General features: G+C 53.8%; 42 protein-coding genes (2 of these 42 running past the window's edge). 25 read left to right on the forward strand and 17 right to left on the reverse strand.

Features of this window, described 5'->3' with window-relative positions:
- Both QTO31_RS18375 and QTO31_RS18380 read right to left on the reverse strand, forming a co-directional pair.
- A protein-coding gene (locus QTO31_RS18375; RefSeq protein ID WP_301430578.1) for a tetratricopeptide repeat protein crosses the window boundary here: on the reverse strand, positions 1-3523 show its 5' portion. 23 nt of this gene lie to the left of the window's left edge; the window shows 3523 of its 3546 coding nt (coding positions 1-3523); its start codon is at positions 3521-3523; its stop codon lies off the left edge, out of view.
- Positions 3524-3757: 234 nt separating this feature from the next.
- Positions 3758-4231: a glutathione peroxidase gene (locus QTO31_RS18380; RefSeq protein WP_031459805.1), complete on the reverse strand. Its 474-nt coding sequence runs from the start codon at positions 4229-4231 to the stop codon at positions 3758-3760.
- Between the two features lie 157 nt (positions 4232-4388).
- Here QTO31_RS18380 and QTO31_RS18385 point away from each other — a divergent pair, with 157 nt between their 5' ends.
- The 8 genes from QTO31_RS18385 to QTO31_RS18420 all read left to right on the forward strand — a co-directional run bounded on the left by QTO31_RS18385 (position 4389) and on the right by QTO31_RS18420 (position 13918).
- Positions 4389-5981, forward strand: coding sequence for an ATP-binding protein (locus QTO31_RS18385; RefSeq protein WP_301430579.1), 1593 nt, complete (start codon positions 4389-4391; stop codon positions 5979-5981).
- 66 nt (positions 5982-6047) lie between these two features.
- Positions 6048-6680 carry a metallophosphoesterase gene (locus QTO31_RS18390; RefSeq protein ID WP_301430581.1) on the forward strand — a complete coding sequence of 211 codons (633 nt, stop codon included), beginning with the start codon at positions 6048-6050 and terminating at the stop codon, positions 6678-6680.
- A gap of 144 nt (positions 6681-6824) precedes the next feature.
- Complete coding sequence (locus tag QTO31_RS18395; RefSeq protein ID WP_301430582.1) at positions 6825-7739, forward strand: DUF4032 domain-containing protein; 915 nt, start codon at positions 6825-6827, stop codon at positions 7737-7739.
- Between the two features lie 43 nt (positions 7740-7782).
- Complete coding sequence (locus tag QTO31_RS18400) at positions 7783-8010, forward strand: hypothetical protein (protein ID WP_301430583.1); 228 nt, start codon at positions 7783-7785, stop codon at positions 8008-8010.
- Between the two features lie 295 nt (positions 8011-8305).
- Positions 8306-10795: a glycosyltransferase family 39 protein gene (locus QTO31_RS18405; protein ID WP_301430585.1), complete on the forward strand. Its 2490-nt coding sequence runs from the start codon at positions 8306-8308 to the stop codon at positions 10793-10795.
- Complete coding sequence (locus QTO31_RS18410; protein ID WP_031459800.1) at positions 10792-11916, forward strand: winged helix DNA-binding domain-containing protein; 1125 nt, start codon at positions 10792-10794, stop codon at positions 11914-11916. The genes QTO31_RS18405 and QTO31_RS18410 overlap by 4 nt, the downstream gene beginning before the upstream one ends.
- Positions 11898-12731, forward strand: coding sequence for a biotin/lipoate A/B protein ligase family protein (locus tag QTO31_RS18415; protein WP_301430587.1), 834 nt, complete (start codon positions 11898-11900; stop codon positions 12729-12731). The genes QTO31_RS18410 and QTO31_RS18415 overlap by 19 nt, the downstream gene beginning before the upstream one ends.
- Positions 12732-12739: 8 nt before the next feature.
- Entirely contained in the window at positions 12740-13918 is a 1179-nt protein-coding gene (locus tag QTO31_RS18420; protein WP_301430589.1) for a serine hydrolase domain-containing protein, read from the forward strand.
- A gap of 14 nt (positions 13919-13932) precedes the next feature.
- On the opposite strand, the gene QTO31_RS18425 is transcribed toward QTO31_RS18420, so the two are convergent.
- From QTO31_RS18425 to phoU, 4 genes are all read right to left on the reverse strand, one after another.
- Positions 13933-15309 carry an NAD(P)/FAD-dependent oxidoreductase gene (locus QTO31_RS18425; protein WP_301430590.1) on the reverse strand — a complete coding sequence of 459 codons (1377 nt, stop codon included), beginning with the start codon at positions 15307-15309 and terminating at the stop codon, positions 13933-13935.
- Positions 15310-15480: 171 nt separating this feature from the next.
- Complete coding sequence (locus QTO31_RS18430; RefSeq protein ID WP_301430592.1) at positions 15481-17253, reverse strand: choice-of-anchor Q domain-containing protein; 1773 nt, start codon at positions 17251-17253, stop codon at positions 15481-15483.
- 435 nt (positions 17254-17688) lie between these two features.
- The gene (gene metH / locus QTO31_RS18435) at positions 17689-21297 is read right to left on the reverse strand and encodes a methionine synthase (protein WP_301430593.1); all 3609 of its coding nucleotides are present in this window, start codon (positions 21295-21297) and stop codon (positions 17689-17691) included.
- Positions 21298-21712: 415 nt separating this feature from the next.
- Positions 21713-22372 carry a phosphate signaling complex protein PhoU gene (phoU, locus tag QTO31_RS18440; protein WP_031459794.1) on the reverse strand — a complete coding sequence of 220 codons (660 nt, stop codon included), beginning with the start codon at positions 22370-22372 and terminating at the stop codon, positions 21713-21715.
- Between the two features lie 554 nt (positions 22373-22926).
- Between phoU and QTO31_RS18445 the strand changes: the two genes are divergently transcribed.
- On the forward strand, positions 22927-23640 hold the full coding sequence (locus QTO31_RS18445) for a cysteine hydrolase family protein (RefSeq protein WP_301430595.1): 714 nt from the start codon (positions 22927-22929) through the stop codon (positions 23638-23640).
- Between the two features lie 48 nt (positions 23641-23688).
- On the opposite strand, the gene topA is transcribed toward QTO31_RS18445, so the two are convergent.
- Positions 23689-26025 (reverse strand): type I DNA topoisomerase, encoded by a 2337-nt coding sequence (gene topA, locus QTO31_RS18450; protein ID WP_301430597.1) that lies wholly within the window; start codon positions 26023-26025, stop codon positions 23689-23691.
- Positions 26026-26327: 302 nt separating this feature from the next.
- On the opposite strand from topA, the gene QTO31_RS18455 reads away from it, so the two are divergent.
- From QTO31_RS18455 to QTO31_RS18475, 5 genes are all read left to right on the forward strand, one after another.
- Positions 26328-26828, forward strand: coding sequence for a ferritin (locus QTO31_RS18455; protein WP_301430598.1), 501 nt, complete (start codon positions 26328-26330; stop codon positions 26826-26828).
- 751 nt (positions 26829-27579) lie between these two features.
- On the forward strand, positions 27580-28824 hold the full coding sequence (locus QTO31_RS18460) for an SH3 domain-containing protein (RefSeq protein ID WP_301430600.1): 1245 nt from the start codon (positions 27580-27582) through the stop codon (positions 28822-28824).
- Positions 28821-29666: a 3'-5' exonuclease gene (locus QTO31_RS18465; protein WP_031459788.1), complete on the forward strand. Its 846-nt coding sequence runs from the start codon at positions 28821-28823 to the stop codon at positions 29664-29666. Before QTO31_RS18460 ends, QTO31_RS18465 begins: the two co-directional genes overlap by 4 nt.
- Before the next feature lie 450 nt (positions 29667-30116).
- Positions 30117-31262, forward strand: a complete 1146-nt coding sequence (gene rpoD, locus QTO31_RS18470) for an RNA polymerase sigma factor RpoD (protein WP_301430603.1) — start codon at positions 30117-30119, stop codon at positions 31260-31262.
- A gap of 70 nt (positions 31263-31332) precedes the next feature.
- Positions 31333-32226, forward strand: a complete 894-nt coding sequence (locus QTO31_RS18475; protein ID WP_301430604.1) for a DMT family transporter — start codon at positions 31333-31335, stop codon at positions 32224-32226.
- A 176-nt stretch (positions 32227-32402) separates the two neighbouring features.
- Here QTO31_RS18475 and QTO31_RS18480 read toward each other — a convergent pair whose 3' ends face one another.
- The 8 genes from QTO31_RS18480 to QTO31_RS18515 all read right to left on the reverse strand — a co-directional run bounded on the left by QTO31_RS18480 (position 32403) and on the right by QTO31_RS18515 (position 43028).
- Entirely contained in the window at positions 32403-33206 is an 804-nt protein-coding gene (locus tag QTO31_RS18480) for a slipin family protein (RefSeq protein ID WP_031459179.1), read from the reverse strand.
- Between the two features lie 51 nt (positions 33207-33257).
- The gene (locus tag QTO31_RS18485; protein ID WP_301430606.1) at positions 33258-34667 is read right to left on the reverse strand and encodes an NfeD family protein; all 1410 of its coding nucleotides are present in this window, start codon (positions 34665-34667) and stop codon (positions 33258-33260) included.
- A 178-nt stretch (positions 34668-34845) separates the two neighbouring features.
- Positions 34846-35058 carry a DUF951 domain-containing protein gene (locus tag QTO31_RS18490; protein ID WP_236631165.1) on the reverse strand — a complete coding sequence of 71 codons (213 nt, stop codon included), beginning with the start codon at positions 35056-35058 and terminating at the stop codon, positions 34846-34848.
- Positions 35048-36250 carry a nucleoside triphosphate pyrophosphohydrolase gene (gene mazG, locus QTO31_RS18495; RefSeq protein WP_301430609.1) on the reverse strand — a complete coding sequence of 401 codons (1203 nt, stop codon included), beginning with the start codon at positions 36248-36250 and terminating at the stop codon, positions 35048-35050. The genes QTO31_RS18490 and mazG overlap by 11 nt, the downstream gene beginning before the upstream one ends.
- Positions 36247-37155, reverse strand: coding sequence for a peptidylprolyl isomerase (locus QTO31_RS18500; protein ID WP_031459183.1), 909 nt, complete (start codon positions 37153-37155; stop codon positions 36247-36249). The genes mazG and QTO31_RS18500 overlap by 4 nt, the downstream gene beginning before the upstream one ends.
- A 53-nt stretch (positions 37156-37208) precedes the next feature.
- Positions 37209-39032 (reverse strand): translation elongation factor 4, encoded by a 1824-nt coding sequence (lepA, locus tag QTO31_RS18505; RefSeq protein ID WP_301430612.1) that lies wholly within the window; start codon positions 39030-39032, stop codon positions 37209-37211.
- A gap of 153 nt (positions 39033-39185) precedes the next feature.
- On the reverse strand, positions 39186-40124 hold the full coding sequence (locus tag QTO31_RS18510) for a diguanylate cyclase (protein ID WP_301430613.1): 939 nt from the start codon (positions 40122-40124) through the stop codon (positions 39186-39188).
- A gap of 42 nt (positions 40125-40166) precedes the next feature.
- A complete protein-coding gene (locus QTO31_RS18515; protein WP_301430614.1) occupies positions 40167-43028 on the reverse strand; it encodes a PAS domain S-box protein in 2862 nt (953 codons plus the stop codon).
- Positions 43029-43277: 249 nt separating this feature from the next.
- Here QTO31_RS18515 and QTO31_RS18520 point away from each other — a divergent pair, with 249 nt between their 5' ends.
- Positions 43278-43655, forward strand: a complete 378-nt coding sequence (locus QTO31_RS18520; RefSeq protein WP_301430615.1) for a Rieske (2Fe-2S) protein — start codon at positions 43278-43280, stop codon at positions 43653-43655.
- Between the two features lie 307 nt (positions 43656-43962).
- Here QTO31_RS18520 and QTO31_RS18525 read toward each other — a convergent pair whose 3' ends face one another.
- Positions 43963-45597 carry a TolB family protein gene (locus QTO31_RS18525; protein ID WP_301430616.1) on the reverse strand — a complete coding sequence of 545 codons (1635 nt, stop codon included), beginning with the start codon at positions 45595-45597 and terminating at the stop codon, positions 43963-43965.
- A 531-nt stretch (positions 45598-46128) separates the two neighbouring features.
- Here QTO31_RS18525 and adhP point away from each other — a divergent pair.
- The 5 genes from adhP to QTO31_RS18550 all read left to right on the forward strand — a co-directional run bounded on the left by adhP (position 46129) and on the right by QTO31_RS18550 (position 51505).
- Entirely contained in the window at positions 46129-47151 is a 1023-nt protein-coding gene (gene adhP, locus QTO31_RS18530) for an alcohol dehydrogenase AdhP (protein ID WP_301430619.1), read from the forward strand.
- 637 nt (positions 47152-47788) lie between these two features.
- The gene (locus QTO31_RS18535) at positions 47789-49372 is read left to right on the forward strand and encodes an acyl-CoA carboxylase subunit beta (RefSeq protein ID WP_031459190.1); all 1584 of its coding nucleotides are present in this window, start codon (positions 47789-47791) and stop codon (positions 49370-49372) included.
- Positions 49373-49504: 132 nt separating this feature from the next.
- Positions 49505-49867, forward strand: coding sequence for an OadG family protein (locus QTO31_RS18540; RefSeq protein ID WP_301430621.1), 363 nt, complete (start codon positions 49505-49507; stop codon positions 49865-49867).
- Positions 49868-49943: 76 nt separating this feature from the next.
- Positions 49944-50336: a biotin/lipoyl-containing protein gene (locus tag QTO31_RS18545; RefSeq protein ID WP_301430623.1), complete on the forward strand. Its 393-nt coding sequence runs from the start codon at positions 49944-49946 to the stop codon at positions 50334-50336.
- Entirely contained in the window at positions 50336-51505 is a 1170-nt protein-coding gene (locus QTO31_RS18550) for a sodium ion-translocating decarboxylase subunit beta (protein ID WP_301430625.1), read from the forward strand. Before QTO31_RS18545 ends, QTO31_RS18550 begins: the two co-directional genes overlap by 1 nt.
- On the opposite strand, the gene QTO31_RS18555 is transcribed toward QTO31_RS18550, so the two are convergent.
- On the reverse strand, positions 51492-52397 hold the full coding sequence (locus QTO31_RS18555) for an NADH:flavin oxidoreductase (RefSeq protein WP_031459194.1): 906 nt from the start codon (positions 52395-52397) through the stop codon (positions 51492-51494). The genes QTO31_RS18550 and QTO31_RS18555 overlap by 14 nt on opposite strands.
- Positions 52398-52621: 224 nt before the next feature.
- Here QTO31_RS18555 and QTO31_RS18560 point away from each other — a divergent pair, with 224 nt between their 5' ends.
- The 5 genes from QTO31_RS18560 to atpE all read left to right on the forward strand — a co-directional run.
- Positions 52622-53743, forward strand: coding sequence for a L,D-transpeptidase (locus tag QTO31_RS18560; RefSeq protein ID WP_301430626.1), 1122 nt, complete (start codon positions 52622-52624; stop codon positions 53741-53743).
- A 145-nt stretch (positions 53744-53888) separates the two neighbouring features.
- Positions 53889-55022: a hypothetical protein gene (locus tag QTO31_RS18565; RefSeq protein WP_301430628.1), complete on the forward strand. Its 1134-nt coding sequence runs from the start codon at positions 53889-53891 to the stop codon at positions 55020-55022.
- A gap of 107 nt (positions 55023-55129) precedes the next feature.
- Entirely contained in the window at positions 55130-56311 is a 1182-nt protein-coding gene (locus QTO31_RS18570; protein WP_301430629.1) for a response regulator, read from the forward strand.
- Between the two features lie 288 nt (positions 56312-56599).
- On the forward strand, positions 56600-57541 hold the full coding sequence (atpB, locus tag QTO31_RS18575; RefSeq protein ID WP_301430630.1) for a F0F1 ATP synthase subunit A: 942 nt from the start codon (positions 56600-56602) through the stop codon (positions 57539-57541).
- 88 nt (positions 57542-57629) lie between these two features.
- Positions 57630-57671 carry the beginning of an ATP synthase F0 subunit C gene (atpE, locus tag QTO31_RS18580; protein ID WP_301430631.1) on the forward strand. Its footprint extends 189 nt past the window's final position, so 42 of the gene's 231 nt are visible here — the first part of the coding sequence; it begins with the start codon at positions 57630-57632; the stop codon falls past the right edge of the window.

A 57671-nucleotide genomic window follows, 5' to 3' on the forward strand; every position in this document is an offset into this window, starting at 1 on the left:
GCCAGACGCCACTGTCCCAGGCGTATAAGATCGCGCGGTTGAACGAAAACACGCTGCGGTAGCGTTCGCGGTACTGTGGCGGCAGTTGTTGTTCGCTGCGGTACAGACATTCCACGGCGGACTGCAAAGCATTGTTAGCTTCGGTTATCAAACCCTGAGCGCGGAGAACCTGGGCGCGTGCAAACCAGACCTGCTGCGGGTTTTCTACCTGTGGCGCGCGCGCCAGGTACTCCACAGCCTCCAGGCTATACCGGTCGGCAGCCTCGATGTCGCCGAGACGCAGGCAGGCTATCGCCAGAAATGCACGGTCGACACTCACATCGATATGCCCCTGCGCGACGCGCAACGCCAGTCCCTGTTCCATCAACCGACGGGCTTCTTCCAGCCGTCCCTGCTGGAGCAGCGCCGCGCCCAGGTTCGCCAGCGCTGCCGCCTGTTGCGCAGGCAGCGGAATCGCAACCGCACGCTCATACGACTCGCGCAGCCATGGCTCGGCTTCGGCGCCGCGCCCCATCCAGACCAGCGCCGCACCCCTGTTGCTGGCGGTGACACACATGCCACGCACGTCGTTGATCGCCTGGAACAGTTCCCAGGCCTCCTCTGCCAGGCGCAACCCGTGGTCAAAATTGCCAACGCGCAACGCCAGGGTGCACGCATTGATACGAGCGGCTGCCATACCCTGGCGCAGTTCGAGCGCGGCATACCCGGCATAGGCGGACTGGTACGCTTCGAATGCCGCTTCAAACTGCCCCAGGCGAGCGTGCATCCGGGCGACCAGCACCCAGGCGGCGGCTTCGCTATCGGGCGCGCCCCGCTGCGCAAACAGACGTTGCGCCTCCTGGCCATACGTCAGCGCACTGACGAAATCGTTGCGCACGGTAGCCATATTCCCAAGGTTCAACATCAGTTGCGGCAATGTTGGTGATGAGGGTTCGATCAGGTGCACGGCGTGCTTCAAGGCGCTTTCGGCAGCGTCGAAACGCTCCCGTCCCTGCTCGATGTCGGCGCGCGTCAGCCAGCAGCGCGCCTGCGCCTCACGATCACGCTGCTGCTGTGCCAGCGCCAGCGCACGTTCGAGCATCTCGTCTGCTTCGTGCCATTGCTGGTTGTGTCCGAGGGCGCGCGCCAGCAGACACAACGTTGCCCAGTCGCTGTGAAGGGTGAACACTGCCGCTCGACGCAGCGCATCGATAGCGGCATTCCACTCGTTGCACGCAAGGGCAAGACGCCCGCGTTTGCGATAGACTTCGGCGCGCCAGTCAGGGTGATCGGGTGACTGTTCGACTAAACGATCCAGCGTCTCTAGCGCTGCCCGTTGTTCATCACGCAACCCGTGTTCGTGCAGAATTGATTCCTGTTCACTCAACAATTTGAACAGCACCTGTCGATCGCGAACCAGCCCCAACCCCTTCTGAAGTGCCATGAGTGCAGCATCGTGCGCATAGAGTGATCGGGCGCGCCGTGCCGCCTGAAGCCACATCTCTGCCGCCTCGTCTGATTGATCGGCGGCGGTAAGGTAATGTGCAATGCGCACGGGGTCTGCGTTGTGCTGACGCATCACCAACGCAGCCTGACGGTGCAGCCGCTGGCGACGCGCCGGACTCAGGCTCTCCAGCACTGCTTCCTGCACCTCTGGATGAGCGACAATGTACCGCGTACCGTCAAACATGAGCCAGTCGCGTGCCTGAAGTTCCTCAAAGGCGTGTTCCACCTCATCGGCGGTGCGTCCGCTGATCTGTTGAATCTCAAGTGCATTACCGCTTTGCAGCACTGCTGCTGCTTCCATGACCTGGCGGGTGGTCGGGGCAAGCCATTTCAACTGAATCTGAATGGCTTCGTGCAGTGATGAAGGAAGTGCGGAAAGGTCTTTTCCGGCAGTGACCATCGCACGTACCATCTCGTGGGTTACCAGCGGCGCCCCGCCCGTCTGCTGCCAAATCTGTTCAGCCGTTGTCGGCGATAGACCGGCATTCAGGGCCAGACGAATAACTGTTGGGTAATCAAATGCAGGAAGGGTCAGCGATTGCAGCATACCACGCGCACGCAGATCGGAGAGCATCACATTGAGAGCGCCTCCTTCTGTGCGACAGGTGATCACCAGCGCCAGACTCGTTCCGTGCAGCGAGCGCGACAGCCAGGCAACGGCTTCAATCGAGAGTGGATCGGCCTGATCCAGGTCTTCCAGTACGACGATAACCGGCTCTCCACCCGCCAGCGCATGGATAGCGCGTGGCAGCGCCTGTAACAACCGCCGCTGTAAGAGGTGGTGAGACGATGGTACCTCTTCTACGCTCTGGCGAATGGGTTGCAAGCGGAGGAAAACGGCGCGCAATTCCGGCAGCACGCGGATGGCCTCAGTCATCCGCACGTCGGTCGGTAAAGTACGCTCTGCATCAGGATGGTTCAGTCGGTCGCGCAGCGCCGTATCGAGCAGGTCGATCATGACGCCAAAGGGGCATTGCTGCCCTGATCGTCGTGCACTGCATTGCCAGACCAGAGGACGGGTCGTTGTTTGCCGAATCTGATCCAGCGCCTGGCGAACCATGCGCGTTTTCCCGCTGCCAGCCGGTCCCTCCACAACGACAACCGGCGACGATCCGGCGAGCGCCGTGTGGAGGGCTGTGATCAGATGGGCTGTTAACGTCGGATTACGGGTCAATGGCGAGGTGCGTTCCGTGCGACCGGTGGCAACGCTGGGAATTGATGGCAACGACCAATCTCGGAAGACCAGCGACTGCACGGCATCGAGTCGGTCATCAAGAATCGCCTGATAGAGCGCCACCGTATCTGCATCAGGTTCAATCGCCAGCTCACGTTCGAGCACGGTCTTGCAATACATGAACTGGCGAATGGCATCACTACGCCGACCGGTTTTTGCATAGAGCCACATCGCTTTGCGGTGCAGCATTTCACAGAGCGGATCGAGAACGAGTGCATGTTCAGCCGCAGCAAGCGCACGCTCAACATCACCCGTGCTAGCATAGCCATCAACCAAACGTTGCCAGACATCAAGGTGCATACGCTCGAAGCGTTCGCGCTGCTGGCAAAGCCAGTGTTCAAACTCCGGCGACTCGTCAAGCTCCAGACCACTCAGCAATGGTCCGGCATAGAGTCGGGCCGCCTGATCGGCAGCACGTAAACCATCTGGATCGGGTAGCGTGCGCGCCAGACCGGATAAGCGCACGAATTCATGCGCATCGACCCGGCACATACTGGCGTTAAAACGGATGACATCACTGCCAACGCCAGATTGACCGGTCAACAATTGGTCAGCCAGCGAACCAACTAACTGACGCAATTGCGAGAGGGAACGACGTAACCGTTGACGGCCAACGTTCTGCGGCGAGTCGGGCCACAACAGGTACGTCAGTTCATCGCGGGTGACGGCGCGTTCGCTGAGCGCCAGCACGGCCATAATTGCCAGCGGTTGTCGGCGGCGGAACGGTACATCGTGCTGATCGAGCAAGAGGCGTGGAGCGCCAAAAACTCGGAATTCAAGAGAATACGGCAACTGGTACGACATGCTGCCTCTGCGACGTGATCGATTGAGTTTCTCTGCCTGTAGCGATTATTATAATGCCAGTTCAGACGTAGGGGAATGTGATAATCGTTCTGATAGGGCTTTTCGACGTTCTCACCTAACCAACCTGCCGCTCTCATTATGATCAGCATGAATGTCACCATTCGCGGCGGCAACAACAGGAAGCGCCGCCCACCCGGCGAGGTCGGGAAGGGGCACCTCCTAGCACAGTGTCGTTTATAGCCACTCGATCAGTTCACGTTCGATTAACCCCACTGTATCGGTCGGGGCGTAACGTCGCACAACCTTGCCGTTGCGACTCACCAGAAATTTCGTGAAGTTCCACTTGATCTCACCGTCAGGGCTGAGACCCGGTTGTTGTTGCTTCAGATACGCGAAGATGGGGTGTGTATCAGGACCGTTCACCGCAACTTTAGCAAACAGCGGGAAAGTAACGGCATAATTACGAATACAAAAGTCTTTGATCGTAGCTTCATCATCAGGTTCCTGATTAAACTGATTACTGGGAAAACCAAGCACGACAAAACCACGGTCACGGTAGCGGCGGTAAAGTGATTCAAGATCGCCGTATTGCGGGGTTAGCCCACAATGACTGGCGACGTTAACAATCAACAGCACATTGCCCCGATAGGCCGACAATGATTGAATCTTGCCATCAATGGTACGGGCTGTCAATTCGTAGATACTCATAGACGCTCACTTGAATGAAGTTTCAACTTTTCACTATTAGCAGTATGACCTGACTTCCTGCTAACGTCAACCCTGAAGATTTGGTCAGCACATTGCGCGGCCAACATGGTATGCTGAGAAAAGAATATATTCATTTTTCAAATCGGCCAGGTATGCTATGAACTCAATGACCGACAGTGATACAGCGAAAGAAAAGACTAGAGAGGATATTGCTCAGGTGCAGGCAGGCGAAGTACCATCACTATCACGGCTGAGACTATTTCGCCGGACACCCAGCATATTTCGCGCCATACCCTTCCGACTGCGATTGACATTGCTGTACACGAGTTTGTTTGCCCTTGCCCTGCTTGCAATTGGGGTTGGTGTTCATTTTGCGGTTGCTCAGGCCTTGTATGCAGGGGTGCAGCGTGATTTGACGGCGGCTACGCAGCAGGTCCGGGCCATCCTTTCAGCAGTGGGATTTCAGAGCATTCGCACCGCAAGCGGTGAATTACAGGTGTATCTCAATCGCGACTTTATTCAACTCTTTACCAACCGCAACATCGGCGCTCAATTCTTTGACGGCAGTGGTTCGCTCCTTACAAGTACCCCCAATCTCGAGCCGTATATGTTGCCGCTGCCACCAGAAGCATTCCGGTTAACGGCAGATAATATCGAGGGTATCATTGTTGATCGCGAAATTAACGGTGTGATGGTAAAATCCCTCATCACGCCGGTAGTCTTTCGTGATCAGCGTCTAATTGGATTCTTACAGGTATCACGTCCGTTGAACGATGTTATTAATACATTGACTCTGCTTCAACAAATTTTGATCGGCGGTGGATTACTGGCCCTCGTCATCGGCGGTCTTGGGGCAATGTACCTCTCGAAACAGGCACTCCGGCCAATCGAGCAGATCACCTTAACCGCGCAAAGTATTGTACGTGCCGAAGACCTGGATCGACGTATTCCAGAACCGGCAGAACGTGATGAACTGTGGCTCCTGACAGTCACGATTAATGAACTGTTGTCACGCCTGGAAAAACTCTTCCTTGCCCAGCAGCGCTTCGTCGCCGATGTCAGTCACGAGTTACGAACACCGCTGACGGCAATGCAGGGGAATCTTGAACTATTGGATCGCGATCCCTTACCCGATTCAGGCTTGCTCAGGGAAGTGATCGGTGATATGCGACGCGAAACGGCCAGGCTAATCCGTATGGTTAACGATCTCTTACTGCTGGCCCAGAGCGAGACGCACGTGGTACTACGTCACGAACCGGTTGAACTCGACACGCTGCTATTAGAGGTCTTCCGCGAATTACGACCATTAGCCGGACAAGTACGTTTACGGATCGGGGCCGAAGACCAGATATTGGTGTACGGTGATCGGGATCGGATCAAACAAGCACTATTGAATCTTGGTGTAAATGCTCTGCAATATACGCCACCAGGAGGTCTGGTTGTCTTAGGATTAGAGCGCTATCAACAGTTTGCCTGCCTGAGTGTGGCCGATACCGGTGTGGGAATCAGTCAAGAAGCGCTGCCCCACATTTTTGAACGTTTCTATCGTGTTGATCGTTCGCGTTCACGACACAGTGGTGGCGCCGGTCTCGGGTTGTCGATTGTGAAGTGGGTTGCCGAGGCGCATGGTGGTTATGTGACGGTAGCCAGTGAGGTTGGTCGTGGCAGCACTTTTGCTATCTATTTACCGTTGCCTGATGGAACCAGTATAGGAGCCGCTGAAATAATGAGTGTGGTGAGTAATGAGTAGGCGGAAGATTTTACGTACCGCTATTGCATTCGTCTGCTACGCAAAAATAGAGTACAATAGGGCTGTATGCGCACCCTAACGATCAGCGATGAAATCGTGCCGGCTGTTTATAGCTTAAATATCAGGCAACGCTTCGCAGATGTGCAATTAGTGCTGGCCTGCGGCGATCTTCCGATCTATTACCTTGAGTTCGTAGTAACGATGCTTGGTCAGCCCTGCTTTTACGTCTGGGGGAATCACGATTCGCCTGAAGTACAGGCTGATGGGCAGGTTGTAAGCTATGCACGCGGGGCTACCTGTGTTGAGGATCGAGTTGTTTACCATCAGGGGCTGCTTATCGGTGGTCTGGGTGGTTCAATCCGGTATAAACTCGAAGGGCATCATCAGTACACTGAAACGCAGATGATGATCCGTGTGCTGCGTATGACACCACTCCTGTTTCTCAACCGCCTACGCTACGGGCGTTATCTTGATGTCTTGCTCACCCATGCGCCACCACTCGGTATTCACAACGGCCCCGATTACCCCCATCGCGGCTTTCTCGCTCTATTACGCTTTATGCAATGGTTCCGTCCTCGTTATCTCATTCACGGTCATATTCATCTTTCCTACGGGTTTGGGCATCAGACCGAGACCCAATGTGGTTATACGCTGGTGATTAACACTGCCGGCTACCGTGTCCTTGATCTGGTGGTGTAGCGTATCACGTCGGCTGACAGTTGCAATCATGCACTAGCCATGGTACGCTACCCCCGTTACGGCCGTCGGCGTTGCCGGTCGATTGTGAAGCGCATTGTGTGCTGCGCTGACTATCAACTCTGGTAAGGCCGAAAGGAGAGGCCGATGTCAGCTATTCAAGCAATCGTACACGATGAATTTGCTCGCATTCGCCGCGACCAGATGCTACGCGAGCTGCTGTCGTTAATAACCCGTCAGTCGAACGAATTGCTTTCGTTTGACGAGGTGCGCGCCCGCCTCAATGTGCGCGGTCAGCATTACCTCGGTCATCAGACGGTTCCGCTTGATAAAATTGTTGGGAGCGAAGGTCGTTACGGCGATTTTGACCGCCAATTTGCTCCGCGTCATAATGCGAATCGCTACCGCTGGATGAGTATTGATCGGGCACATCACGAAGGAGTGCCGTTACCTTCTGTAGAATTGTATAAACTGGGTGACATCTACTTTGTGAAGGATGGGCATCATCGTATCTCGGTTGCCCGTTTTCAAGGTCAACGCGAGATCGATGCCATTGTCACCGAACTGGTTGTCGATGTTCCTCTCGATGCCAGTCTGAGTGTTCGCGATCTCCTTTTGAAAGAGGAGTACAGCGATTTTCTCGAATGGACTGGTTTAGCCGAGTTGCGGCCTGAGCAGCGGATTGAGTTTAGCGAACCGGGTGGGTATCTCGATCTGATACGGCATATTAATGCGCATCGCTACTACATGGGGCTTGAGCTGGGACGACCGGTCACTCGCGAGGAAGCGGTGGCAAGCTGGTACGATACAGTCTATATGCCGGTGATCGAGGTCATCCGCAATCAGCAGGCACTTCGCTATTTTCCAGGGCGAACTGAAGCTGATCTGTACCGCTGGATTATGGATCACCGCTGGTATCTCCGCGAACGGAATGGTGGGGCTGATCCGGGGCCGCTCATGGCCGCTGCTGATTATGTCCGACTGTTTGGCAAGCGTAGCCTGACCGCGCTTACCGAGTGGTTGCTCGGTGCGTTACGCGGAAAAGCCGCTGCTGGCGTGTAGTTGTATTCTCGGAAATATCGTTGGTACGGAAAGGATCATCGTCGTGCAGACGTTGCCAAGGGTGTCTGAGTATGCTCCGACAACCTGGGTGCGCGGGCCGCTGGCCCGCATTGCACGGCGAGCAGGTGAAACCTGGCAACGTCCATCAGCGTCGCGCCCAGGCGGATGGGGGCCGCTGGCCCGCATTGCACGGCGAGCAGGTGAAACCTGGCAACGTCCATCAGCGTCGCGCCCAGGCGGACGGGGGCCGCTGGCCCGCACTGCACGGTGAGCAGGTGAAACCTGGCAACGTCCATCAGCGTCGCGCCCAGGCGGATGGGGGCCGCTGGCCCGCATTGCACGGTGAGCAGGTGAAACCCAGCGGTTGGTGCATTACACACCATTGCCCACTAGTTCCACCGTTTCGGAGGTTGAGACTAAACTCGGTGCCTACGCTCACTCTTTTTTCTTGCCGCTTACTTCACTCCTGGCGGGGAGAGTGAACTGTTGCAAAGCCCTACACGAACATTCCACAATCGATATCGTAAAGGATGCATGTTACTTGTCTTCCGACAGTTACTGGTATAATGTGCGCCGTGATTCGTTCACTGTATTGTTCAGTAGCAGCAATCAAATCTTCATTCTGGTTGCCGGTTGTTCTGGTATTAGTCGCCGGCAGCATGTTGGTGTTTGGCGCGGATCGGCCTCCACAGTATTGGGCAGTAGGTGAAGAAAACGAGCCTATCTTGACCAGATTTCACGGTAACGAGCAGAATGAAACCGATCGCTTTCGCTGGTCATATCCGCAGGCTACGCTCTTCATCTACGGATACCGCGGTGCTCCAGCACTGATCGAATTACGATTGGCGGCTCCACGCCGGGAAGGCATAGCACCAGCACAGGTGATTTTTACGCATCAAGACGGTCAATTGGTAACAACAACGGTAGCCGGTTATTGGCGTTACTATCGATTTCTGCTTCCAACCAGTACAACCGGCGAGTCATTTTTACGTTGGTCAACCGAACCCTACGTTGCATCACCTGATATTCGCGAATTGGGATTGGCACTCAGCAGGGTGAATTTTCTAACAACGGTTGAGCGACCCCCGCTGAGTGGTCAGATGATTGGTTGGGCAACGCTGCCGCTCCTGGTCTGGTGGGCAGGCACGCTCTGGCGTTGGGATGAACGTCTACGCAATATTTTAACAGGGCTAGCGCTCCTTCCGGCAATTGGTTTAGCTTCCTTTCCGGTAGGGGCCGAATACTGGTTACCCTCACTTCCATGGCCGTGGTGGCCGTTGGCTCCAGTGCTTATCCTTACCATCTGGCCGTCATTGGCACTCTATCTTCAGCATCTTCGCCAACGGATCACATTGCAACCACGGTTGGGCTGGTTGGGAATGTTCCTGGCATTCGTTGGTCTGATAGCGATACGATGCGGTGTTCCGACCTGGATGACCGTACCGCCAGTCATCGGCGGTTCCTGGCTGGCATGGACATTGATCACCGATGACGAGGAGGTGTCGGCATGGCCGGTTGGCCGGTCATTACTGCTCATAACCGGTATCGCGTTGGCGACGCGGCTGATCGCGCTTGATCAGATGCCGTTGGCATTGTGGCGTGATGAGTCGCGCCACGGCTTGCTGGCATGGCGAATCTGGACAGACTCAACATTTCGCCCGATTTATGTCGTCAAAGACGCCGATTTACCGGCGCTGTTCTTTTATCTGGTGGCGCCAATTGTCGGTAACTGGGGTGCTCATGCCTGGAGCGTGCGCCTGGTGAGTGCGTTAGCCGGAGCCTTTACTCCTCTAGCGCTTTATTGGTTTGCCTCACCGCTCATTGGACGGCGGGCAGCGGTATTGGCTGCTGCCCTGTTGGCCTGGGCTTCGTGGTCGCTCAGCATGAGTCGTTGGGCATTCCCGGCGACACTCGACCATCTGCTGGTGCTCACTGCGGGGGGGCTGCTATGGCGAGGGCTTGATCCAGGACAGCAATACTGGCGCTCGTGGAGTTATGTTGTCGGAGCCGCGCTGCTAGGTGGGTTGGCTGTCTACACGTATCACACCGGCCGCCTGGCGCCACTGGCTTTGCTAATGGTAGCAGTTTTCCGACTCGGTCACGATCTCTCGCGCTGGCGACGGTTTTGGCCACATCTGCTTAGCGCTGCTCTGGTAGGGGCAATCGTAATCGCACCGCTGGCGCTCTATATTTTGAACGATAGTGCCGGTTTTAACCGTCGGGTAGGTTTGGTCTCAATTTTTCAGGCCAATGATCTCACCCGTCACCGACCACTCGATTTTCTCGGTGAGCATATCGTGCGCTATGGGCTGATGTGGCATGTGCAAGGTGACGCGAATGGGCGTCACCATCTTCCCCTGGCGCCGATGGTTGATCCGGTGGTTGGGTTATTTCTGCTCATTGGGTTGGGTCTTGTTTGGCAAGCCCGTTGGCAATCGGTAGTAGTGTTGTTTGTGCTCTGGCTCCTCTACCATGTACCGGGTCTGTTGAGCTTCAATGCACCGCACGCGATGCGTACATTGGGTACGCTGGCCCCGGCCTGCGCACTGGCCGGTTGGGGGCTGAGCCGGTTTGGCAGTGGTCGTGAATGGCAGCGCTGGCTGATCCCTAGTATGCTAGTGCTCAGTCTATGCTTCAATCTTTGGGTCTATTTTGGACAGATGCGGACCAATCCGCGGGTGTACGGCGAATTTGATCGGGTTGAAACAGTCATGGCACATATTGTCCGTCGCGCTGCGACACCTGCCGACTCGATACAACGGGTATCGGTATACTTACCACGTGAGTGGGCGCTGAGTGATACAGTGCGTTTTCTGACCATCGATCTACCACCAGCGCAACAGCCAAAGATCTGGCGTGGTACAAGCGATGATGAGAATACATTGGTCGTGTTGCCAGCATTCGCTGATGCTACCGAAGTGGCAACCGTGCTTCAGGCTCTTGGTCCGAGCGCAATTGAGGTATTCCCTACTCCTACGCTTCCATCCGGCAGTGAGCCATTAGTGCGAGTTTTCGCCCGTGGTTCGGCTGCGATAGAACTGATGAGAGCGCCATGAGTTCCGAGTATGCCCTCACCTTAGCACAGGTTATCAGCGCACGATATGTCAACAACGGTCTTTACACGCCGTTCGCCGATCCATTTACCGCCGCTCAGAGTCTGGCCGGCATACAGGCGCAGATTCTGCCCGCTGCCAGTCTGGCACTCTGGAATCGTGTACCGGCCTTTAGCGCCAATCACTTCGATGACCTGCTCTACCAGAAACGGTCACTGGTGCGTATCTGGGGGCAACGGGGCACGTTACACCTTTACCCTACCACTGACTGGCCATTGATCTACGCAATGCAGGCTGATCGTGCTACCTACTGGGAGCGGGAAGCGGTGCATAATGGTTGGAATATGACCGAATATGAGGCATTTATCACGCAGGTCGCTCATCTGCTGTACGAACACGAAACGTTAGGCCGCAGTGATCTGCGGCGGTTTTTCCCGATGATTGATCAACACCATCTTTCGGGGTGGGGTGGTGTCTTTGCCATTTTGAACCGTCGTGGTCTGGCGTGTCATGCTGCACCCTGCAATGGTGAAGCCCGGATGGCCCATCGGCTGCGCTGGGTACCCGAATTGGAATGGGCGCCACCTGATACCGAGACCGCTAATGCCGAATTGCTACGTCGGTACCTTTCTGCCTTTGGGCCGGCAACGCTCACCGATATGACCTGGTGGCGTGGCCGAACGCAGGCCGAGATCAAACGTTGGCTCAAGCTCCTCGGCGACCAGGTGGTGAGAGTACAGATTAATGGTCAACCGGCATGGTGGCTCCAAGAACAACTTGATCGGTTATCCGATCTACCATCACCTGCTGAACTGCCACCCCATTTACTGGGACGTTTTGATCCTCTGTTGCTTGCCACTCGCGACAAACACTGGCTGATCGATGATGCCTTCTACAAGCGCGTCTGGCGTCCAGCCGGTCATATCGAGGCAACCATATTGCTTGGTGGACGCATTGCCGGTACCTGGCGGTACGATTGGCGTGGAACCAGTCTGCTGGTAACCTTGCGACCATTTGCTCCACTCGCAACGTCGCTACGGTCTCAACTCGAAACATTAGCTGCTCGTGTTGCCGAACATTTTGCGACGCCTTTAGGAGACTGTCGATGGGAAGTAATGGAGTAACGTGGCGGTTATTGCCACCAGTCCACGGTGATCCGGCGAGCGAACTAGCTGCCGGTACAGCAATGCTGGCCGGATTGGTCACCACTCATCAACCGGCTCTTCGCTGGTACACTGCTGGCCCCCAACCAGCTCTGGTTATCGGCTCCGGGCAAAAACTGAGTGAGGTTGATCAGCTGGCGCTACGGCAACAGGGTGTCACGCTTCATCGGCGTGCGAGCGGTGGCACGGCAGTGTTGTTCGTGCCGGGTTTTCTCATGCAAGATATTGCCTTGCCACTCGACCATCCCCTGGCTCACCCCGATGTCAGCGAGTCGTACCGTTGGTTAGGAGAAGTGTGGCAGGCAACGTTGATGCAGTTTGGTATTCAGACCCGGCTTATCGACATCGCAACTGCCCGTACCGACCGACAGATGCTCGATACCTTAACTGCACGGGCTTGTTTTGGTGGTCGGTCTCCGTATGAACTACTGGTCAATGATCGGAAGCTGGTTGGATTTGCTCAAGTCCGACGCCGTGAGGGCATGCTTTTTCAGGTCGGAGTTTACACCCACTGGCCTGGTCAGCAATTGTCAACCTTGTTAGCGATTCTGCCTGCTGAACGTCAACTCTTCATTGAGCGGCTGGCCGGGCGCGTCACCGATCTGGCAACAGTGTGCGCCTCCCCACCTGACTTGCACCGTCTGGCGACCGCATTTGCTACCGTCTTGCATCAGCGGTACGATGTTCGCGTAACGTCATCAGATTGGACGGAAGAGGAGCTGAAGACGATAGCCTCAGTACAGTCACGTTTCTTGCCGTTAGACCTGGAAGGTTAACAATAGCAATGCGGTGGTCAATTCTGCTGTTGAGTTTGTTCATAGTCGGTATGTTGAGTGCCTGCGGCCAACGTGAGGCATTTATATCTGCATGGGCACCAATTGGCCCACAGCCTACGATCTTGCCTAGCGTTACCCCTGAAACACCAACTATGGTCAGTACGCCGCTGATTGCAGTGATGGAACCGGTACGGCCAACTCCTACACCGAGCCTGGTCGATCTTGCCGAGCGAATCGATACATATCTGCGCGATCTAACGGTACAAGGACGGTTTCGTGGTGCTGTACTGGTGGCAACAGGGGGACGCATTTTGGTGGCTCGTGGTTACGGTCTGGCTAATGTCGAGCGTGATCTTCCTAATACTGCCCAAACTCGCTTCCGCGTTGCCTCGATCTCGAAACCAATTACGGCGCTGGCGATTATGCAGTTACAGGTCGCCGGAAAGTTAACTGTCGGCGAGTCGGTTTGTCGGTATCTACCTGACTGCCCGCCGGGATGGCAATCGATTACACTTGCTCATCTGCTCTCGCATACCGCCGGCATACCGAATTATACCGACTTTACAGATTTTGAGCAGGTCGAACGCTTACCGGTGACACCAACACAGTTAGTTGCTCGTTTCCGCAATCTGCCACTCGACTTTGTACCAGGTAGTGCATATCGATACAGCAACTCTAACTACGTGGTCCTTGGATTAGTGATTGAAGCGGTCAGCGGTCAATCGTATGCCGATTACGTCCGTGACAACATCTTCATCCCTGCTGGTATGATCAATAGCGGCTATGACAGTGGTGATGCGTCGGCGCTCAATGGTACGGTTGGTTACCTTGGGCCAGACAACAAACGGGCAATTCCAATCGATACCAGTAACCTTTACAGCGCCGGTGGTCTTTACTCTACCGTTGAAGACCTTTACCGATTCGTACAGGCCCTAAACAGCGGGCAATTACTCCCCGCTGCTGAGCTGAGCCAAATGTATACACCCAATCGCAATAATTACGGTTACGGCTGGAAAATCGAAGAGCGCAACGGACGACGGGTGATCTACCATCCTGGCTTTATCTCAGGGGCTGTCACCCATCTGGCGTACTATCCCGATAGTCAGAGTGTCATAGTCGTTCTTAGCAACATGGAACGTACCAACGCCGATGCCATTGCAGCTGAGATCGGTTCCTGGTTGCCATAAGGTTAGCGCTCGTTTCACAACTGGCCACTATCACTCCAGTGAGCCAACTGCAACAGATAATTTGGATCGTGGTAGCGATTGGGATGAAACGCAGCCGCGTAGGCGGGGAGTGACCCACCGATCATATGTCTGACCAGAAGTTCAGCGGCTGCGAGTGCGGCCATGATACCGTATCCGGCCAGCGCACCAATCACAAATGTTCCCTCCACCGGAAGCGGGCCGATCAGTGGCCGATTCTCTGGCGTACACGTATAGTATCCGCCATCGAGATAGGCACGGGGGAGCCGTTCGAGGTAATTGACAAGCCCTGGCAGCATGACCGACATCCCGCGTAGAGCAACCTCGAAGAAACTATCATCGAGTGGCACCGGAAATTGGGCGTTCCGGTTCTGCTGGTTATGAGGATGGTAATCCCACAGCAGCAGTACCTGTCTACTGCTTCCCTCGCCTTCAGGCCGACAATGTACCCCTGGTGGTAGCGGTTTGGTTAACCACGCAGTGGCTGGATCGGCATTCAGATCATCCCGTTCTCTATCGTTCCAGTTTAGTTCAATCGGATCACCCCAAATCAACAATGGCGCATCACGAGGCACAACGCCGAGCGGATCGGCGAAGGCAGCCTTAAGGTGTACTTGATGATGCACCGGTAAGTCAATCCCGATCAGATCGCCAACCTCTGCCAGATACGGCCCGGCAGCATTCACAAAGTATGGGGTCTGGATCGACATGGTCCCGCTTGTCGTGGCTACCATCACAGCATTCACCCGCCCACCAGTTTGGTTTACTGCCGTTACCTTCCCCCGTAGCAAGGTGACACCAGCAGCCCGCGCCTCTTCGAGTAACAGTGCCCCCAATTGCTGGGCGCTCAACCAACCAGCACGACGAACATGCAAGACAGCCACCGTTCTTGGCGACAAGGCTGGAAAGTGACGCCTGATCAGATTCTGGTCGAGTAATAAATCAACGCCAATAGGAGCCGTTTGCCAGTCGTGTCCGGTAGTTGACCGGTAATCAGCATCGGTCCGGTCGTGAATGCGAAGCGGACCGACACCGTGTGTAACAGCCTCAAATGCCTGTGAGCGCCACTGTTCGGCCCGCTGCGGATCGGCCGTTGCATAGAGATAACCACGTCGGTTGAGCCGGATTCGATTGGCACTCCGCACGGCTAGCGTTTCCAGCCGATCAATACTGCGATTCATGAGCGCCACCATTGCCCGGTCTGGCCACCAATTACGATAACACTCGGTCGATTTATCGCTGGTCAATGCCAACGGATCACCCGCTTCGACCAGCACAACATCGCGCCAACCGTGAACGACGGCTAACTCGTGGGCGACAGCGACGCCGGCAATTCCTGCTCCGCAGATAACAATTGACGCAGAAGATGCCATCAAGAACCTCGCAGCGGCGACAGATACTTAATGCACGCAGTTTATCCATGCAACAGCATCATAGCATACGTAGATAGGTTGATCTAGAATGAGGTGTTTGAGAACTGCTCGTCCTCACCGAATCGACACTATCTGAGCTAATTGTTGCTGGTCACGTATGCAACACCACGTTCACCGCCCAACCAGCGGCACGAATGCCTTGATCGGAGGCTGTGTGATTTCCACCGTCAACGAATTACTAAAGCTGCTACACACAACCTCATTGCAGGCACGCAGACGCAATACGTAACGGCCCTGGTCGAGCAGCACGCTATCGTTGAGGAGCGGGAACAGCCACGTCAAGCCATCGATACGCCGCGCTTCAACCTCATAGCGAACAGCACCACTCACCGCCGTGAACGAGAGCTGAACAAGCGGCCCACCGGTACTGTTTAGTGCAAGGAGCTTTGGCGGTTCCAGATTCGCCGATGGCGCAGCAGAACCAAATTCAAACGATCCAAGATCACACGCACCAACCCGTGCTGCCCCACGCTGGTCGGTCGGAGGACAGTCAGCACCAGCATTGATCGCCGGACTACCGGCCAGCAACGCCAGGGTTGGTAACGGCCCACCATGCATAGCAACGGTTGCATCGAGCCGAGGATCGGCTTGCTGGATGCCATTGACGCAGGTCCGTCCGACAGGGGTTTGCAAATTTCGACTGCCGCGCAATGTTCCGAAACATTGTACCGAGTCGTGTGAACTGCCAAGCTGGTTGCCAGCAATAATGACATTACGCAACTCGACATCGGCGCTGTTGCTCGAGGTGTTGTATACACCACCCCCTAAACGGTCGGCGTAGTTGTATGCAACGGTCACATTGACGACCGTAACTTGTCCTCCATTGAAATAAAGGCCACCACCGTTACCCTTGTCAGTATTTAGAGCGTCCGCTCGATTCCCAACAACGGTCAGATTGCTCAACGTGGCGCGATTCCAGCCAGGTTGCAACGTTGTCTGTGCAATCAGGATAGCGCCACCGGCATCTTCGGAACGATTGTTTACGAAGGTCGAGTCGCGCAGAGTCAGTGGCCCGTTATGATGCATTAAGGCGCCACCACTAGCCCGGTTGTTGCTGTTAAGATAGACCATGTTATCGGCGAAAAAGCTACGCTCAATTTCGGAGCTATCAGGATAATAGAGATACGAATAAACTGCACCCCCGAAATTGCGTGCTTTATTACCTATGAAAATAGTATCGCGGATAATAATTTGACCGCCAACACCTTGAGGACCAGCGCCATCGTTGTAAATAGCGCCACCGAACCCAAAGTTCGCAACAACACCACCGTGCGAACTATCATTATTGCGAAAGGTAGAACGCAAAACGGTGATCGGGCAGCGGAGATTGTAAATGGCGCCACCGTTAATCCCTCGATTATTCTCAAACAAGCTATCTTCAATATGCAACCGACCGAAGTGCATCGAGATCGCCCCACCGCCCTCCTCATCGGTACCGGCAGTGCTATCGTTGTTGCGAAAGATGCTGTTGTATACAAAGACTTGGGCATTGAGACCGGCGGAACGGATTGCTCCCCCTTCGACACTCCGCCCATCAACGAGTGTGAGATTGCGGACGGTAAGCTTCGCATCGTAGAGCCAGATAATTCGGGTTCGCCCACCACCGCTGAGTGTCACTCGCCCACCCTGCTGCGGGCCACCGCCGTCAATTTCAGTATCCCGACGCACTTCCAGTTGATCGGAGAGCGTGATAGTCACCGGTTGAGAGCCACAGTTAAAGGTGACACGACCACCACCAGCAATGGCGGCGCGTAGAGCAGCTTCGGTACAACTCGCTGGAGTACCGTTGCCAACTACTCCAGCAGCTTGAACGGGTGTTGCTGTCCAGAGAAGAACGATACCGATCACAATTAGCCAGCGCACCGCGTATAACATTTTTGTCATCTTGACCGCTCCTTAATCGGGCTAAGATGAAATTTCATTCATCTCGAAGATACCTGATGGTATCTTTGGCGGTCTACATGACTTTTTGGCTATATATATAGATAGTACCTGGGTAAACAGATGACAAAAGATTCATTTTCTTCGCACGTCGTCGCAGTACGGCTGCCCCCACCTTCCCCCTAGGCCCCTTTCTCTCACACCAGGGAAGCGGAAGAGATGGTTGCAGGAGGTGAAATCGTTCCAGCTTCTGCCGCTCCCTCCGTTCTGTTCTGTTCGCACGAATGCACAGAGGGACGCGCTAGTGCCGCGTCCCTCCATCGGCGTGGCGGATCATCTTAGCCCGCCATTACGAAACCGGTACGGTAATCAGACTTATGGTCTCAGAATACCGGTGTCTTCAGCAATGCCCGTCCGATTCGGCATTCAAGAATGATGCTACTCTTCCACATTGAAGTCTTCAGCCTGCCGATCCAGTTCGGCACGTTCAAGAGCACTGCCAATGCTGAAATATTTTGCCTCTGGATGATGCACCACGATTGCTGCGGTACTCTGCTCAGGCACCAACTGGAACGCTTCGGTGAGCGTCACGCCAATCTCTTCGCCGGGCAAAATCTGCCAGAGTTTGGCATGTTCAGCGAGATCAGGACACGCCGGGTACCCCCACGAGTACCGCTTTCCGCGACGTTCATCCAGCCCCAGCCCTTGCCGAATAATACGGTTTGTGTACTCGGCTAACGCCTCGGCCAGGCTCACACCGAGACCGTGGATATAGTAGCTACGGCTATAGTCGCCTCGCTGTTGTAACGTATCAACCAGCTCGTCAACAGCGCTCCCCATCGTGACAATCTGAAAGGCGGCAAGGTCGTACTCTCCGCTGTCAACACTTCGGAAGTAGTCGCTAATGCAGAGACGTTCACGCGCCGGTTGGCGTGGGAAGACGAAACGAGTCAGTTCACGACGGCGGTCAGCCGGATCGTACACGATCAGTTCGAGACCATCGCTCTGCACCGGGAAATAACCGTAAATCACCCGCGGTTGAAGCCAGCCATCGCGCTCGGCTTCGGCAATCAGTTCGCGCACTTTCTGATCAAACTCTGCCCGCAGTCGTTCCCATTCGGCGCCTTTCGCATTCTTTGCTCCCCATTGTAAGCGGTAGAGACTGTTGCGGTCGAGACACGCTACTACATCACTCAGGCGAATACGGCTGGTCGCTCGCCAACCCCAAAAAGGCGGTACCGGCACCGGCACATCGGTACGTACTGCTGACCGCACCCCTTCGGCCCTACCTCGTGACGCCTCACCCAACTCGGCTAACGCAACCCGCCCGGTCAGGCGTCGGTGCAGTACGTTGGCCGCTTCACGAATGGTCTGCTCGATAAACTGATCCCGCGTGGCCGGATTACTCAAGCGATCCATTGTCTCAAGACCTTCAAAAGCGTCCTTGCAGTAGAAGACACCGGCAGGGTACGGCTCTTCGTCATCAACGAACGTGATACGTTGACCATACTGACGATTGATTGCCGCTCCACCTACCAGCACCGGAATGTGAATTCCACGCCGGTACAATTCTTGTACACATAGCGGCATCTGTTTACTGGTACTGACCAGAAGTGCCGAGAGACCGATTGCGTCAGCGTTTACTTCGAGCGCCTTCTCGATTATGGTATTGATCGGCACCTGCTTGCCAAGATCATATACGGTGTAGCCGTTGTTCGAGAGAATGGTATTTACCAGATTCTTCCCGATGTCGTGGACATCGCCGTAGACCGTAGCAAGCACAACTTTGCCCTTGCTCGCCCCTTCAAGACGGTCGAGGTAGCGTTCGAGCCGCGCAACCGCTTTCTTCATTGCCTCGGCGCTTTGCAAGACAAAAGGCAGAATGAGCTGACCGGTCCCGAAGAGATCACCGACTTCCTTCATGGCCGGGAGTAATACGTTGTTGAGCACATCAACTGCTGCCTGCCCTTGTGGTGAAGCACCGTGCTCATTGCGTAGCGCGGCAGCCGGATCACTCAGGCGTAACCCTCTGGCCTGAAGACGCTGATCAACCGCCTGGTCAATATCGTCTTCAATTCCTTCTTTCTTTCGATGCAGAATCTTCCAGTGCAGACGCTGATCAACCGTCATCGTCGCAGTAGGGTCTTCGCGTTCGCTATCCTGCGTGGCAGCGTGCTGTTCAAAATAGGCAATGAAGCGAGCCAGTGCATCCTCACGGCGAGCAAAGATTAGGTCTTCGCAGACCTCGCGTTGTGCGGGATCGATTTCGGCGTATGGCGTCACATGGGCCGGATTAATGATAGCCGTATCGAGACCGGCGGCTACGGCATGGTAGAGAAACACCGAGTTGAGCGCAGCACGGGCATGCGGAGCCACGCCAAAGCTCAAATTGCTGACTCCGAGTGTGGTGAAACAACCGGGAATTCGTTCTTTGACCAGACGTATCGCCTTGAGCGTCTCCACAGCCGAGTAACGCAACTCTTCCTGACCGGTGGTAATCGGGAAAGTCAACACATCGAATACCAGTGCTTCAGCCGGAATGCCGTACTCGTCACGAGCGATCTGGGCAATCCGTTCGGCAATCGCCACTTTTCGCTCGGCGGTGTGCGCCATGCCCTCTTCATCAATCGTCATTGCGATCACTGCCGCGCCATACCGTGCGGCAAGTGGCAAGACCTTGTCGATCTTGGCGCCACGGCCACCTTCGAGCGACACAGAGTTAATCAGCGCACGACCCGGATAGATCGATAAAGCCGCCTCAAGAACGTCAGCTTCTGTCGTATCAATCACGAGCGGCAACTCAATATTCAAGGTCAGCTTCTTGATCAGGCGCACCATCTGCTCTTTTTCATCGTTACGCTCGGTCATTGCTACACAGACATCGAGCATGTGCGCGCCACTTTCAACCTGTTCGCGGGCCACTTCCAATGCACCGTCATAATCATCACGCAGGAGTAACCGCTTCACCTTACGCGAACCAAGGGTATTCAGTCGCTCACCAATCATGGTTAGGGTCGCATCCTGTCGTAGTGCAGCGGCACGGATCCCAGAGCTAACACTGGGAATGTACTCGATCTGTCGCTCTTTGGGCTTGGGTGAGTCACCTAATATCTGGCGCAACCGTGCGATATGAGCCGGACGGGTACCGCAACAGCCACCAACTACTGCGACACCGTAATCATGCACAAATTCCCCTAAGATGGTTGCAAACGGCTCTGGCTCCATGGGGTAAACAGTACGGCCATCAACTTCGAGAGGCAGACCGGCGTTGGGAATGCATGAAATCGGTTTGCGGGAATGTGCAGTCAGGTACTGAATTGCCGCCCGCATATGTTCGGGGCCGGTACTGCAATTCAGACCGATCACATCAACCGGCATTGCTTCAAGGGTCGCAATCAGGGCTGGCACATCGGTACCGAGCAACATCCGCCCGGAAAGATCGAGAAACACCTGCGCCTGCACCGCGATGTCAGGGCGATGAAGATCAATCTTCGCCCGACGGATACCGTCTAACGCAGCTTTCACTTCAAGAATGTCAACACTCGTCTCAACCAGGAGGAGATCAACACCCCCCTCGATCAAGCCGACCGCCTGCTCGTAGTAGATGTCCGAGAGTTCGGCAAACGTAATATCACTCAATGCCGGATCATCTGAAGAAGGCAACTTCCCAGTTGGCCCCATCGAACCGGCAACATAGCGTGGTCGGCCATCACGAGCCTCAAACCGATCAGCGATCCGACGAGCCAGCGCAGCGGCAGCCCGGTTAATCTCAATGGTGCGATCGCCCAATCCCCATTCAGCCAGACGCAGCCGCGTACTCTGAAACGTACACGTCTCGAGTACATCACAGCCAGCTTCGAGAAACGAGGTATGGATCGCTTCGATCACATCAGGACGGGTAATGACCAGATAATCACGGCACCCAAAGGTGGCTTCGCCACCGTAGTCGGCAGCCGTCAGATCAAACGTATCAATAGAGGTGCCCATGGCACCATCAAAAATCAATACCCGTTCGGCAAGCGCCTGTAGATAAGTTGGTCGTTTCACAGTTCCCTCGTCTAGCCCGTCAGTATCAGGTGCCAACCACAACGTATGACCATCTCAAGAGATCGTCAGATCGCCCAGTCGCGCTTGGCAAGGGTCTCCATCAAGCGTAGCCGTGTGACGGAACTTCCCCCGGCTAATCAGAGGAAGGGATCATTAAAAACCATAGCGCAGACGATGGTTGAGATGACTTCCGCCACAAAGAAGCGCCGGTAATCATTCCATACAGCACCGGCGCATTTCCTTCTATCAACAATAATACTCGATATAGGGCAGGATTTCAAAGGGTCTATTGCACTTACCAGCAAGAACGAGGATGTGCAGGCAGGCCAGGAGAGGATGACACCAGCAGCTCTGCTGATCAACATGCTGATGATCAAGCGCGATCACCCAACTCCGCCAGGAAGCCAGTTTACCATTAATTAAGCGTGGTCTGACTACTCGTCGCCAGATAAATCACCCGCTCGCCAATGTTTGTCGCCCGATCCGCAGTCCGTTCAAGCGCATGCACCATATCAAGAAGATCGATTGCTGCTTCAAAGCGTTCAGGATCCTGTCGTGCATCGGCAATAATCAATGCGCGCAACGTATCTTCGAGTTCGTCAACCCGTTCATCATACGCGGTAAGTGAACGGGCCAGATCAACATCCTGACGCAAAAAGGCCTCCAGACTAGTATTCAGCATCTGTAACGCCAGTTGCGCCATCTCTTGCATTTGCGGTGGTGGGGCGACAAACGCTGTCCGACGAGCAGCGCGCCGTACTCGTTTGGCAATGCTGTTCGCATAATCGCCAATCCGCTCTAACTCGCTGGCAATCGCCGACACCACACTGGTCAGACGCAAGTCGGAAGCCACAACTGGCTGCTGGGTTGCCAGCACATGAATCACACTTTCTTCAAGTGCGCGCCATGCATCATCGATCTGTCGGTCATCGTTCATAATCTGAGCAGCAGCGATGGTATCCCACGTCTCCAGACAACGAATTGCGCGCAGAAGCTGCTGCTCAACCATACTGAACATGCGCAGCAAGTCTTCACGAAGGGCGCCGATCTGGCGAATATAACGCTCACGCACCATTGAACCTTCCTTCTCTAGCCGAGGAACAGCAGAATGATTGCTGCACCGCGATGCGGCATAACTCCACGTCGAGTTATTACTGTTCACAAGTCATTTGCTTCATTATACTTGAAACCTCGCATAATTTGGGAAGAATAGCAAGATATTCATCACGATTTTGCGCATAAACGGTGAAGAGGTTATATCAAACTGGGATAGGAACCGGGTAGATGAATGGAATTGAACGGGATCGATGGGATGGACCGACGCCGGTCCATCCCGCCATCACCCCGCCCCCGCCTCCGCGCCGCCAGGGTAGGCACTACCAGGACGCGACGGTGGCATCCCCCCACAAAGACTTATGGAATACCCATCGCTGCCCGAACCTGGTCGCAGATTATGGGATGGGGATCGTTCGGAAGCGTACCGAATCTCATGGGCATGGGCAGGCACAGCCAAGCCCTTCTGTCTGTTGCAAGATTTTTAGTCTCTAGAAACCAACTCAACACCCTTGACGGGCAGATAAAACCATGGTACAATAGTGTCAGTTTTACACCAAACATAGGAGGAAGGTCATGACCGCGATCAAAGACCTAGCAACGCGCAGCACCTCGTTCCTCACTTACCTCGAAGAGTGGTACCACAATCTACCGCAAGTTGATCTGGCAACCATTGTCGATAAGGCCCCCGAACGAGTCGCGCTCTGCTCGATTGATATGATCAACGGCTTTTGCAAAGAGGGGCCACTGGCCGGGCCACGAGTCGGTGCCCTAATCGAACCGGTCGTGCGGCTTTTCAACCGCGCCTACGAACTCGGCGTTCGTGCGTTCGTTTTGACACAGGATACCCACGATCCAAACACGCCAGAGTTTGCTGCGTACCCACCGCATTGTCTGGCCGGTACTGCCGAAAGCCAGACCATCCGTGAACTGGCCGAATTACCATTTGCCGACCAGATTGTTGTCATTGAGAAGAACTCGCTCAGTTCACACCTGGGTACACGCTTTGGCGCCTGGCTGTCTGAGCATCCGCAGATTGACACCTTCGTTCTGGTTGGTGATTGCACCGATCTGTGCGTATACAGTGCCGCAATGCACCTGCGTTTGGAAGCGAACGCTCTGAACCTCAAACGCCGGGTGATTGTGGCAGCCAATGCGGTTGACACCTTTGATACTCCGGTGGCAACAGCACGCGAGCTAGGGATTTACGCTCACGACGGCGATCTCCACCATGTCCTTTTCCTGCACCACATGGCGCAAAACGGGATTGAAGTGATGAATATAGTGTAGGCTGTCGAGGGGAGCGGAGGGGCAGCCGTGCAGGCTGCCCTATGCGTTTCATGCAATCTTGCGCGAGCGCTTCGTCGAACGTGAAGGTGTCGGTGCAGACGATTCCTCTTTAGGTTCAGCCGATTCTGTCAATGGTGCTCCCGCCTGAGCCTCATCGAGCGAATTAGTAATGTAGTCACACTTTGGATAGCGCGCACAGCCATAGAATGGGCGTCCAAACTTACCTCGCCGCCGCAACAATTCTCCTTCACCACACTTCGGGCAGATCACGCCAGTCGGTTCGGGAAGTGGTACCGGCTTCCCATCACGACCAATCCGACGTGTATTGGTGCACTCAGGATACCCCGAACAACCGAGGAAGGGGCCGAAGCGGCTCTTCTTCACTACCATTGGTCGCCCGCAGACATTACACAACACATCACTGGTTTCAGGGGCGCTGGTCTTGTCGATAACAATCTGACCATTCTCATCACGGTGAAAATTACTGGTAAAGTCGCACAATTCACCTTCGCCATCGCGATTGTAGCGTGAACAGGCCAGAAACTCACCGTTACGCCCAAAACGGATCACCAGCTTTGCCTGACCACACTTCGGGCAATCGAGATCGGTCACAATCTCTTCGCGTTTGACATTGCGCATCTGGTGCTGAGCCAACTCAAGTGTGGATCGGAATGGGCCATAGAATTCTCGCAAGACCGGCACCCACTTCTTTGAACCTTCAGCAATATCGTCAAGTTGTTGCTCGAGCGCCGAGGTAAAATCGTAGTCAACGATATTCCCGAAGTGCTCAACCAGCAGGTCGGTAACAATGCGTCCCAGGGTAGTGGGAATCAGCTTCTTGTCAACCATCTCGACGTATTCACGCTCCTGGATGGTCGAGAGGATCGTCGCATACGTACTGGGACGACCAATCCCCAGCCGTTCCAATTCTTTCACCAAACTGGCTTCAGTATACCGAGGCGGCGGTTCGGTGAAGTGCTGAAGCGGCAACAGTTCAACCAGTTGCAGCATTTCACCTTCGGTCAACGGCGGCAGACGGCGTTCACTGTCCTCATCTTCTTCGCCTTCATCGAGACTAACGTTATAAACGGCGAGAAAGCCGGGAAACTTGAGCACCGATCCGGTGGCCCGGAAGAGATACGCCGGTGCATTGGCAATCACCGGTGATGCTGCAATATCAACGGTCGTGCTATCGAACACCGCCGGTGCCATTTGCGAGGCAATAAACCGCTTCCAGATCAGATCGTAAAGTCGCCATAGATCACGTTCGAGCTTTTCGCTCAACAGCTCTGGCAAACGAGCACTGCTGGTCGGACGAATCGCCTCGTGTGCCTCTTGCGCACCTTTCGCCTTCGTCTTATACACCGGTGGTTGATCGGGCAGATATTCATTCCCAAAGCGCTGGGCGATAACTTCTCGTGCCTCCGCCTGTGCTTCTGCTGCTACCTGCACACTGTCGGTTCGCATATATGTGATGAGTCCAACGATACCGTCCTCACCACCAATATCGACCCCTTCGTACAGACGCTGGGCCAGCATCATGGTCTTCTTGGCACTGAAACCCAATTTACGCGCCGCCTCCTGTTGCAGGGTACTGGTGGTAAAGGGCGGAGGCGGAGTACGCCGCTTATCGCGGCGTGTCACACGAGCAACGGTAAAGGTTGCGCCGTGAAGTTCGGAAACAATCTCTTCGGCTTGCTCGCGACGCTCAATGGAGAACTTCTCCAGCTTCTTCCCACCACGCTCAATTAAGACTGCCCGAAAGAGATCACGCGGCGCAATCCCACCTTCCTTGAGCAGATCGGCTTCGATAGTCCAGTATTCCTGCGGTTGAAAACGCTCGATTTCACGTTCCCGCTCGACAATCAGCCGTACTGCTACCGATTGCACCCGACCGGCGCTCAATCCACGCTTAACTTTATCCCATAGCAACGGACTTAATTGATAGCCGACCAGCCGATCAAGAACACGGCGTGCCTGTTGCGCCTCAACCAGATTCTGATTGATCTGGCGCGGCTGTTGTAATGCCTGCTGCACCGCATTGCGGGTAATTTCTTGAAACACGACTCGATACACCGGAGTCTTTTTCGGGAGTTTTACTGCCTGCGTAATATGCCAGGCTATCGCCTCGCCTTCACGATCAGGATCGGTAGCCAGATACACTGCTTCGGCATTACGTACAACCTGGCTCAACTCGCTGACCACCTTCGGTTTCACAATCTCGTATGAAGGCGTAAAATCGTGCTCAATATCGATAGCAAGACCGCTTTTGGGCAAATCACGCACATGCCCCATACTAGAAGCGACCTTGTACCCTTTGCCCAGATATTTTTGAATCGTCCGTGCTTTTGCCGGCGACTCAACAATCACAACTTTGTCACCCATCGTGATTATTCCCGTGGTTGAAAGGCTTCTCAATCATACCAGCATTCTCTTCTGCTTTCGCACTATACGCGGCACGGGCCAGCTTGTCAAGAAAAAGTTTTATCAATAACCGCACAATCGGCGGTGGATGGGACCCCTAACCCGCGTGCTGATGTCTCTACAATCGGTTCCACTCGCTCATCCCAAGTCAGAGATTGTCAGCCGTGCGCCCCTTCTCGGGCAAGAGAAGCATTTTTAGACACACGCCGCAGAAATAGGGTATCATACGATTACCGGTATTAGTTGTGAAAAGGAGACACACGATGCTTAGCGAAAAGATCCAACAGGCCCTGAACCGCCAGATCACCTACGAATATGCCGCCTCGTATACCTACCTGGCAATGGCGGCCTACTTTGAATCGCTCTCGCTGACCGGTTTCGCACACTGGTTCCGCGTTCAGAGTGAAGAGGAGCGCGAGCACGCCATCCGCTTCTTTGACTACGTTAACGACCGTGGTGGACGGGTTATCCTCAGCGCTATCGAAGAACCGCGGAACGAATATGCCTCCCCGCTCGATGCTTTCGAGCACGCCCTGGCCCATGAACAACGAGTGACGGCTTCGATCCACGCTATCTATGCCTTAGCCGTGCAAGAGAACGACTATGCGACCATGAGTATGCTGAAATGGTTTATCGATGAGCAAGTTGAAGAAGAGAAGAACGCCGACGAGATTATTCAACACCTCAAACTGATTGGGAACGATGGTGTCGGCCTGCTGATGCTCGATCGCAAATTAGCCGAACGACAAGAGGAAGAAGAATAGCAGGTATCTACGACGATCCCTAACCGACATCGCTTGCTGGGGGTAGGAGTTTTCAGCGTTCTCAGCTTTTGGTCACATTCGATGACCGGCCAGTGCCGCGGAGGGCACTCGCGAATATTCCGTGCCCGCTGCCAATGCCTCTCGACCGGCGTGGTCACCTGGGTGCGCGGGCCTCCGGCCCGCACCGTTTGGCCACATTCGATGACTGGCCAGGGCAGCGGAGGCCACTCGCGCCTATCCCGTGCCCACTGCCAACGCCCCCCGACCGGCGTGGTCACCTGGGTGCGCGGGCCTCCGGCCCGCACCGTTTGGTCACATTCGATGACTGGCCAGGGCAGCGGAGGCCACTCGCGAATATTCCGTGCCCGCTGCCAATGCCTCTCGACCGGCGTGGTCACCTGGGTGCGCGGGCCTACAGCCCACATCATGCGAGGTGCAGAAATCCATTGCTTGGTACATCAGCCAACATTCCTCTTCCCTTCCCCTTCCCCCGCAAGCGGGGGTGAACCCGTCTCGACAATACGCTAACAAGCATGATCGGCAAGCCAACAAGAGGTTGGGCAGAACACCATCGAAACGGAAACCCGCCTCTCCTGCGCACGTTTCTCCTCTCTTTGCCCTCCCCTCTCCCTTCACCTCTGCTAGATCGGGTGAAAACGTTGAACAATCCCAAGCAAAGACTCCCTCAGTTGCAGATAGAGCGAGATTCGCATATTATAAGCATTTGAAGCGCTTGTAATCGAGGTTGCTCATGCAAACAACGCTTAACCAGATACCAACACCACTCGCCATTGGGTTGATCATTCTCGGCATCGTCATTATTCTGTTGGTTGTGCTGATTGTGCGGCGGCGGCGTGCATCACAGGCACTTCCTCCTGCGCCGGAAACTCCGCCACCAACAAAGATCGACTACACCGCCATCCCGCTCGAAGAACCGCAAAGCTGGCAGGATCGGTTGCGTAACCTCTCCCTGGCAGCGAAGCTACTCTTCATCCTGATCCCAATTTTGCTCTGTATGGGGATCGGCATTCTAGTATTGAGTCTGAGTAATGATCAGACTGCTGCACCACCACCCACACCGACCCCATCACCCATACCGGTTACGCTCACCATTGAAGATGCAACCATTGTCCGCGCCAACCCACTAACCTTAAGTGTGCGTGTACGCAGCACCGGCCTACCCGATAACACCGAATTGCAGGTTGAACTACGCGCCGATGGTCAACCGCTGCGCTGGTTCGATCCAGCAAGGAGAATCCAAATTCGTCGTGATCGTGGTGATTTCCGTGAAGCAAAACTTCCTGATGGCGATCCAACGCCAGAAGGCCGAAAGTATACCGTTGTTGTCACGACTCCCGACGGTAGCCTCAGCGCCGAAGCTGAACTGGAAGTGTTGCCAACCTTTGCCGCTGCGTTTTACGGTACTGAGCCAACGCCCTCTCCTTCGCCAACGCTGTTGGCAACCGCAACCCCCACCGTAATCGCTGTCCAGGAAACTCCGACGCCACTGCCACCAACGGCCACACCTACACCGACGCTGCCAACCGGACAACGGGTAGCAGTGACCAACGGTGGTAATGTGCGGAAGCTTCCCTACACTGGCGTGAACAACGTGATTGGTGGCATTAACGCTGGCGAAGAGGTGCAGATTCTGGCCCGTACTCCCAACGCCCTCTGGTATTATGTACGAACTGTGCGGGACGAGGTGGGTTGGGTCAGTAGAACGCTGATTGCCGTCACTGATCTGATCGCCGCCGAGACACCGGTTGCCAACGTGGTAAGCGTCTTTGATAACGGCTCGATCTACCTGGCAGCCGATACGGGTAGCGCGGTAATTGATCAAGTCAACCCGCCGGAGGTTGTTGAGCTGTTTGAGCGCACCGCCGATGGTACATGGTATCGAGTACGAACAGTCCGTGACCGTGAGGGTTGGGTGCAGGCTTCTCTGCTTGGCATTCCCGATGATGTAGCTGCACAGGTGCCAGTAGTGAAATGATCGCGTCTTACTTGCAACAACCGATCAGCGAGCTGCCTTTACTCTTTTTCGATGTCGAAACTACCGGTCTCGATATTCGAGCCGGTCATCGCATCTGTGAGATTGCTATGCTCCGCTACGAGCATGGCAACGAAGCAGGTTCGCTGAATACGTTAATCAACCCTGAGCGTGAACTCGATCCGCAGGCAGCTCAGATCAATGGCCTGCGACCTGAAGACCTGTACCAGGCGCCAAGGTTTGCCGAGATTGCGCCACACGTTATCACCCTTAATCAAAACGCGGTACGTATTGCCCATAATCTCCCCTTTGATGAGTCTTTTCTCAATATGGAACTGACTCAGGCCGGTTATCCGCCCCTCACCGGCCCGGCGCTTGACACGCTCGAACTGGCACGTCGTCTTGGGATGCGTCGTGGTTCACTCAGCCTGAAAGCACTGGCAACTAACCTTGATCTCCCTGTGCCCACCCATCGAGCGATGGAGGATGTATTGACTCTTCAAGCTCTCTTTCATCGCCTCGTGAACGAGATGGCCCATATTGGCGTCGTCACCCTGGGCGACGCCCTCCGCTTTGCCCGCGGATTACTCCCTGGTCAACCAGAACCAGAAGTACCCGCTCCACTCGCCGCTGCGCTGGCCAACGGCGCCACGTTGCGCATTATCTACACCTCAAATAGCAGCCCGCAACCCATCGAACGTCGCATTCGCCCTATCGAGCTAACGGTTGAGCCAAACGGGCCAAGCGTGCGCGCTTTCTGCTACTTACGGAACGATATTCGCAACTTTTCACTTGCAAAAATTAGCGCATATCTGCCTGATACTGAAGAAGATGCCACGTTATAACAGCTCACATTCGAGCTGACGGTGCGGTATAGCGGAAACCGCCAGCGAGCATCGCAAGCTTGCACACCCTGGCACTATTTTTATCTTTTACCAACTTTCTCACAGAATCGGCCAAAAGAGGGGTTGACTCTGGTATACCAACAGTGCTATAGTAGCTTTAGTTACGTCTAATGGGGTGCCACGTCTGCGTCCCTCTATCGCGGTGACAGCTTGGGGTTTGAGGGTGTGCTCTCGACCCCATCTCTTTGCCGAAGCAACAGAGTGTACGCGACGTGAAAGGCCTGGCGTTTTAGACGAGTCGCTGAGGCCTTTCAATATTCCTCAAGACGAATCGATTACTGTAGCCCGCCGTCAAACTGACGGCCTAGCGATGGTTGTCAGCCCATCTGACGCCATCAACAGAGCACTGGTTGAACGATGTTGAGCAAAGCCACACCGGAGTCAGAGGCAATGATCGAGCAACTGCTCGCCACAGCTCGCGTGCGGGGATACATTACGCACGCCGACATTCTCGCCACCTTCCCCAATCCAGAGCACGATATTGCCGATATCGATCAGCTCTATGCGATGTTGCAGGCCGAAGGGATCAAAGTTATCGAGTCGAGTGATGAACTTGAAGGACCAAACGAGTTTGAGCCAGACTCAGATGTTGATTTGATCGCCGATTTGCCCGATCTGGGTGAGATTGCATTTGATGATCCGGTTCGGATGTATTTGCAGGAAATCGGGCAAGTACCTTTGTTGACTGCTGAGCAAGAAGTTGAACTGGCAAAAGCGATGGAGGCAGGTGCGATTGCCCGCCAACGCCTTGATCGCGAAGAGTACTCTTCAGCACGAGAACGTTTTGAACTAGAACGTGCAGTCCAACAGGGGCAAGATGCTCGCCATCATCTGATTCAGGCTAATTTGCGCCTGGTTGTGAGTATTGCGAAGAAGTACACTTCTTATGGCCTGACGATGATGGATTTGGTGCAAGAGGGAAATATCGGCCTGATGCGGGCTGTCGAGAAATTCGACTACAAGAAGGGTCATAAATTTAGCACTTATGCAACCTGGTGGATCCGTCAGGCGATTACCCGTGCCATTGCCGATCAGAGCCGTACTATTCGTCTGCCTGTTCATATGGGTGAGGCCATTAGTCAGGTGAAACGTATGTCGCATCGTCTCCAGCAGACGATGCAGCGCGAACCCACACCTGAAGAGATCGCCGATGCGATGGGTATTTCCGCCGGAAAAGTACGCCGCACGCTCGAAGCCAGTATGCACCCGCTCTCGCTTGAAATGCCGGTTGGGCAGGAAGGTGAGGGGCGCATGGGCGATTTCATTGAGGATGATCGCATCTCGACCCCGGCTGAAGCAGCGGCTGCCTCTCTGCTGCGTGAGCAGCTTGAAGAGGTGCTGATGAAACTTCCTGAACGTGAGCGCAAGATTATTCAATTGCGCTACGGCCTCAAAGATGGCCGCTACCGTACCCTCGAAGAGGTCGGTATGGAGTTTGGGATTACTCGCGAGCGGATTCGGCAGATCGAAGCCGTTGCTTTGCGTAAGCTGCGCCATCCTCACTTAGGGAAGAAACTCCGCGGCTATCTCGATTAACCTGTTCGGGTGCGCATCGTCTTAGCCCCCGTGTACGGCACGGGGGCTATGTGTGTAAATAAGTTGTGCTATGCACCGTCTTGATGAGACTCAGCGTCCGCTCGATGTGGCGATGGTCGTTGCTGCTGCTCTCTCTTGGGGAACGATTGGGGTTGCAGTTGGCTGGTTGTATCGCCTGACCGAGACTACCTCACTCTCAATAGGTTTTTTACGGCTGCTCCTCTCGGCGCCGGTATTGCTGATAACGGCCCGACTGCTTGCCGGTCAACGAGCGTTTCGCATTAAACCTCACCATCGCTTAACACTGGGTCTGATCGGAGGCGCATTCGCTGGTTACCAGGTCGCCTATTTTGCTGCCATCCCGTACCTCGGTGTCGCAGCAGCAGTATTGATCAACATTTGTAGTGCACCGATCTTCACTGCGCTGCTGGCGCGGATCTTTCTCGGTGAGCATCTACGCCCCAAGACATGGCTGGCAATCTCTGGTGCGGTCATCGGAGCCGGTCTTCTCGTCGGAGGTACGCCTCAGGTAGCCTCAACAGCCGACCTCCTGATTGGTACTGCCCTGGCACTGACAGCCGGCTTTTCGTACAGCCTGGTGATCCTCGGTGCACGCATGATCGCTGCGGAATACCATCCGGTAGTACCGGTCGCTCTGTCGTTTACCCTTGGTGCTTTTCTGCTCATGCCTGCGGCGCTCGCTAGCGGACTGGTCGTCGATTATCCGTTGCAGGGCTGGATGCTCATCATCTATCTCAGTATCGTGCCAACGGCGATTGCCTACGCGCTATACGTGCGAGGAATGCGCAGTGTCCGGGCGACCACTGCCGCTACAATCACCCTGCTTGAACCGCTTGGTTCTGCACTACTGGCGATTGTTTTGCTTGGTGAGCGATTTACGGCTTTCGGAGTAGTCGGTGCCACCCTGCTCATCGTTAGCATTGCGGTAATTGCCCGTCAGTAGAAGGTGAGAAAGACCTTTTCGCCACTGCACCCACGATCAACCTAGCGGCTATCGTATTGACGGTAGGGGCGAAAAATTTTTTGCCCCTACCGTCGTTCCCACGGCGCCACCCGCATTGCCCGCATCGATCCCCGCTGTCGTCCCCACGGCGCTGACCGCATCGCCCGCATTGACCCTTAATCGTCCCGTACTGCCTTTCGCGCATCGCTGTCTGGTGTGTTGGTTGCCGAAAAGAAGGTCTTGAGCATATCGATTGGTAATGGGAAAACAATCGTACTGTTCTTCTCGGTGGCGATCTCGGTCAGGGTCTGCAAATAGCGTAGTTGCAACGTCACCGGCTCACTGGCCAATATGTGCGCAGCCTCGGCCAGCGTGCGCGAGGCCTGCAATTCACCATCGGCGTGAATCAGCTTCGCCCGCTTTTCACGCTCGGCCTCAGCCTGACGAGCCATCGCTCGTTGCATGTTCTGCGGCAGCTCAACATCCTTTACTTCCACAATCGTGACTTTAATCCCCCACGGTTCGGTCTGCTCATCGATGATCTGCTGTAACTTCTGATTGATCTTCTCGCGCTGGGCCAGCAACTCATCTAATTCAACCTGACCAACGACACTGCGCAGAGTGGTCTGAGCGATCTGCATCGTCGCCCGGATATAGTCCATCACCTTTGTCACTGCCCAGTTTGGATTAATGACCTGGAAGTAAAGAACTGCATTGACCTTGATGGTCACGTTGTCGAGTGTAATCACTTCCTGAACCGGGACATCCATCGTGATGACACGCATATCCACCCGTACCATTCGTTCAAAGACTGGGATTACAAAAAAGATACCAGGTCCACGCGGTCCCATCAGCCGCCCCAATCGAAAGATCACCCCACGCTCGTATTCTGGAACGATCTTGATCGCCGACAATAAGATCATCAGCGCAATGAAAGCGAGAACCGCCAGACATGCCAACAGAAAGAACGTTGCCCCCATGAGACTGCTCCTTTCCGAACAGATGACAACTAACCGGTGGCCTACAACCCTTTAGGATGTCTGCACGGATGACTCTTGAGGATCGATCCGCCTCACAGTTAACCGCAAGGCATAGATTCCGGTCACCCGCACATATTCACCTTCTTCGGCAACTCCATTTTCGCATACCGCCCGCCAGAGTGCACCTTCGACAAACACCATTCCCTCTGGATCGAGACGCTTGCGCACCTCGGCCAACCGACCGATTAATACCTCTTGTCCGGTTACCACCGGACGATTCCGCGAACGTAATGCCAGCCAGATCCCACCGATGGCGAACAGCGCAATCAATAATGCTACCAGGATGATCGCCCATAGCGCTACTGCCACTCCAGGCGCCTGCGTTGAATCGAACAGGGTTAGCGAGCTGGCGATCATAACACCCACCCCGATGACCGTCAGCGTACCGTGCGATGGTACAAAGAGATCTGCCGCCACCAGACCAAAAGCGATGAGAATACCTAACACACTCAGCCATTGTACCGGCAGGGCAATCATACCAATGATTGCTCCTGCTAACAACAGTACTCCTAACCCCGCCAGGATGCCAACAGTTGGGCTGAGAAACTCAGCATAAAAAGCTAGCCCAGCCATAATCAGGAGGAGGAAGACCACCGTCGGGTTGGACAGGATCAATAACACTGCCTCGACCAGATATACTTCTATCACCCGTGGACGAACGCCGAGCGTAGACAGCGTGACCTGGGTGCCATCGCTCAGTGTAACTACCCGACCTTCTAGACGCTGGAGTAACTCGGTTAGATCACGTGCAACAATGTCGATGATCGGTGGATTTGTGGCGATAGCCTGACCGGCAGTAGCAATAAAACCGCTTCGCAAGGCCTGTTCCACCCAACTAACATTCCGTTGCCGCGCTGTTCCCCACGCCTCAAACTGCCGCAACTGTTCTTCCAACAGCAGATCTTGCGTTGGATCGCTCACACCAGTTGCCGGAACAAACAACGGTGTAGCGATACCAAACCGACTATCCGGCGCCATCGCGGCAATATGTGCAGCAGCCAACAGCCACACGCCGGCGGCACCAGCATCGTGACCGGTGGGGCTAATGTAGATGATGACCGGTACACGCGCCTCAGCAATCTCTCTAGCTAGCGCTCGTGCTTCTGCAACCACTGCTCCTTGCGGCGTCAGTTGTACTACTAGCGCCTGGGCATTCGCGGCTTCCGCTTCACGTAGCGCACGTCGGATATAACCGGCCGCATAGCTACTGAGGACGCCATCGTACTCAACCATGTAGAGCGATCGTACCGGTTGAGCGACGACTTCAGAAGCTATAATCAACCAGATCAGGCTAATGACAAGCAACCGAACCGAGGAGGTTATGAAACCTGGACAGGACCTGTAAGTAACATTTCGCCAGTAGTAGTATTCCATCATAAAATGTACAAAATCGATCTCCACGCGATACTGCCATCATACCGCGCCTATTGCCGACCGGCAAGCAACCTCGTTTGCACAGTGCAAAGGTACCGTTTAACCACTGAGCGAGGATGAGATACGCCTTATACCGTCGGATTGCTCCCAGGAATGTCAGTTCAGCATTGTTACATCAACCGTGCGTGCAATCACGCCATCTCGATCACGATTTGATCTCGGGCGTAATGAGACGCTTCATCCGTCGCTCTAGCTCAGCACGCGGTATCAAGACCCGACGCCCACATGTTTCACAACGCAATCCAATGTCAGCGCCAAGACGTACAACTCGCCAGGTATCGCCGCCACAAGCATGCGGTTTGCGCAATTGCACCACATCGTTGAACGAAAGCTGGATCGGCGAAGATTTATTGTTCACTTCCCATCACCTTTGCCTCTGTCCACCAGGCTAACATTTCCGTTAACGAACAATCTTGCAATGTACGTCCACTCTGTGCAGCCATTTGCTCTACCCACTGAAAGCGTTGTTTATAGCGCATATTAGCTTCACGCAGCGCAGTTTCAGCATCAATTCGGAGCCAGTGCGCCAGCGTTACCAGCGCAAAGAGGAGATCACCAAGCTCGGCCTGCCGGGCAGACATATCCATCGCCGTTCGCAGTTCTTGCAACTCTTCATCAACTTTTGCCCATACCTGATCGAGATGTTGCCACGTAAATCCGGCCTGGATGGCCTTCTGTGTCAGTGCCTGCGCCATCGCCAGTGCAGGTAACGCACTGGGTACACCATCAAGCGCACTATGCCGTATCTTTCCTTCTGTAAGCCGTTCTTGTGCTTTGAGTTGATGCCAGTTCTGCAAGACCTGTTGGGGATGATCGACCGTCGTGGTCGCAAAGACATGCGGATGACGGAATATCAGCTTATCAGCCACTCGTTGCACAACATCTTCGAGCGAAAAAGAACCTGCCTGACGCGCCATCTCGCTGTGCACAAGCACCTGTAAGAGAACATCTCCCAACTCTTCGCAGAGTGCGGTCATGTTGCCGGTATCAAGTGCTTCCAGCGCCTCATATACCTCCTCAAGCAAATGCTGACGCAAACTTTGATGCGTCTGCCGCACATCCCACGGACAACCATCAGGACCGAGCAGACGGGTAATCACCCAACGCAGCCGATCAAACCCACGCTGATCGTGAGGTAATGACAATGCAGGAACAATTACGCCAACCATTACACCATCTGGTAGGGGTGCGGACGCCAGCTCACTCAGCAGACAGGTATGAATTGTCTTGGTTGGTAGCGAGATAATCGTTAACGGATGATACAACGGATAACGTTCGCCTAATAGCGTTGCCAGCGCTGCACCGTTAAAGGCAGCGACCGATCCCCAGATGAATGCCGTTGTATGTGTAGCTAATGGGAAAGGAACCCGTGGCGGTTGATAGCTGCCTAAACCTTGTTGTTCAACCCAGGGTAGGACACGGCTTGCCGGTGCAACCGGCACTGTCTGCAAGACTTGCTCGATGGCGAAGACCTGAACTGCCGTCGGATCGATCAAACCATGCTCGATCACCACCTGAAATATAGCCTGGAACGATACTGATGAGTTCATGGTGTCTCAGGGAATGGGATAAGCAGGGTATCAGGATCGAAGCCAGCCGCAATTTGCAACTCGCCACTCAATTCTGCCTGACGACGCAACTCTTCATACCAGGGGATGAACGTCTCTTGATAGAACTGATTGGCATTACGGCGTGTACGCAACTCTTCAAACGAAGAAAAGGGACGCTGGTTTTCCCGTCCTAACACTTCCACAACGTGAAAACCAAACTCAGTCTGCACAATCTGAGGGGTGTTGAGGGGGATCGAAAAGATCGCCTCTTCAAACGGTGCGACAAACTCACCTCTTGGCGTCCATCCCAGATCACCACCCTGAGCAGCCGATGCCGTATCACGGGAACGTTTTGCGGCCAGGGTTGCAAAATCGGCGCCTGATTGCAGCTCGGCAAGCACCGCTTGTGCTGTCGCCTCATCAGCCACCAGAATATGGCGGACATGAGCCATATCAGCCCGTGTATGACGAGCAATCACTTCAAGAACAACCTGCTCACGGGCCAACAGACTACGCAAATCCTGTACTTCAGCCGGACTGGCATCGGCTGCCAGACGGTTGAAGACTGCTGCATCGAGCGCAATCGGATCAACCCCGATCCCGTGTTGGCGTGCATAATGCAACAGCAGCTCATTTTGAATCATTTGCTCGAAAATCTGACGACGCAGATCGTTCTCGACTACAATCTGCTCGATCTGCTCCCTGGTCTGACCCGCAGCGAGTGCGTTGGCGATGCCATCACCAATTGCCCGTCGTACCTCGGCATTTACATCGGCGAGGGTAAACAGCCGTGAACCAATACGAAAGACGACTGCCGAATCGGTATCGGCCCACCGCTGACCATTGACCGCACTCTGACAACCAACTAAGAGGAAGAGCGTAAATAACCAGATCAGACGATTCATTGACAGGTTCTCCTCCAACACAGGAAAGGGCAAGCAACTCGCAATCCCTTCAATTAGCGCTCACGCTCGTAACCCGATTCATGAAGCGACAGAATAGCCATAAAGGCCTCCTGAGGAATTTCCACACTTCCCACCATCTTCATGCGCTTTTTGCCTTCTTTTTGCTTTTCAAGCAATTTCCGTTTACGGGTCACATCACCGCCGTAACACTTTGCCAACACATCTTTCCGCAAGGCGCGAATCGTCTCGCGGGCAATCACCTTTGAACCAATGGCGGCCTGGATCGGTACTTCGAACATCTGACGCGGGATCAATTGGCGCAGCCGTTCAACGAGATCACGACCACGCTGATAGGCAAAATCACGATGCACAATCAGCGAGAGCGCATCAACCGGCTGACCATTAACCAGAATGTCCAGCTTTACCAGATCAGCTTCCTGATAACCGGCCAGATGATAATCGAGCGAGGCGTAACCTTGCGTCCGGCTCTTCAATTGATCGTAGAAATCAATCACGATTTCCGCCAGTGGCATACGGTACTTCAAGAGTACTCGCGTCGGATCAAGATAATCCATACTGATGAACGTACCACGACGGGTCGTCACCAACTCCATAATTGTGCCGATATAGCGCACCGGCGTAATTACGCTAATCTCAACGACCGGCTCTTCAATCGCTTCGATCCGTGACCGATCGGGCATTTCCGAAGGATTCGCGACAGTGATAATTTCACCGTCAGAAAGTAACACCTGATACTCGACGGACGGTGCAGTGATCAGCAAATCGAGCTTATATTCACGTTCGAGCCGTTCGCGCACAATCTCCATGTGTAACAAACCGAGAAAACCGCAGCGGAAGCCAAACCCTAGCGCTGCTGAACTTTCAGGTTGAAACGAGAGTGCAGCATCGTTGAGTTTCAAGCGTTCCAACGCTTCCCGCAATTCAGGGTAGGCATTCGAGTCAATAGGATACAAACCGGCAAAGACCATCGGCTTGGCCGGGCGATAACCGGGTAGTGGCTCAGCCGCCGGCGCATCGGCCAGCGTGATCGTATCGCCAACCTGACAATCAGCAACACTTTTCAAACCGGTGGCAATATAGCCCACTTCGCCGGCAACCAATTCATTAAGTGGGGTCATTGCCGGGCGGAAAATACCAATCTCAAGCGTTTCAGCCTGCGCACCGGTACCCATAAAGTGTACCCGATCACGCACCCTGAAAACTCCGTCTACCACCCGCACGTAGGCAATCACCCCTTTGTAAGGATCGTAGTGCGAGTCAAAAATCAAGGCCCGTGCCGGTTGCTGACGCTGTCCCCGTGGCGGCGGAATCCGCCGAACGATTGCCTCGAGAATCTCGGTAATTCCGATCCCCTCTTTTGCCGAGGCCAGAATTGCCTCTTCAGCCGGAATTCCGATCACCGACTCAATTTCTTGCGCCACCTCTTCTGGATGCGCACCGGGGAGATCGATCTTATTCACTACTGGAATAATGACCAGATCATTTTCTAGCGCCAGATAGGTATTGGCGAGCGTTTGCGCTTCGATGCCTTGCGACGCATCAACGACGAGCAGTGCACCTTCGCAGGCAGCCAGCGAGCGGTTCACTTCATAGCTAAAATCGACGTGCCCGGGCGTATCGATCAGATTAAGCTGGTAAAGTTGACCATCAGCGGCACGATATTCCATGCGCACCGGCTTCAACTTGATCGTGATACCCTTCTCACGCTCAAGATCGAGCGAGTCGAGGAGTTGCTCACGCTGTTCACGCTCGCTAATCGTGCGCGTCACTTCGAGAAGTCGATCACTCAGCGTCGTTTTGCCGTGATCGACGTGGGCAATGATGCTGAAATTACGGATGTATAGTTGATCTGACATGAGTACTCTAATCGGCGACTAGTCCGCAGCATATCCTTATCGTCTCTGATTAGCAGTATACCATAGCCGCGCCGTTAGCGTCAGTTCTACAATACAACACCCAATCGCGTTGACGGGTAAAGGAGAAACTTCCCCTCACTACCGGCACGTGTGCTACACCCCCACCACACAATTGCGCCCCTGTTGCTTAGCCACGTACAACGCCTGATCGGCGCGGTCGATCAGACGTTCAATCGTCGTATCTGCCGGTTGTCGTCCTGCGATCCCGATACTGATCGTAACTGAAACATCACCTTTATCGGTATGGATGACCAAACCGCCAATAGTAGTGCGTAACCGCTCGGCCATAATCAGACCAGCAGCGGTATCGGTATTCGGCAACAAGAGAATAAACTCTTCGCCGCCAAAACGACCGACACAATCTGTTGTCCGGATCTGATGGGCAATTGTCTGTGCGACCGAACGCAATACCTGATCTCCGATCAGATGACCATAGCGATCGTTGATCTGTTTAAAATGATCAACGTCGATCATCCCAACCGCCAATGATCGCTCATAGCGCGTTGCAATTGCGAATTCGCGCACTGCCACTTCGTAGAAATAACTACGATTGTAAACCCCGGTGAGCCAGTCGATCCGCGCCAGTTCTGCTTCACGGGCCAATGCTCGCTGTAACTCGCGATTAGCCTCCTCAAGCGCAGCCCGCGCCTGCGCTAACGCCAGATGCGTTCGGACCCGAGCTAACACCTCTAAGGGTTGAAATGGTTTGGTGATATAGTCTACACCACCACATTCAAACGCCCGTACTTTGTCCTCCACATCATCCAATGCACTAATAAAAATAACCGGAATCTGACTCGTTTCTGGATCGGCTTTCAGTTGTTGACAGACTGCATAACCGTCCATATCCGGCATCCGAATGTCTAGCAGGATGAGATCAGGGTGAAGAGTACGGGCTACCACCAACGTCATTGCACCGTGGGTCACTGGACGCACATCATACGATTGAGCCTGCAGGAGCTGCGTTAGCAACAAGAGATTTGCCGGGGTATCGTCAACGATCAAAATGGTGGGCGCACGATTACTGGTCATGAGTTTCTAACGGTATAAACTTCTGTGCATAGTTACCTATTACTATACACGAGAATCCCTCGCCTGAGAAGCAAGGATCGCATCAACCCATTCGATCAAGGCCTGGTAGTTAAAGGTTTCAAGCCAGTGCCACAACCGACGCGCATCATCGGGTCGGGCCGACTCGATGTCGGTGATAAGCTGCTGCAAACGTGAAAAATGGGCTTCGACAGCAGCCTGTCGTACCGCCAGACACCACTCGCGATCATACCCGCAATCATCGCCAACACCATTCGGCAATGTTGTCATCTGAGGTACAACTTCATCAAACTGCACATGCAGATACTGCTCGATGATCCGAATCACATCATATTCGCGAAACGGTTTCGCAATGAACTCATCGCAACCTGACTCAATTGCGGTCGTTGGCGTATCACTAAGGACATTCGCCGACAAAGCAATCATCACCGGTCGCATCAGCCCTGGTTCGTTATGACAGGCGGTGCGAATCTGTTGAGCGACGGCCAGACCGTTGATCCGCGTCCGATCAACGTCAAGCCAGATCATGTGGGGTTGCCAGGAACGCCACATCGTAAGCAATGTTTGCTCATCTGCTACCGATTGTACGACGAAGCCTAGCCGGTGGAGGAGAGTAACTAACAGTAACGCACTGGCTGGAATGTCATCGGCTACCAGCATGCGATACACCGGCTGATCGGCTCGTACCCGGATGACGCGCCGACTTTCGTGCTGAGCAGGTAACGAAAGCGGTGTTGTAATCGGTGTGCGTAACGGTAATGTCAGTGTAAAGCGAGCACCACACCCCTCGCCTGCACTGTATACAGAGAGATTGCCGCCGATGACACGAGCCAGTTCGTAGCTGATGCTCAAACCGAGACCGGCTCCTCTGTTTGAACTATTACTGACAGCCTGGTATCCCTGGAAAAAGGGACGAAACAGATATGGCTGTTCGAGTGGTGGAATACCAGCACCAGTATCTTCAACGATAAACAGAATCTGTTGCTGCGACCGCTCGACCTGGAGTTTCACAACCCCGACTTCGGTAAATTTGATCGCATTTTCCAGTAAATTGATCAGAATCTGACGTATTTTGGCTTCATCATTCAGGATAATTCGCGGTACTTCTTCAGCACAGGTCACGATGAACTGCAACTGTTTTGCTTCGATTCTCGGCCAAAATAATGACTGAAGATCGGCCAATAACCTGCGAGCATCAACCGGCGCAGGGGTAAATGTGTAGCGTCCAGCCTCAATCTTTGCCAGATCAAGGACTTCATTGATTAAGTGCAGCAGATGTTCACCGTTTCGATTAATAATGTCGAGATATTCCCGTTGGGTTGCGGTCAACTCACCATCATTACTCAACAAATGAGCAAAGCCAAGCACCGCATGGAGGGGAGTTCGTAGTTCGTGACTGACATTAGCCAGAAAGGCACTCTTCGCCCGATTGGCCGCTTCGGCCTGCTGACGAGCCAGGCGTAGCTCGATTTCTGCCTGTTTACGGGCAGTAATATCACGCGCCACACCTAATACCATCAATCGGTTATCCTCATCACGAACAAACGTAGTAACGATCTCCGCCTGCACCTCGTGCCCATCGCGATGGATCAACTCGATCTCGGCGACCCACGGCGGTGCTGTGGTCAGTTCTCCCTGCCACTCGTGGAGCATATAGTGCAGCGCCGATAGCACTTGCTGCGCTGAGGAAGGGGTTAAGAGATCGGTGATCGAAACGGCCATTGCTTCGGTTACGGAGTACCCAGTTAACTTTTGTACCGACGGACTAAAAAACGTGAACCGTTCCTGCACTGGATCAAATAACCAGATTACATCTGACGTATTCTCAGCAATGAGCCGATAGCGAGCATCACTGCGTCGTAATGCTTCCTCGATCTGTTTCCGTTCAGTAATATCGTGAACAATACTGATTGCATGGGGTACACCAGCAATCATCACCTTTCGCGAAGAAAGGAGACAGGTACGAAATGTCCCATCGCGTCGCCGAAATTCAAACTCAAGGCCCGAACACGAACCTTCGCGCCACATCAACTCAGCCCAGCGTTGGCGATCCTCCGGCGAACGCCAGATATTCAGCTTCAGTCCATCCTTCCCCAGCGCTTCCTCTGCACTGTATCCGCTGATTTCAGTGAAACCTTGATTAACCTTCATAAAAGCACCGTCGGTCAGGCGTGACAACAACACCGCATCGGGCTGTGCAGCAAAAATTAATTCAAGCTGCTGTGCGGCCTCACGCTGTTTGACGATCAATTCCTGATTGACCAATAAAATAAGGCCGAATGTCCACAGGGTCGTTGTAGCAATAGCCGTGAGATAGGTTGCCGTCTGCCACGGTGCTGATACGATCAACCAGTTCGCTTCGGTCATTGTAGCGATACCACGAATGACAAAGAAGATAGTATTTGCAACAAACACAATGAGCAAGAATAGCACGGTTAATCGATAATCAGTGTGCAATTCATGATGCAAGCGCACGGCGATGAGGATGGATAATACACTTACCACAACCGAAAAGAGAATCCGACGTAGAGGCGGTACATCACCGGTAAAAGCCAGCACAATATTGGCGATGAATATGAGCAAACCGATCACAATGAACCGGCGTGGATCATCATTGTCACCAAAGAAACGGCGTATGCCATAATAGAGTATGAGCATCCCGTTTCCCACCATGGCATTACTGATCGCGTGGAGCCACAGCGGTAGTGATATAACATCCCGCATAGTGGTTAGGATGAGACCAAGCGCCAGCGACCCCATTCCTGCCGCCCACCATCGTAAACCAACACGCTCACGGTTCGCTACGGCCAGGCCAACCAGTGCCATACACTGCAACACATTTGCCAGATTAAGCGCAATTGATAAGGTCAGAAGATCAACGGTCATTGGTGTCCTACCCTGCTACGAGCGAGAGGGTTGGCAACTCGCTCTTCTCTGAACGGTGCAGATGATCATCGTTGGAAAACACTTTATTACGATGGGAATAGTAACGTTCAACAAAAAATCGCATCTCTCATGTAGAATGATAATTAGGAGATGCCAGTCTGTAATTTCCCACAACCTCTACGAGCAACGGTAGAGAAGCGGAAGCAGATAACAGACAGCAACGAGCGATGACAGGAAGGGAGCAAATCCATGCGCGTAAAAATCGGCACATCGACAGACTTCCCTGAATCGACACTTGTCTCAGTCACCGGTGACGGTATCAACATCCTGGCCGTGCGTATCAATGGTAGTGTCTACGCAGTTCATGCACTCTGTCCCCATCTCAATCTCTCGCTCAGAAATGGTACCCTCGAAGGTCATGTTATCACATGCCCGTGGCACGGCTCAAAATTTGACATACGCACCGGCAAGAATCTGGACTGGGTACAGGGCATTGGCGGCTTCAAGATGCCAGGCTGGTCACGGGCACTGATCGCTTTAGGGAAGGAACCAACACCGCTTACTACCTATCCGGTTAGTGAAGAAAATGGTCAGGTCTTCGTCGAGTTACCGAAACGACCAGGGTGAAGACAAGATTCGGTGATTGCCAAAAGTCGCGTAGGCAAAGCCTTGTGCCCTTTACCCTTCTGCTTCCGCAGTGGGATGGGGCGGGAGCGAATAAAACGTTTAAGCAAACGTCCAGTTGATAGCGTTTGCAGTGCGCACCCTGTCGTACCCCTTACGAATCGCCACTAGGGGCGGGTTCCTGACCCGCCCCCGCACCTGTTGATCTCGCACGATGGAGGTATCACGTATATCTGCTATTTTTCCTCGAACGCCAATGTCTCTAGAAAAGGGCTAACTCCCATAGAAGAGGCGTTTCCTTCCTCAGTTGTCAATTCCGCGTCACGAGTGGAACGAAGACACGCTGCAACGTAGATCCCGGTCGCCAGTCGGCCTCTAGTGCCCGACCATCGGTGGTGATTGGTCCAGTCGCACCACTAGTAACATCGAGCCACCAAATATCCGTTCCACCATCGAGACGATGAAGTGTGTAAACCAGATACATCCCATCAGGAGACCAGCGCACATGATCAATACTGCGCCCATGATCGGCAAACAACAGCATGCGCGGATTGCTCAGATTTTGCCGATCATAGAGCACAATAGCGTTGGTACGTTCACTTCTATCCTCAGAAGGACTACTGGTATCTCGCTTGACGACAAAACGGCGACCATCAGGTGCCCAAACCGGTTGACTTTCGGCACGATGAGCGATCAGAAGATTCTCGCGGGACGATGGCAGGTCGGCTTCCCAAATCCCGGTCGTTCGATTGTTCCCAAAGCTCTCGAACAATAGTTGGCGGTTGCGATTGATACTCGGATTCGCAGCAAAACTGGCCACGTCAGTGGGAGTAAGTGCAGGTGGTACCGGTGAGAGATACACGTCAGCTCGACCACCAGAGATGCGGCCATCACAGAAAGTGAGGAACCCAACATTCGTAAATGCGAGTCGCTGTCCGTCCGGCATCCAGGTCAGCCTATTCACACGCACAATGCTGGATGGAGTCTCGCTTTGTCCTGGCAGTGCTACGAATGGACAACGCGACCCTTTTTGACTCTGGGTTTGATAGAGCTGTCTACTGCCACTCCCATCGGCATTCAACACTGTTATCGCAGTTGCAGCCAAATTATTCTGTGGGTCAGGATCAGGAACAGGCCAGGGCCAGGTATTATTGTCGGCTACCGCAATCTGTTGAGCATTGGGTGACCACACTGGAGAGCGCACGTTGTTCAGTAAGCCACGATAAATGAGTTGCAGATTGCTGCCATCAGTATCCATGCGGTACAACCAACGGTTGGAGCCTTCGGCGCGAACCACTGCTAACGGACGGCTCCCATCACCACGGAGGGCAGGAGGTAACGGTGCAGGGGCTGTACGCAGATCAGCCGCAACAACCTGTACCTCATCAATCAGGAGAGCTGCATCTCGTTCGACAGGAACATCTCCCTGTATCACGATAGAGAAGCGCAACGTTTGTCCACGCACAAGATCAAGTCGATCATCGGTTAACACCGTGCGATACAACTGCCAGCCCGGTGGCTGATCGGTTGAAAAACTCCCTAGCTTAACCCCACCTAAATCCGGATCAAACTGATAAAAACCGCGGGCCAGAAAAATATCGACACTTGTACCCGCAAAGCCACGAAACCAAAAGGAAACGGTCACGGCACGTGCATTTGCCGGAATACTGAGTGACTGGCTCAGAATCTGCTTGGGCACACTATTATTGGGAAGCTGAGGACAATCACTTCCATCGGCACTTATTCCCATAACAATCGCATAACGACCAGCATAAACGAACTCAGCACCTTCTGATTGAGCGTCAACCAGGCCAACTTTGCCGCACGCCTCCCAGGCAGCTCCCTGCTGCTCGAACCCACCGTCCTGAAGCAGATTTGACGATGCCGTCTGAGCAGATGGACTGTCATGCGACGCCGTGTTAGGGAGCAATGAGGTGGAAGACATTGCGAAAACTGAAGGAGAGCGACCGGACACCGTTGAAATTAGTCCGCAGACCAATATAAAGAGAAGATACGGTATGAAGCGATTCATCAACTTCCTCCAGACTGCTGTCGATGAGTGCGACTACCAATCCCCAACGAACACAAACGATACCGTACAAGGAGTAAACACCGATCAGAACATTCTTTCTCGACGTTATACATATCCTTATTAGGGAATAATACCCCTACAGATAGAGGAATTTATTAATCTGCGACAAAATCAGGTGCTAACTATATGATAACACGTCTATTGAAGAGGTCTTATTACATTTTTGCAAACTTTTATTTTAATCTACATAAATATTAAAACTCATAAACAAAATTTTAACCACAATTTCGATCTTGACAACACCATGATTACATGGTATTATGGCGAGTAATCACGAGAATTAACATCAAGATAACTCTTTTCACCAAAAACCTTACATATCTAAATTATTGAATATTCCAGTTTTCAGGTTTCAGGGTTCAATATCTCAAAGAGGAGGTAACCATGACCAGGACGATGAAAGCGGCGGTCGTACACGCCTTCCATCAACCTCTCGTCATCGAGGAGGTACCAGTTCCAGAGCCGGGTCCAGGGCAAATTGTTGTCAAGGTCGAAGCGTCGGGTGTCTGTCACACCGATCTCCACGCCGCCGAAGGAGATTGGCCGATCAAACCGAAATTACCCTTAATTCCTGGTCACGAAGCTGTAGGGTATGTCGCAGCAGTCGGAAGTGGTGTCAAAACTGTTAAAGAAGGGGACCGCGTTGGTGTTCCCTGGTTACACACTGCCTGTGGTTACTGCGAATATTGTCTCGATGGGCGGGAGACACTCTGTACACAACAGAAAAATACCGGCTATTCTGTCGATGGAGGGTATGCCGAATACGTCCTGGCTGACCCAAATTACGTTGGACACTTACCGGACGGGGTTGATTTTGCCGAGATTGCGCCAGTGCTTTGCGCTGGAGTTACGGTATACAAAGGGATCAAAGCAACCGATGTTCGTCCTGGTCAATGGATTGTTATCTCTGGTATCGGTGGTCTTGGTCACATGGCCGTGCAGTATGCCAAAGCGATGGGTATGAATGTCGTAGCAGTTGATATTGCTGACGAAAAACTGCAATTTGCCCGTCAACTCGGTGCTGATTTGACGGTTAACGCATTGACAGAAGACCCAGGCGAGCGCATCCAGCGTGAAATCGGCGGTGCTCACGGGGTGCTGGTAACAGCGGTATCACGCAAGGCATTCGAGCAAAGCCTAGGTATGGTACGGCGCGGTGGTACCATTGCCTTCAACGGCTTACCTCCTGGTGAATTTCCGGTATCGATCTTCGATGTTGTTCTGAGAGGAATTACGTTACGCGGTTCAATTGTCGGCACCCGCCTTGATCTACAAGAATCACTTGCTTTTGCCGGCGCTGGGAAGGTACGGGCAAAGGTTCGTGTCGAACCGCTTGAGAAGATCAATCAGGTGTTTGCAGAAATGAAGGAGGGTAAGATTGAAGGGAGAGTCGTGCTTACGATGTAGCTGCATACGGTAGTGAGACGATTTCTCTGCTAGTACATAGCCGAGGAATCGTCTGAAAAATCCCTTCCTGATACAATGTGACCACGTTTCCCCTGCATCGTGGAGCGATTCAATTCCTTAGACAGTTCGGTGTACCACCACTCATACGGAGTGAAGAAGTGCAGCTTCTTCACTCCATCTACATTTGGCTCACTTCCGCTGATACGGTGTCCATAGGGATGTTCAATATTTTCCCCACCCAGCAGTGGCGATAGAGGAGTGAGTAGGAGAAGAGGCATGCATCTCCCTCTTTCGAAGATTGTCTGCGGTACGTTCCCGTTGTCTCACCGATCATTCTCATCACCGTCTCAGGAGTGACGGGCTGGGAACTCACCCACGGGATGGGCAACCATCATCCCCACGACGATGAAAAGACGCAACTGTGCAGACTAACTAATAGTTACCAACTCACAACCCCAACAATTTACAGTTGCCAAAGAATGACCCTATCTTACCTCTCGCAACTATTGCCAGTGCTATACTAACATCCGTCAACATCTAAGCCCGCAACTAACTTCAGAGCAACAAACCGAGTTAGAGCTGTTTTGCCCATCAGGCAGTTCGGTAGATGGTTGTTTTCGTACAAGGAGATACAACCATGACTCAACATGAGTCTGAAGCGACCAATATAGTACCCACTTCCATGCGTGCCCGCATTGAAATGCTGCGCCAGCGCCGACACCGTCTTGAGCAGGGTGGTGGCCCAGAACGCATTGCTCGCCAACACCAGGCCGGCAAATTGACTGCTCGCGAGCGAATTCATCTTCTGATCGAGCCAGAAACCTTTCAAGAGCTGTTCCTTTTTTCTCATCATCGGTGTACAGCATTTGGGATGGCCGGTAAGGAGATGCCTGGCGAAGGGGTGATTACCGGTTGTGGCAGTGTCGATGGGCGGCAAGTCTTTGTCGCTGCACAAGATTTTACTGTCGCCGGTGGATCGGTTGGTGAAATGCACGCTGACAAAATCTGTCAGACGATGGATTTGGCCTTAAAGTGCGGGTCGCCGTTCATCACGATTAACGATAGCGGGGGGGCACGTATTCAGGAAGGGATTGATGCCCTGAGTGGTTATGGTCGCATCTTCTACCGTAATGTGTTGCTCTCCGGTGTCGTGCCTCAGATTGCGATTATTGCCGGGCCATGTGCCGGTGGCGCCGCGTATTCACCAGCCCTGATGGATTTTATCATTATGGTACGGGGCAGTGAGATGTTTATTACCGGTCCCGAAGTACTCAAGCAGGTCACAGGAGAACAGGTAACCGGTGAAGAGCTTGGTGGACCGGAAGCTCAGATCCGAAGTGGAGTTGCACACTTTGTCGCTGAAAATGATGCCGAGGCGATTGCGCTTTGTAAGCGTTTATTGAGCTTTTTGCCATCGAATAATCTCGAAGACCCACCTGATCGTGGTGACGGTGAACTACGCTTCTACAATGATCCCGTTCTCGACACCATGATCCCCGATGATCCGCGTGAACCTTACGATGTTATCCCGATCATCAAACGGATTGTCGATGACGGTGATTTTCTCGAAGTGCAACGCGGTTTTGCCGATAATGCTGTGATCGGCTTCGCTCGTATCGATGGTAGTACGGTAGGAATCGTTGCCAATCAGCCCACTGTTATGGCTGGCGTTCTCGACATTGATGCCTCTGATAAGATTGCCCGCTTTGTTCGGTTCTGCAACGCTTTCAATATTCCACTCATTACCTTTATTGACGTGCCTGGTTTCTTGCCGGGTGTGGCCCAAGAGCGTGGCGGTATTATTCGCCACGGTGCGAAGATGTTGTTTGCTTATTCGGCAGCGACAACGCCTAAAATCTCAATTATTCTACGCAAGGCTTATGGTGGGGCATACCTGGCAATGTGTGGGAAAGACCTGGGCGCTGACCGGGTGGCCGCCTGGCCGAGTGCTGAGATTGCGGTTATGGGGCCAGAAGGAGCGGTCAATATCATCTACCGTGACCAGATTAAGCAGGCTGATGATCCGGCAGCAGCGCGGGCCGAGTTCGTTAAGCTGTACCGCGCCGAATTTGCCTCTCCCTACGTTGGCGCCGGTCGCAATCTGATCGATAGCATCATTGTACCGAGTGAGACCCGTCGCTATCTTAGCCTGGCCCTGGCATCACTACGTACCAAACGCGAGTTCCGTCCGCAGAAGAAGCACGGGCTGGTGCCGCTATAGACTGATCGCAAAAGAGCGGATCACGCCTATCTCAACATCTACACCAGCTCCAATCCGAACGTGAACACCCCTCACACAATGAGATTCACGAGAACATGTGTGCACGCCCAGAAAACGATTGAAGGAACCGCTATGATTGATCTTACTACGAACCCATTACTGGTTGGCTTTCAAATCGCGATCACGGGGCTCAGCATCGTGTTCATTGTACTTACCATCGTTGCATTTGCGCTGAGTATCCTCAACCGCAGTCAAGGTCTGTTCCAGCCAAAAACAGTGAGCGCCACGAAACCGGACGTACCGCAAGGAAGCACATCTTCAACCACTACCGACCAGCTCGATCCACAACTGATCGCGATTCTCACGGCTGCTGCGGTCGCAACCCTTGACCAACCGGTACGTATCTTGCGGGTACGCTACTACCGACAACTGGCGGTGAACTGGGCACGTTTAGGACGGGTCAGTGTGATGGCGGCCCGTCAGTTGCGACGGTAGATCATGGACAGGAATTTGGAAACGATGGATGGTAATTGTTGTATCACCGCATTTCAGGTTGAATGACGGAGAGACTATGAAACGCTTGCGTATAACGGTAAACGGTGTGACCTACGAGGTCGAGGTCGAGGTACTACAAGATGATGATGAGTCGGCTTTGCACGCTCCAACCAGTATCAACGCCGTACCACCACCACCACGTACTCCTACTACACCTGCTACAGCGCCAGACACACCACCACCAAGCTCAACCGGTCCTGGGGTGCTGGTATCACCAATCGCCGGCATTGTTGCCGAAATTAAAGTTAAGGTCGGCGATCAGGTCAAAGAAAACGATCCGTTGGTTGTGATCGAAGCGATGAAGATGAATTCAAACGTCAGTTCACCCGTTGCAGGTACCATTCGTGCAATCAACGTCAAAGTTGGCGACTCGGTGCGTCAGGGTCAACCACTACTGGAGTTTGCCTGATGGAATGGCTTATCGGCTTTTTTGAAGCAAGCGGGATCGCCCATCTGGCATGGGGTAATCTGCTCATGATCGTCGTCGGATGCGTGTTCGTCTATCTTGCCATTACCCGCGGATTCGAGCCACTGCTGCTGGTACCGATTGGCTTCGGTATCATTCTTGGCAACATGCCTTTTGAGCCGGGTATGGGGCAGGGAGTCTACGATCAGGGCAGCGTCTTGAATTACATCTACTTCGGAGTGATCACCGGTATCTTCCCGCCCCTCATCTTCCTTGGCATTGGAGCAATGACCGACTTCTCGGCACTGATTGCCCAGCCTCGCTTGATCCTGCTTGGCGCTGCGGCACAGCTCGGTATCTTCTTTACCCTCTTGATGGCTATTGTCCTCGGTCAGTATTTCCCATTTCTCGATCTGGCTGACCCCAACGATCCACTCCGCCTGCTCCGCGCCGCAGCCGCGATTGGCATTATCGGCGGGGCTGATGGACCAACCGCCATTTTTATCGCATCGCGCCTTGCGCCTGATCTGCTCGGCACCATTGCCGTCTCTGCCTACTCGTACATGGCCCTGGTGCCAGTTATTCAACCACCCATTATGTACTTATTGACCAGCCGCGAAGAACGGCTCATTCGGATGCCACCGCCAGCCGAGATTGGTCGAACGCAGCGCATCATATTCCCGATCATTGGTTTGATTGTGTGTGTACTCATTGTCCCAGACACGTTACCTCTCCTGGGAATGCTCTTCTTTGGCAATTTGCTTAAGGAGAGCGGGGTAACTGAACGCCTGGCCAGAACGGCACGTAGCGCGCTGATCGATAGTGTGACGATCATGCTCGGCTTGACAGTCGGGGCCAGCACGCAAGCCAGTAACTTCCTGACCCCGCGCTCAATCGTCGTTTTTGCCCTCGGCGCCTGCGCGTTCGCCATTTCTACTGCGGGTGGTATCCTGTTTGCCAAACTGTACAATCTATTTACCAGGAACAAAATTAACCCCTTGATCGGCGCGGCCGGAGTATCGGCAGTACCTATGTCGGCGCGAGTGGCCCATACTGTCGCCCAGGCGGAAGACCCGCAAAACTTTTTGATCTGGCAGGCAATGTGTCCGAACGTTGCTGGTGTGATTGGCTCGGCAGTGGCAGCCGGTGTGTTGCTGGTCATTTTACGTTAGCTGACCACAATGCCCGACGTGCCAGGTGCGGCCATTCGGGAAGCAGACGTAACGCGGTACACAGCATCACCAGATCAACACTCCCTTCTCGAATCAGGCTGTCGGCCAGCCAGGGATCACTCAACTGACCTGAACCGATCACGATGGCTTCGCTCGCAATGCGCCGAATACCTACCACTAGCGGTATCGTCCAGCCCGGAAAACGAGCGACATCAGGAGTGTAGCGATTGAGCGTGACATCGAGAAATTGTGCCCCGGCGGCAACAGCCCGCCGGGCAATGATTCGTGCATCCTGATGCGTCAGACCACCTGGCACCAACTCGGCCACCGGCATGCGTAAACCAACCCAGAGCCGACGCCCAAAACAGAGATGGATCTGCTCAAGAATCGTTAACACTGGCTGAATCCGTTCAGCAATTGACGGTTGTACGTGACCATCTGGCTGACATCCTGCGGCAACCATAGCCGCCAGTTCTCCCTGATCGGCAATCGAGATGAAGACTCCATCAGCACCGGCTGCTAAAGCGCGCCACGCAGCCTGAACATAACGCTCGACCAGATCGTACAGGGGTGATGTACCTGGTAGCATTTCCAATAAAAAAACGATTCGACTACCGAAGGCATGCGCCGCTGCGGTGAGACGGCGTAACGCGGGCAGATAGCAATCATGCCAGATACCGAGATGCGCCATCGGTGTGAGTGGTTCCTCGACAAGCATTGGCTCGGTGATAATCATACCCACTCCACCCATAGCGCGCCGCTCGTAGTAACTGACCAATGCACTATGGCAGAATCCATCACGGCCAGCCAGACCGCTGGGTGCCGGTGCCATCACAATGCGATTGCGTAATTGCTGACCGGCTACCTGTAGCGGGGTGAAGAGATCTGCCATACAAAACTCTCTACACTACTACGCAACGGTGAAACAAAACTCATCCCAGTCCTAAAGGGTTTTGCTTGCTACCGGTTTTCAATCCGTATAATACTGTTTCTAACTGATATAATAGCTCTATCAATATTACAAGGTATACCAGCACTAAAGTGAAGCATTTGGTGTTCGGTTAGCAACAAAGCATCCATCGTCGAAGACCCGCTGGACACTCATGGAGTCTGGAAATGTCTGCGTCTCACCACCCATTATCTCCTCAATTATCGCTGATCTGGCTGCTCGGATGGAGCTTCCTGATCGCAATGGTTACCTTGCAGATGAATCTGGTTGCGGCACGGTCAAATCCTCCAAAAAACCTCCCGGTTGTGCGTACCGTCTACTTCCCGCAGACCGGTCATCACCTCTCGGATCGCGTTGGCTTCCTTGACTTCTGGCGGGCAAACGGCCAACTGCTTACCTTCGGTATGCCGATCAGTGAAGAACTGGTTATCGATGGCCGCATTGTGCAATACTTCGAGCGTGCCCGATTCGAGTATCATCCTGAGTATGCCAAAACAGTGCAGCAGGTGCAACTTGGGCTAATCGGTCGTGAATGGCTGGCACATCACTCACTCAGCCTGCCACCAAACAGTAATCTTGATACCGGTGCGTTTTTTCCCGAAACCGGTTATTCGCTGCAAGGCGAATTTCTCGAATTTTGGCAACGCCACGGCGGCCTCGTGATCTTTGGCTTCCCACTGAGTGAACAAGTTGACGAAAATGGTACGCTTGTCCAATATTTCGAGCGTGCCCGGTTCCGCTACCGGCCGGAAGCGCTTTCACCGTTTCTCCGCCAACAAGAGACGATCTACGGTATAGACCTCGATAGTCTCTTTGAAGTTCATATTGACGAACTCGGACGAGAAATCGCCCGCTTACAGAACGTCAACACTGATCCGGTCGCACGTCTCCCCGGTGCAGTAGACTGGAGTCCCGGACTGTGGTCACGTCGAATCGAAGTCGATCTCAGCCGCCAATACCTTTTTGCCTACGAAGATGAGCTGCTGGTCTTTTCCGCACCGGTCGCTACCGGACGCGATGGCTTCAATACCCCGCGTGGTGATTTCACGATCTACTACCGTATTCCCGAACAGACAATGACCGGTTGTCTCGGTGGGGAATGCTGGTATGTACCCAACATCCCCTGGGTGCAGTATATCGTAGGCGGGGTAGCGCTGCACGGCACTTACTGGCACAACGCTCACGGCAGCGGGGTACGAATGTCGCATGGGTGTATCAATTTACGCATCGACGACGCCCAATGGCTCTACGAATGGGCAGACCTCGGTGTTCCGGTCAAGATTTATTGAACACGTTCTAAAAAAATGCCGCTGGCACAGGAACGCGGGCCTGTAGCTTGCGTTGCGCAGCCTGGAAGATGCCCCCTGCGCCTTCCCCTGTTCACGTGGTATAATTATCGTATGCCTATACCCCTGCACGAAATACGGAATCGCTATGCTGTACGTACCGGATGGCGTCCCGCCAATCATTGCAAGCACTCTAGCCCGCATTGAACGCACCCTCCCTCAACCAGGCGAAATTCTGGTCAGAAAGGGAGGCAGAGTGGAACCTGACGATGTGGTAGCACGGGGAAAAAGTGATACAGCACCATACGTGATTAACCTGGCGCAAGCGCTCAACCTGCCACCTGAACAGGCTGCCCGTACCGTTGTCAGCCCAATTGGTCAACCCATCAACGCTGGTGCTGTCCTGGCCCGACGCCGTGGCATGTTTGGTCGACGAGTGTTGAGTCCGGCCAACGGTATTCTCCATACGGTAGACCCGGCAACCGGCTACGCAATCATTTGCGCCGAACCGCAAACAATCACCCTCACGGCTGGCGTGCGGGGAATCGTGATGGACATCATCAACAATCAACAGGTGATCATCGAAACACCTGCTGCGCAAATCTACGGCATCGTCAGCTTCGGCGCTCATACCAACGGTGTCACCCGACTGCTGACGCTTGATCCAGGAGAACCGATCACAGAAAAAATGATTGATGCGCAGAGTATGTATGCCGTTATCATTGGCGGCAGCGGAATCAGTGCTGCTGCTCTGCGCAAAGCGGTCGAACATCAGGTTCGCGGCATCATCATCGGTAGTATCAACGAACATGAGCTGCGCACCTTCTTCCAGTTAACCAAGCGCTTACCCTGGGCCGTTGGACGTCGCAACTGGCAGTGGATGAGTCACATCACTTCACCACTCACAATTGTGTTGACGGAAGGGATCGGGAATGCGCCGATGGCCGCACCAATCTTTGAAGTACTTGCCAACAATGATCGGCGCGAAATCTTCATTGAAAGCCAAACAAGCCTCCGTCAGCCCCACCGCCGACCGCGGGTTATTATCCCGCTGTCGCGGAGTAGTAGCACGTCACTTGAACCACCACGCCCTCTATTGCGCGTTGGCGCCACAGTGCGACTGCTTGATCACGAGCATCTGGGGTCGCTCGGACGAGTGCGCAGCTTACCGGCACTCCCGCAACGACTACCGTCTGGAGTACGCACGCCCGCCGTTGAAGTGCTGGTCGACAATGGCGAAGCAATCTGGCTGCCACGTAGCTGTGTGGAAGTCATTGCCTGAAGTGCGAGCCTCATGCCAAAAATCTGCTTCAAGCTGTAGCTATTTCGAGTATACTAGTGAACAGTAGTAGACGGTTACCACTCTGAACGATACAGAGAGAGAATTCAATGGCTTATCGTATCGTCGTGGTCGCCCGCGCTAACCCGGTTCTCCGTAGCTTATCAGGAGCGCTGAGCGGCGACGCTGAAGTACAAATCTTTGAATCGGCAAATGATGCGTTGTGGTCGATCAGCACCGAACCACCTGATGTCGTGTTGAGTGAGATCGAACTTGATGAAATGAGTGGGCTTGATTTGGCCGAAATCGTGCCGAATTTTGATCCACAGACACGAGTCATTCTTTGGGGGAACAGATTGAGTAACGCTGACCGCGATCGCGCACAAACGGCTGGCGTCGCAAAATTGCTGACCGGCGAACTCAATCTCGACATTGTACGCACAACTATTCGTGGGGTGCTCGACACGCCAGCCTCATCTCCTGCCCCTACCCCATCACCCTCTCCAACGGTCGTTACGGAGAGAGTACGTGAGGCGACACCGATGACTGACGTGGAATCATCACCAACTGAAAAGAGCGAGACGACACAGTCGTCATCGTCAGCAGAACAGGCACCACGCCGACAGTTCACACCAGCACGGATAGTCCTCCCCTCGCGGGCCGAACGAGAAGCGGCTGAACGTGCCGCCCGTGAGGCTGCCGAACGCGAGGCTGCTGAACGTGCTGCCCGCGAAGCTGCCGAGCGCGAAGCCGCTGAACGTGCCGCCCGTGAACCATCGCCTGCACGCGGTGGGCTGGCAGCCCGCTCACGTGCCGCCGCTGAACGTCGAGGTCAGACACCGACATCACCCACTTCGGTTCCTACACCAACGAGTTGGCGCAGTGAAGGCGGGCATTTAATTATCACCGAGCAAAATATTGCTGCGATTCGCAGCATTATGAGCCAGTTGGGGCAAGACCTTGGCACCCAGAGTATTATGTTAACCGACCGTGCCGGGATGATCCTGGTTGAAACGGGAGATAAGGGCAACCTGCCACTCATGGTTGTTCTCCCCCTGCTTTCAACTGGTTTTTCAACCACCGGCGAAGTCGCCCGTCAGCTTCGCGAAGAAGATGCAACCAGTGTCTATATCCACGAAGGGGTGAATATCGATCTCTACTGCTTCGACGTTGCCCAGCGCTTTCTCCTGGTGTTGATCTTCAACAAGCGCGTAGCCAGCTCAAAGATCGGGGCAGTATGGGTCAATGCCAAACGGGCAATCCGGGAACTTCGCGAGGCGCTAGCTCGTTAGCATCGCTGCCATTCCATCGCTGGTGAGGGTGGATCACCGTTCACTCTCACCAATCATCTCGCCCACGCATCAGTTGCCCATCCTGCACGGCTATGGTATACTCGGCGACGGCCTCGCTGAACAACAATGTTCCAGCGGTTGGGTGAGTTGCGAAAATATGCGAGGTAGGGTATACTGATTGTGAAAGACTGAACAAGGAAGTAGTTGTTCGTACTGTGGGCGACAGCGTAGACAAGAGGTCTTGTACATGCTGAAAAATGCCCGACGTTGTCGAGCAGGAGGTAGGCGTTGTCAACGCGGACTCGAAACATCTTAATCATTGTAGGGGCGCTTGTCATTTCGATTGCCAGTCGCTTTTTCCTCTACACCGGTGAACCACACGTAGAAGTTGCCGCTGAAGTTATTTTTGACGGCATTCCTGGTTTCCCCATCACCAATTCATTCCTTGTCTCGATCATTATCGACATCTTCGTCATTGGCCTGGCGTTTGCTGCAACCCGCAACTTGCAGATGGTACCAAGCGGTTTGCAAAACGTCATGGAGTTCACGCTCGAGTCGCTGTACAATCTCTTCCGCAACATCAATCCTCGTTACGTCGCGACCGCCTTCCCCCTGGTAGCAACCATCTTTCTCTTCGTCTTGTTTGGGAACTGGTTTGGTCTGTTGCCGGGTGTAGGATCGATTGGTGTTTGCCACGAAAAGCACAAAGGCGAGCATGCCGTGGCTGATGAGCGAGTGGCATTAGCTGCGCCAGCCGCACTGCCAGGCAATGTTTTAGCGGCTGAGAGTGTAGTAGCATACGACACCTGCGCAGCGCAGGGTAAGAAACTGGTACCGCTCTTCCGAGCACCAGCCGCCGATCTTAACTTCACCTTTGCGATTGCAGCTATCTCCTTCGTCTTCATCGAGTATTGGGGCTTCCGTGCTCTTGGCCCTGGCTACTTGAAGAAGTTCTTTAACACGAACGGCATTATGTCGTTTGTGGGGATTATCGAGTTCATCTCCGAACTGGTGAAGCCCTTCGCTCTGGCCTTCCGTCTTTTTGGGAACATCTTCGCAGGTGAGGTGTTGCTGGTAGTCATGGCATTCCTGGTTCCACTCTTGCTACCACTACCCTTCTACGGTTTCGAGGTGTTCGTCGGATTTATCCAGGCCTTGATCTTTGCCCTGTTGACCTACGCTTTCCTCAATATCGCCGTCACCGGCCATGACGAGGAGCATGCACATTAAGATGTTGTGTTCGTGCGGAGTATTCCGCAATGGTTTGTCATAAAGATTGGTTTCGTCGCAGAGTTTGCTTTAAGGAGGCATCTCAATCATGGAGGGTATGAATCTCGTCGCAACCGCGCTCGCTGTGGGT

This window comes from Chloroflexus sp. MS-CIW-1 (assembly GCF_030444705.1).
Lineage (GTDB): Bacteria > Chloroflexota > Chloroflexia > Chloroflexales > Chloroflexaceae > Chloroflexus.

Bases quoted from the DNA above. Each gene is read 5' to 3' on its own strand.
- QTO31_RS18380 (WP_031459805.1), bottom strand. From the start codon at position 4,231: ATGAGTATCTACGAATTGACAGCCCGTACCATTGATGGCAAGATTCAA.
- QTO31_RS18385 (WP_301430579.1), top strand. From the start codon at position 4,389: ATGAACTCAATGACCGACAGTGATACAGCGAAAGAAAAGACTAGAGAG.
- QTO31_RS18390 (WP_301430581.1), top strand. From the start codon at position 6,048: ATGCGCACCCTAACGATCAGCGATGAAATCGTGCCGGCTGTTTATAGC.
- QTO31_RS18395 (WP_301430582.1), top strand. From the start codon at position 6,825: ATGTCAGCTATTCAAGCAATCGTACACGATGAATTTGCTCGCATTCGC.
- QTO31_RS18405 (WP_301430585.1), top strand. From the start codon at position 8,306: ATGTGCGCCGTGATTCGTTCACTGTATTGTTCAGTAGCAGCAATCAAA.
- QTO31_RS18410 (WP_031459800.1), top strand. From the start codon at position 10,792: ATGAGTTCCGAGTATGCCCTCACCTTAGCACAGGTTATCAGCGCACGA.
- QTO31_RS18415 (WP_301430587.1), top strand. From the start codon at position 11,898: ATGGGAAGTAATGGAGTAACGTGGCGGTTATTGCCACCAGTCCACGGT.
- QTO31_RS18420 (WP_301430589.1), top strand. From the start codon at position 12,740: ATGCGGTGGTCAATTCTGCTGTTGAGTTTGTTCATAGTCGGTATGTTG.
- QTO31_RS18425 (WP_301430590.1), bottom strand. From the start codon at position 15,309: ATGGCATCTTCTGCGTCAATTGTTATCTGCGGAGCAGGAATTGCCGGC.
- QTO31_RS18430 (WP_301430592.1), bottom strand. From the start codon at position 17,253: ATGACAAAAATGTTATACGCGGTGCGCTGGCTAATTGTGATCGGTATC.
- phoU (WP_031459794.1), bottom strand. From the start codon at position 22,372: ATGGTGCGTGAGCGTTATATTCGCCAGATCGGCGCCCTTCGTGAAGAC.
- QTO31_RS18445 (WP_301430595.1), top strand. From the start codon at position 22,927: ATGACCGCGATCAAAGACCTAGCAACGCGCAGCACCTCGTTCCTCACT.
- topA (WP_301430597.1), bottom strand. From the start codon at position 26,025: ATGGGTGACAAAGTTGTGATTGTTGAGTCGCCGGCAAAAGCACGGACG.
- QTO31_RS18455 (WP_301430598.1), top strand. From the start codon at position 26,328: ATGCTTAGCGAAAAGATCCAACAGGCCCTGAACCGCCAGATCACCTAC.
- QTO31_RS18460 (WP_301430600.1), top strand. From the start codon at position 27,580: ATGCAAACAACGCTTAACCAGATACCAACACCACTCGCCATTGGGTTG.
- QTO31_RS18465 (WP_031459788.1), top strand. From the start codon at position 28,821: ATGATCGCGTCTTACTTGCAACAACCGATCAGCGAGCTGCCTTTACTC.
- rpoD (WP_301430603.1), top strand. From the start codon at position 30,117: ATGATCGAGCAACTGCTCGCCACAGCTCGCGTGCGGGGATACATTACG.
- QTO31_RS18475 (WP_301430604.1), top strand. From the start codon at position 31,333: ATGCACCGTCTTGATGAGACTCAGCGTCCGCTCGATGTGGCGATGGTC.
- QTO31_RS18480 (WP_031459179.1), bottom strand. From the start codon at position 33,206: ATGGGGGCAACGTTCTTTCTGTTGGCATGTCTGGCGGTTCTCGCTTTC.
- mazG (WP_301430609.1), bottom strand. From the start codon at position 36,250: ATGAACTCATCAGTATCGTTCCAGGCTATATTTCAGGTGGTGATCGAG.
- QTO31_RS18500 (WP_031459183.1), bottom strand. From the start codon at position 37,155: ATGAATCGTCTGATCTGGTTATTTACGCTCTTCCTCTTAGTTGGTTGT.
- lepA (WP_301430612.1), bottom strand. From the start codon at position 39,032: ATGTCAGATCAACTATACATCCGTAATTTCAGCATCATTGCCCACGTC.
- QTO31_RS18510 (WP_301430613.1), bottom strand. From the start codon at position 40,124: ATGACCAGTAATCGTGCGCCCACCATTTTGATCGTTGACGATACCCCG.
- QTO31_RS18515 (WP_301430614.1), bottom strand. From the start codon at position 43,028: ATGACCGTTGATCTTCTGACCTTATCAATTGCGCTTAATCTGGCAAAT.
- QTO31_RS18520 (WP_301430615.1), top strand. From the start codon at position 43,278: ATGCGCGTAAAAATCGGCACATCGACAGACTTCCCTGAATCGACACTT.
- QTO31_RS18525 (WP_301430616.1), bottom strand. From the start codon at position 45,597: ATGTCTTCCACCTCATTGCTCCCTAACACGGCGTCGCATGACAGTCCA.
- adhP (WP_301430619.1), top strand. From the start codon at position 46,129: ATGACCAGGACGATGAAAGCGGCGGTCGTACACGCCTTCCATCAACCT.
- QTO31_RS18535 (WP_031459190.1), top strand. From the start codon at position 47,789: ATGACTCAACATGAGTCTGAAGCGACCAATATAGTACCCACTTCCATG.
- QTO31_RS18540 (WP_301430621.1), top strand. From the start codon at position 49,505: ATGATTGATCTTACTACGAACCCATTACTGGTTGGCTTTCAAATCGCG.
- QTO31_RS18545 (WP_301430623.1), top strand. From the start codon at position 49,944: ATGAAACGCTTGCGTATAACGGTAAACGGTGTGACCTACGAGGTCGAG.
- QTO31_RS18550 (WP_301430625.1), top strand. From the start codon at position 50,336: ATGGAATGGCTTATCGGCTTTTTTGAAGCAAGCGGGATCGCCCATCTG.
- QTO31_RS18555 (WP_031459194.1), bottom strand. From the start codon at position 52,397: ATGGCAGATCTCTTCACCCCGCTACAGGTAGCCGGTCAGCAATTACGC.
- QTO31_RS18560 (WP_301430626.1), top strand. From the start codon at position 52,622: ATGTCTGCGTCTCACCACCCATTATCTCCTCAATTATCGCTGATCTGG.
- QTO31_RS18565 (WP_301430628.1), top strand. From the start codon at position 53,889: ATGCTGTACGTACCGGATGGCGTCCCGCCAATCATTGCAAGCACTCTA.
- QTO31_RS18570 (WP_301430629.1), top strand. From the start codon at position 55,130: ATGGCTTATCGTATCGTCGTGGTCGCCCGCGCTAACCCGGTTCTCCGT.